General features: G+C 45.9%; 45 protein-coding genes and 6 pseudogenes. 23 read left to right on the forward strand and 28 right to left on the reverse strand.

Features of this window, described 5'->3' with window-relative positions; genetic code table 11:
- Positions 1-126 (forward strand): annotated as a pseudogene (locus tag POREN0001_RS09695) (IS30 family transposase); the annotation flags it as partial.
- Between the two features lie 183 nt (positions 127-309).
- Here POREN0001_RS09695 and POREN0001_RS09590 read toward each other — a convergent pair.
- The 5 genes from POREN0001_RS09590 to POREN0001_RS07595 all read right to left on the reverse strand — a co-directional run bounded on the left by POREN0001_RS09590 (position 310) and on the right by POREN0001_RS07595 (position 11,409).
- The gene (locus POREN0001_RS09590) at positions 310-810 is read right to left on the reverse strand and encodes a DUF262 domain-containing protein (protein WP_004334771.1); all 501 of its coding nucleotides are present in this window, start codon (positions 808-810) and stop codon (positions 310-312) included.
- A gap of 301 nt (positions 811-1,111) precedes the next feature.
- Positions 1,112-3,343 carry a hypothetical protein gene (locus tag POREN0001_RS07580; RefSeq protein ID WP_040581411.1) on the reverse strand — a complete coding sequence of 744 codons (2,232 nt, stop codon included), beginning with the start codon at positions 3,341-3,343 and terminating at the stop codon, positions 1,112-1,114.
- Between the two features lie 100 nt (positions 3,344-3,443).
- Positions 3,444-5,597 carry a hypothetical protein gene (locus tag POREN0001_RS07585; protein ID WP_004334864.1) on the reverse strand — a complete coding sequence of 718 codons (2,154 nt, stop codon included), beginning with the start codon at positions 5,595-5,597 and terminating at the stop codon, positions 3,444-3,446.
- 100 nt (positions 5,598-5,697) lie between these two features.
- Positions 5,698-8,718: a hypothetical protein gene (locus POREN0001_RS07590; protein ID WP_248616548.1), complete on the reverse strand. Its 3,021-nt coding sequence runs from the start codon at positions 8,716-8,718 to the stop codon at positions 5,698-5,700.
- 264 nt (positions 8,719-8,982) lie between these two features.
- A complete protein-coding gene (locus POREN0001_RS07595; protein ID WP_004334810.1) occupies positions 8,983-11,409 on the reverse strand; it encodes an InlB B-repeat-containing protein in 2,427 nt (808 codons plus the stop codon).
- 515 nt (positions 11,410-11,924) lie between these two features.
- On the opposite strand from POREN0001_RS07595, the gene POREN0001_RS07600 reads away from it, so the two are divergent.
- Complete coding sequence (locus POREN0001_RS07600; protein ID WP_004334890.1) at positions 11,925-12,857, forward strand: NAD(P)H-dependent flavin oxidoreductase; 933 nt, start codon at positions 11,925-11,927, stop codon at positions 12,855-12,857.
- A gap of 55 nt (positions 12,858-12,912) precedes the next feature.
- On the opposite strand, the gene POREN0001_RS07605 is transcribed toward POREN0001_RS07600, so the two are convergent.
- From POREN0001_RS07605 to POREN0001_RS07620, 4 genes are all read right to left on the reverse strand, one after another.
- Entirely contained in the window at positions 12,913-14,346 is a 1,434-nt protein-coding gene (locus POREN0001_RS07605; RefSeq protein ID WP_004334778.1) for an MATE family efflux transporter, read from the reverse strand.
- Between the two features lie 10 nt (positions 14,347-14,356).
- Positions 14,357-16,897, reverse strand: coding sequence for an endonuclease MutS2 (locus POREN0001_RS07610; protein WP_004334788.1), 2,541 nt, complete (start codon positions 16,895-16,897; stop codon positions 14,357-14,359).
- A gap of 6 nt (positions 16,898-16,903) precedes the next feature.
- Positions 16,904-18,235, reverse strand: a complete 1,332-nt coding sequence (gene rseP, locus POREN0001_RS07615; protein ID WP_004334894.1) for an RIP metalloprotease RseP — start codon at positions 18,233-18,235, stop codon at positions 16,904-16,906.
- A 209-nt stretch (positions 18,236-18,444) separates the two neighbouring features.
- Positions 18,445-19,383 (reverse strand): hypothetical protein, encoded by a 939-nt coding sequence (locus POREN0001_RS07620; RefSeq protein ID WP_040581417.1) that lies wholly within the window; start codon positions 19,381-19,383, stop codon positions 18,445-18,447.
- 351 nt (positions 19,384-19,734) lie between these two features.
- Here POREN0001_RS07620 and ileS point away from each other — a divergent pair, with 351 nt between their 5' ends.
- Genes ileS through POREN0001_RS07655 form a run of 7 tightly spaced genes read left to right on the forward strand, consistent with a single transcriptional unit; the run spans position 19,735 to position 28,572 of the window.
- Entirely contained in the window at positions 19,735-23,145 is a 3,411-nt protein-coding gene (ileS, locus tag POREN0001_RS07625) for an isoleucine--tRNA ligase (protein ID WP_004334817.1), read from the forward strand.
- Between the two features lie 28 nt (positions 23,146-23,173).
- Positions 23,174-23,881 carry a lipoprotein signal peptidase gene (locus POREN0001_RS07630; RefSeq protein ID WP_004334781.1) on the forward strand — a complete coding sequence of 236 codons (708 nt, stop codon included), beginning with the start codon at positions 23,174-23,176 and terminating at the stop codon, positions 23,879-23,881.
- Positions 23,882-23,883: 2 nt separating this feature from the next.
- Positions 23,884-24,792 (forward strand): DUF4296 domain-containing protein, encoded by a 909-nt coding sequence (locus POREN0001_RS07635; protein WP_004334896.1) that lies wholly within the window; start codon positions 23,884-23,886, stop codon positions 24,790-24,792.
- 41 nt (positions 24,793-24,833) lie between these two features.
- Positions 24,834-25,865, forward strand: a complete 1,032-nt coding sequence (locus POREN0001_RS07640) for an endonuclease/exonuclease/phosphatase family protein (protein WP_004334800.1) — start codon at positions 24,834-24,836, stop codon at positions 25,863-25,865.
- Positions 25,866-25,886: 21 nt separating this feature from the next.
- On the forward strand, positions 25,887-27,002 hold the full coding sequence (locus tag POREN0001_RS07645) for a DegT/DnrJ/EryC1/StrS family aminotransferase (RefSeq protein ID WP_004334826.1): 1,116 nt from the start codon (positions 25,887-25,889) through the stop codon (positions 27,000-27,002).
- Positions 27,003-27,022: 20 nt separating this feature from the next.
- The gene (locus tag POREN0001_RS07650) at positions 27,023-27,610 is read left to right on the forward strand and encodes an acyltransferase (protein ID WP_004334833.1); all 588 of its coding nucleotides are present in this window, start codon (positions 27,023-27,025) and stop codon (positions 27,608-27,610) included.
- The gene (locus POREN0001_RS07655; protein ID WP_004334757.1) at positions 27,607-28,572 is read left to right on the forward strand and encodes a Gfo/Idh/MocA family oxidoreductase; all 966 of its coding nucleotides are present in this window, start codon (positions 27,607-27,609) and stop codon (positions 28,570-28,572) included. Before POREN0001_RS07650 ends, POREN0001_RS07655 begins: the two co-directional genes overlap by 4 nt.
- Before the next feature lie 6 nt (positions 28,573-28,578).
- Here the strand turns inward: POREN0001_RS07655 and POREN0001_RS07660 are convergent, their stop codons facing one another.
- Both POREN0001_RS07660 and POREN0001_RS07665 read right to left on the reverse strand, forming a co-directional pair.
- Positions 28,579-29,175: a ribonuclease HII gene (locus POREN0001_RS07660; RefSeq protein ID WP_004334749.1), complete on the reverse strand. Its 597-nt coding sequence runs from the start codon at positions 29,173-29,175 to the stop codon at positions 28,579-28,581.
- A gap of 16 nt (positions 29,176-29,191) precedes the next feature.
- Entirely contained in the window at positions 29,192-30,421 is a 1,230-nt protein-coding gene (locus POREN0001_RS07665) for an aminotransferase class V-fold PLP-dependent enzyme (protein WP_040581421.1), read from the reverse strand.
- Between the two features lie 331 nt (positions 30,422-30,752).
- On the opposite strand from POREN0001_RS07665, the gene POREN0001_RS07670 reads away from it, so the two are divergent.
- From POREN0001_RS07670 to POREN0001_RS07715, 10 genes and pseudogenes are all read left to right on the forward strand, one after another.
- Complete coding sequence (locus tag POREN0001_RS07670; RefSeq protein ID WP_004334881.1) at positions 30,753-31,526, forward strand: 3'-5' exonuclease; 774 nt, start codon at positions 30,753-30,755, stop codon at positions 31,524-31,526.
- Positions 31,527-31,660: 134 nt separating this feature from the next.
- On the forward strand, positions 31,661-32,656 hold the full coding sequence (locus tag POREN0001_RS07675; protein WP_004334804.1) for a class II fructose-bisphosphate aldolase: 996 nt from the start codon (positions 31,661-31,663) through the stop codon (positions 32,654-32,656).
- Positions 32,657-33,956: 1,300 nt separating this feature from the next.
- Positions 33,957-35,025: pseudogene (locus POREN0001_RS09700) on the forward strand (UDP-N-acetylglucosamine 4,6-dehydratase family protein); the annotation flags it as partial.
- Between the two features lie 141 nt (positions 35,026-35,166).
- Positions 35,167-37,137 (forward strand): OPT family oligopeptide transporter, encoded by a 1,971-nt coding sequence (locus POREN0001_RS07685; RefSeq protein ID WP_004334763.1) that lies wholly within the window; start codon positions 35,167-35,169, stop codon positions 37,135-37,137.
- 27 nt (positions 37,138-37,164) lie between these two features.
- A complete protein-coding gene (pepT, locus tag POREN0001_RS07690) occupies positions 37,165-38,376 on the forward strand; it encodes a peptidase T (protein WP_004334867.1) in 1,212 nt (403 codons plus the stop codon).
- A 59-nt stretch (positions 38,377-38,435) separates the two neighbouring features.
- Positions 38,436-39,149: a 6-phosphogluconolactonase gene (locus POREN0001_RS07695; protein ID WP_040581424.1), complete on the forward strand. Its 714-nt coding sequence runs from the start codon at positions 38,436-38,438 to the stop codon at positions 39,147-39,149.
- Between the two features lie 257 nt (positions 39,150-39,406).
- Positions 39,407-39,910, forward strand: a complete 504-nt coding sequence (locus POREN0001_RS07700; protein WP_004334855.1) for a flavodoxin — start codon at positions 39,407-39,409, stop codon at positions 39,908-39,910.
- Between the two features lie 40 nt (positions 39,911-39,950).
- A complete protein-coding gene (locus tag POREN0001_RS07705; RefSeq protein ID WP_004334768.1) occupies positions 39,951-40,367 on the forward strand; it encodes a DUF2023 family protein in 417 nt (138 codons plus the stop codon).
- A 188-nt stretch (positions 40,368-40,555) separates the two neighbouring features.
- Positions 40,556-41,182: a DUF4294 domain-containing protein gene (locus tag POREN0001_RS07710; protein ID WP_004334829.1), complete on the forward strand. Its 627-nt coding sequence runs from the start codon at positions 40,556-40,558 to the stop codon at positions 41,180-41,182.
- A gap of 100 nt (positions 41,183-41,282) precedes the next feature.
- A complete protein-coding gene (locus tag POREN0001_RS07715; protein ID WP_004334870.1) occupies positions 41,283-41,876 on the forward strand; it encodes a type 1 glutamine amidotransferase family protein in 594 nt (197 codons plus the stop codon).
- Positions 41,877-42,329: 453 nt separating this feature from the next.
- On the opposite strand, the gene POREN0001_RS07720 is transcribed toward POREN0001_RS07715, so the two are convergent.
- From POREN0001_RS07720 to POREN0001_RS09455, 3 genes are all read right to left on the reverse strand, one after another.
- A complete protein-coding gene (locus POREN0001_RS07720; protein ID WP_004334900.1) occupies positions 42,330-42,920 on the reverse strand; it encodes a DnaB-like helicase C-terminal domain-containing protein in 591 nt (196 codons plus the stop codon).
- Positions 42,921-43,013: 93 nt separating this feature from the next.
- Positions 43,014-43,439 carry a hypothetical protein gene (locus POREN0001_RS07725; RefSeq protein WP_174900842.1) on the reverse strand — a complete coding sequence of 142 codons (426 nt, stop codon included), beginning with the start codon at positions 43,437-43,439 and terminating at the stop codon, positions 43,014-43,016.
- 95 nt (positions 43,440-43,534) lie between these two features.
- The gene (locus POREN0001_RS09455; RefSeq protein ID WP_040581427.1) at positions 43,535-43,777 is read right to left on the reverse strand and encodes a hypothetical protein; all 243 of its coding nucleotides are present in this window, start codon (positions 43,775-43,777) and stop codon (positions 43,535-43,537) included.
- Positions 43,778-43,835: 58 nt separating this feature from the next.
- Here POREN0001_RS09455 and POREN0001_RS07735 point away from each other — a divergent pair, with 58 nt between their 5' ends.
- The 4 genes and pseudogenes from POREN0001_RS07735 to POREN0001_RS09705 form a co-directional block, all read left to right on the forward strand.
- Entirely contained in the window at positions 43,836-44,255 is a 420-nt protein-coding gene (locus POREN0001_RS07735) for a VOC family protein (protein WP_004334857.1), read from the forward strand.
- A 54-nt stretch (positions 44,256-44,309) separates the two neighbouring features.
- The gene (locus tag POREN0001_RS07740; protein WP_004334807.1) at positions 44,310-44,654 is read left to right on the forward strand and encodes a DUF4180 domain-containing protein; all 345 of its coding nucleotides are present in this window, start codon (positions 44,310-44,312) and stop codon (positions 44,652-44,654) included.
- A gap of 176 nt (positions 44,655-44,830) precedes the next feature.
- Complete coding sequence (locus POREN0001_RS07745; RefSeq protein WP_040581433.1) at positions 44,831-45,403, forward strand: hypothetical protein; 573 nt, start codon at positions 44,831-44,833, stop codon at positions 45,401-45,403.
- Between the two features lie 445 nt (positions 45,404-45,848).
- Positions 45,849-45,968, forward strand: a pseudogene (locus POREN0001_RS09705) (IS30 family transposase); the annotation flags it as partial.
- 114 nt (positions 45,969-46,082) lie between these two features.
- Here the strand turns inward: POREN0001_RS09705 and POREN0001_RS09710 are convergent.
- From POREN0001_RS09710 to POREN0001_RS09495, 14 genes and pseudogenes are all read right to left on the reverse strand, one after another.
- Positions 46,083-46,324 (reverse strand): annotated as a pseudogene (locus tag POREN0001_RS09710) (RHS repeat-associated core domain-containing protein); the annotation flags it as partial.
- 94 nt (positions 46,325-46,418) lie between these two features.
- Positions 46,419-46,991, reverse strand: coding sequence for a hypothetical protein (locus POREN0001_RS07760; protein ID WP_004334822.1), 573 nt, complete (start codon positions 46,989-46,991; stop codon positions 46,419-46,421).
- Between the two features lie 12 nt (positions 46,992-47,003).
- Complete coding sequence (locus POREN0001_RS09405) at positions 47,004-47,228, reverse strand: hypothetical protein (RefSeq protein ID WP_147286659.1); 225 nt, start codon at positions 47,226-47,228, stop codon at positions 47,004-47,006.
- A gap of 59 nt (positions 47,229-47,287) precedes the next feature.
- The gene (locus tag POREN0001_RS07765) at positions 47,288-47,785 is read right to left on the reverse strand and encodes a hypothetical protein (RefSeq protein WP_052296713.1); all 498 of its coding nucleotides are present in this window, start codon (positions 47,783-47,785) and stop codon (positions 47,288-47,290) included.
- A complete protein-coding gene (locus tag POREN0001_RS09595; RefSeq protein WP_233429177.1) occupies positions 47,736-47,951 on the reverse strand; it encodes a hypothetical protein in 216 nt (71 codons plus the stop codon). Before POREN0001_RS09595 ends, POREN0001_RS07765 begins: the two co-directional genes overlap by 50 nt.
- 81 nt (positions 47,952-48,032) lie before the next feature.
- Positions 48,033-48,206 (reverse strand): annotated as a pseudogene (locus POREN0001_RS09625) (RHS repeat-associated core domain-containing protein); the annotation flags it as partial.
- 461 nt (positions 48,207-48,667) lie between these two features.
- Positions 48,668-49,096: an NTF2 fold immunity protein gene (locus POREN0001_RS07775; RefSeq protein ID WP_004334752.1), complete on the reverse strand. Its 429-nt coding sequence runs from the start codon at positions 49,094-49,096 to the stop codon at positions 48,668-48,670.
- Between the two features lie 182 nt (positions 49,097-49,278).
- Entirely contained in the window at positions 49,279-49,560 is a 282-nt protein-coding gene (locus POREN0001_RS09605) for a hypothetical protein (RefSeq protein WP_248616549.1), read from the reverse strand.
- A 3-nt stretch (positions 49,561-49,563) separates the two neighbouring features.
- Positions 49,564-49,686, reverse strand: a pseudogene (locus POREN0001_RS09630) (RHS repeat-associated core domain-containing protein); the annotation flags it as partial.
- A 20-nt stretch (positions 49,687-49,706) separates the two neighbouring features.
- The gene (locus POREN0001_RS07785; RefSeq protein ID WP_004334755.1) at positions 49,707-50,675 is read right to left on the reverse strand and encodes an RHS repeat domain-containing protein; all 969 of its coding nucleotides are present in this window, start codon (positions 50,673-50,675) and stop codon (positions 49,707-49,709) included.
- A gap of 114 nt (positions 50,676-50,789) precedes the next feature.
- Positions 50,790-51,374, reverse strand: a complete 585-nt coding sequence (locus POREN0001_RS07790) for a hypothetical protein (RefSeq protein WP_040581447.1) — start codon at positions 51,372-51,374, stop codon at positions 50,790-50,792.
- Positions 51,371-55,534 (reverse strand): DUF6531 domain-containing protein, encoded by a 4,164-nt coding sequence (locus tag POREN0001_RS07795; RefSeq protein WP_004334837.1) that lies wholly within the window; start codon positions 55,532-55,534, stop codon positions 51,371-51,373. Before POREN0001_RS07795 ends, POREN0001_RS07790 begins: the two co-directional genes overlap by 4 nt.
- A 39-nt stretch (positions 55,535-55,573) precedes the next feature.
- Positions 55,574-56,926 (reverse strand): tetratricopeptide repeat protein, encoded by a 1,353-nt coding sequence (locus tag POREN0001_RS07800; RefSeq protein WP_004334793.1) that lies wholly within the window; start codon positions 56,924-56,926, stop codon positions 55,574-55,576.
- Between the two features lie 6 nt (positions 56,927-56,932).
- On the reverse strand, positions 56,933-57,597 hold a 665-nt coding region (locus POREN0001_RS09495; protein ID WP_004334784.1), incomplete at its 5' end, for a phage baseplate assembly protein V.

Below are 57,597 nucleotides of genomic sequence, written 5' to 3' on the forward strand. Positions count from 1 at the left end.
TAAGACATCGATGACAAGCAAATACGAAATATCAGGATGCTGCTAAACAACAGATCTAGGAAAAGTTTGGACTTTAAATCTCCGAATGAAGTCTTAGCACTACTTTTGTCATACCGTTGCACTTGATACTGGAATCTGCAGAGTGTAGAGAATATAGTCAATGCCATTTCTTGATCTTCGGCCGTTATAGGTAGTATAATAGCCTGATTGAGTATAGCATAGATAAAATCGTAGATTTGCAATGGATCCGAAGAAGCTTTTTCTTTGAAAAGCTCCTGTAGCCTTAGATAGTTTATCGAATAGTTATCCTTAGAACGGGGGGGTCGCTTCTCCAGTCTCAAGTATTCCACGAAGAATCTCATTACCCTCATTATTGATGACTTTTGACATCAAAAGTATTTGCTTGAAGTCAATCTTGCCAGTTAGCTTGTTTGTCTTCCAAATGGCAGGAGCTATCATCGATATAAAATGCTTGGACTCATCTGTTTGATTATCAGAATTAAATAAATGAGTAAAGATGGCTCTTAGAAAAAGGAACAAGGTTGTTATACGTTGTTGCCCATCTATTATTTCTTGCTCACCATCTTCATTTATGAAGGATACGATTGTGCCTAAAAAATAAGATTTAGAAGCATTGCTAGAACCTCCTGTACTTATCGTAAACTCCCATAAGTCATCAAACAAGGTTTTTACTTCGTCTATGCTCCATGCGTATGGACGCTGATACTCAGGGATTATAAATGGATGTTCCACACCAGTCTTGAGCAGTTCTACTACATTTTGTCTATTTACCTGTATTGATGTTGCCATACTATTTCTTTCTGCAAGGAAGCCTCTTATTATTATCAATTCAAGTAGGAGTATTCATGTACAATACGAAGATCACATACTTGATTGTCACAAAAGTACCCATTTCGGGGCACATTAAGGCAACGCACATCGCAGAATTATTTTTCGCCATGTCAGAAATAACCCTCCCATTAGGGAGAAAATTTAGTTGCATGGGATCCTGAAAAAGATTTACAGTCTCCACAAAGAGGGAGCATAATACAAAGTGGGGGTCGGACAAGTCCGACCCCCACAAAATTGAAATTCGTACTAGGCTCTAATATTAAATAACCTTGCTGACTACATGACCGATACGTACGATGTAGGCATCCTCTACAGGTAGTGCTACTTCTATTTCACGATCACCAAGATCATTTCTGTATACGATTTGTCCCATTACGTCATAGACATAAACGGCATCCCCATTAGGATTGGAAATGGAGAGGACTCCATTAGCCAAACGAGCTGTAGGCTCCGTAAGAACAAGTGGAGTATTTGCGGTAACATTGCGTACCAATCCCATCTTTGTGAAGTCGCTCGAGATAAGATCTCTATCAGTAGCCTTGATAGCCTTAACTCTATGATAGAGAGCATCACCTTGTACCTCTTCAGGTACATTCACATCGATAGTAGTGCCATCACAGAGAGGCTCTCCAAAGTATGGTGCAAGGTAAGACTCTCCCTTCTTAAAGTTTTGTGTTACCTTGAAGTTATCCACAAAAAGATACTCGGGCCCTTTGACTGCGAAGAGAGCAATGATAGAACGCTTGCTACCATTCTTAAGTTGTACTCGATAATCTTGCCAACGATTGATAATGGGCATCTCATTCTCCTCAGCGGGATATACAAGGTCTGCCTGCTCATAACGCTCTGTCTCTTCGTTGTAGTTGAAGAGGGCAAGAGCAGCTTGTGGGAATTGGTTACTTTGCTTGGCATAGGCACTATAGAGACTCATAGAGACATTCACCACGCCACCTCCATGTGAGAGATCTAACTCAGGAGACTGCATAGAAGCACTAACTCCATGGTTGATGTACTGCCAGCCATCAAAGCCGACATAGTCCGTACAGGGAGAGTAAGAGTACATCTCCCATCCCGGCATATGGAGGTCTTTCGGGAATGCTCTACTATAGCTACCCGAGGGATGATTGTCTACTGACCATCCGGTAGAATTGCCCTCAAGATCCTTAACACCGGTGAAGTCCTCATCAATAATTGTAATCTCGGCGTCTTGGTATACTCGTCTATCATGATAAGCCATATAAGTATAGCGACCTGCGGAGGGTACCCCAGACCAAGATGCAACATAGCGTCCTGCTGTGAGTTCAGACACATCCTTGAGTTCAGGTTTAGCGATACCATTTACAGCTTGATCAACAGAGCGGTAAGACTCCTTTGTTCCCTTTGCTGCGCGTACGTTATAGTAATAAGTGTACTGAGGCTCAACACCCGTTACCTTGTAGCTAGTGCCTTTCACCTCTTGTCCTACGATCACATCCTTACGTACCATAGGTTGCTGCCCCATAGGATTGGGAGGGTACATTGGATCGGGTTGCATACAGTAGACATCAATGAAATAGCGATCAGCTCCTTCAACGGCTTCCCAATTGGCAACAAAGCTATCACCCGTGAAGCTGGTGTGAGGAGTTACCTTTGGAATAGGTAGATTGGGCTTCATTTTGAAAATCTCAACATCGTCGAAGAGGATATCAAAATGGAAATCTCCTTTCTCTGCAATTTCTCGACTCTTAGGCATCACCTGAAAGCCCATGTTGACAATGGTGCTGTGTCCGGCTCCAGCAAAAGCCATCTCATAAGTATTCCATTCTTTCGAAAGCGTAGTGATGTCCGGAGTAAGCTTACGTAGCACATCCCACGAACCCTTATAAGTTGGGAAATCACTATCGCGATACCAAGAGGTCTCAGCAGCCTCAACAAACAGACGAACAGCACAAAGTTTCGGATCAATCTCCTGTGTAACCTTAGCCTTAAAGCGTAGAACAATGATATTGTCACTATTAGGCTCCTCCTCGTGGAGAATGACATTCTTAAGATCAAGAGGTGGCGTATTAAGTTTTGCACCCTCCTTACTCCCGAGGTGGATGGTACCTCCGGCAGCGTGGGTATAACCCTTACCCTTACACTCTTCAAAGGTAAGATCCTTGAAAGATCCACCCCAGCCACGCCAATGGGTATACTTAGGGTCTATGTTTTGCCATATGCGATACTTATAAGTCCCATCGGGAGCACAGATGGTACCAATAGTGTCCGGTTTAGCCTCTGTACCGGCAGTCATCAGCGAGAAGTCCTCTCGGTGGAAGAGGGTTAACTTGCCCATAGATTCCGAGGGATGAGAGCCTTCCCGAAGAACCGATGGTTCATTTACGACTCTAATCTCCACCCCCGCATCACGAAGATTAAGATTAGCTTTTCGGCTCTGAAGTTTCTGAGCCGAGAGCGACGCTACTGTTGTCATCGATAGGACAACAGACATGAGTGTAATCGTTCTTTTCATAGATCCTTACTAACATTAAGTGAATATGAGATAGTAAGACCGACTACAAGAAGAGAAGCTTTTTCTCTAGCAGTGTAATCGGTCTTTATGAATTAGAGGTCTAATAGAGGATAACTTTGTGCCGCTCTATCTCTCCGGCAGCATCTGATACTACTAGTACGTAGACACCCGGATAACCTCTATAGACGAGCTGGTCTTGTGCTTGTACAAGCCGGATTCCCTCCAAGCTATAAAGGACTAATTGGCTATCAGGATGGGTTGCCGTGATCGTCTGATCCGCAACCGCTATATCCGTAGCGGTATTGCTAGTTACAGACTCTACAGCATTGGCTTGCCCCATCTTCATCTGTCCTATCAGGAGGTGGAATTGATCTACAGAGCGATCTCTAAATGCGAGACGCGCTTCCTTACCTACATACTTTGAGAGGTCTACCTTGTGGGCATGTAAAACACAATAAAAACGCTCCTCATCGTCAATAGTTTCCTTCATATCCAGAATCTCCTGCTCCGCCTCAACTTGGTAGATAGGCTCAGTTGCAAGGAATTTCTCAGGAGTTGTTGCCTCAGCATCTGCAACAATATAAAGAGCGTAAGAAGCAGGCATTTTGGCATCCTCTGACGCAGCAACCCAGTGGAACCAAGGAGTACCCTCCTCTACCTTAAAGGAAGGAGTAATGAGCCAGTGATCTGCAGGCTTATTGGGACGTTCATTCACATACATACCATCCTCCTTGATTTGACGACGGAAGGCCGAACTGGACATGAAGAATGTGTAATTGCCACCACCCTTAATCGGTAATACACGATCTATAAAGCCTCTGTCAATATTACATCCGAAAGACTTTGCTTGGATATTAGGCATAAGCAGACTCATGTCGTAGATCAAGAAGTCTCCCATGCGGTTGGGAGGGAAGAAAGAACCTGCACGTCGTTTGTAGACCGAAGACTTACGATCTGTACGATACTGATTAGGCTTATCAATCTCGGGATCATAGGTTTCGTTGATCCACTTGAGGATGGGCATAGTACCATTGATGTGATGTCTATCTGCCTCAAAGAGGGATACTCCTCCATCGTTAAGAGTTGTGATGAACTCAGGCGAAGTACACTCGGCATGCGTCTTAGCCTCTCCGAGAGAATACCCTAGCTGAGCATCAGCAGAACCATCAGACTTCACAATGTAGCGATCCTTGTTATAGAAGGTCTTTTCCACAGTAAGAGGAAATTTATTCCCAGTATGAAATGCGCAGATAGGGCCAAATCCCCTAGAAAAAGCAGCCATCGACTGTCCATAACTATAGGAGTTTGAAATCAACCGATGAGCAATGGGACCATTATCATCTGTCAGGTTGTAACCCACAACCCCGATCAAACCTGCAGAGTTCATTCCCATTGAGGAGACGTCTCCCGCATTCATACAACTCTTAAGTTCTGGATAATCAAAAATAAAGTTTGGAGTAGACTGAGGCATGTATCCAAGGATACCTCCAGCAAATCCATCCTTCGCCCAGATGTCTCCAAAGTTGGCACAACCTATTACGGTAGTGTTGGCTGAGGAAGCGATGATACCACCTGCAGTCTTATGTATACCCTGACCATAGACAGCGATATTGGCATAGTTAGCACACTCAATAATCTTCATATTTTCCCCCAAAGAGGATCCTGCTATACCTCCACCACTGCTCCAACAAGAGATTCGCACATCAGGACCTACCTTACAACGAGAGATGGTACACCCTTTGGAAATACGCCCTGCAATGGCACCTACGGATGCAAATCCATAGATATGTCCAGAAGCAATAACAACATTCTTAATGGTAGCTTGGGGGCCAAGTGCTCCAAAGAGTCCTACGGCCATGTGAGCCTCATCTCCCTCAACTATTAGCTGTTCGCTATCGTAAATGTTGAGATTGTAAATCTTATGCATACCACCATCATACTCTCCTTGGAAGCAACGCTTCTCATCTCGATTGAAGCCATCGGTGAGAGGTCCGCCAATAGGCAATACAGGGCCAGCCTCTGAGAAGGTAATATCTGCTGTCTGCTTGAGATATTGTCCTGCAAAGTTGTTGGAATTGTCAACCTGCTCAGCTAACATACGAAGGTCCTGCTCCGTAGCAATTTGATAGGGATTAGATTTGGAGCCATCACCCCCAGAGAAGAGCCCCTGCCCAAAGAGAGAGTACGAAGAACTCAGCAATAGTAGTGTGACAGCTGATAAATGTTTCAGCAAACGCTTTAATTGTATCTGCATTGTAGTAGAATATTATTTATTTGCAAAGATCTATAGCATGCCCTCCATCTTGAGTCATTCATAGCGAAAAGGCCCAAAGATGAAGGACATAGGAGTAAGCCTACTTGGCAATGACCTTAGTAAAGATTACAGAACCATCTGTTAGCTCAAGGCGAACCGCATAAACTCCTTCCTGTATACCAGAAGCAGAAATCATACGACCAGCCATGTCGTAGACCTGCAAATCTGTATAGGGAACATTCACTTGTATAGATCCGTCTTGTACCGTTACATGGACATTCTGATGAGCGATTTTCTCTACACCATCAAAGCTGGTGAAGGAAACTCTTCTTTGTGCAGCGTTAAGAACCTCATTACCGAGGAGTCGCTTATCATTGTTTTCTACGTTGTCATTGGTAGGAAGCTCTTGGTAGTAGTGTAGGAATGCGATTACATTGGTCTGCTTCATAGCATCCTCCAAGGTCTTATTGTCCCCCTCTAGAAGGATTGTATTTTCAGGAAGCCTACCTGTCGCAGCATTTGTTGATTGAATGGAGATCTCCTTGACAATCTTGAAGTCTCCATTCTCATCAAACTTCAATTCAGTACCCTTGAAGCCCCCATCATCCACATATCTAAGGACATTAGTGTGTACAAAGCCTGGGATGGGAGAAGAAGCATACTTCTGATCACGAGGTGCTATTTGATCCTGAGTAACCATAATAGTTAGATATACAGGGCGAGAACGATCTAGACGAGCAGAGGCACGTCCTTCTACAAGGACGTTGAGCTTCTTTTCATCTTTCTTGAACCATGGTTTAACCTCTAGGCGGACAGAAGCAGGGTTTCTCTTCGCATAATCCGCAATCTTCTCTAGCTCTGCTTGATTGTTTACGATACTATAGACAGAACCATTCTTCCCCTTAGCGTCTCCTAGAGCGGGCAGGGGCATACGGTTGAACATATTGGTCGGAGAGCTTGGTTTCACCAAAGAGATATCTCCACTCGCATTTCTCACACCATAGAAAGGAGCTAAACCCTTGCTATAGGGATGCTCCATAAAATCAGGAGCAAAGAAGGAGTGGTGAGACACGACAGCCAAATTTTTTCGAATCTTCTCATTTTCAGACTTGTTAATAAGATCTTCCATCCATTTTACACCAGAGGGGCAATACTGACAAGCCTCAGAAGTAAAGACTTCTACAAGTGTCGTACGCTCAAAAACCTCATCTCTTCTGAGAAGTTCTAGTTCAGCTGTTTGGGATGAAGGAGTTTTGAGAGCAATCCCATTTACCTCAAGGAGCTTGACAGTTAGCTTAACCTTACCTGAGATACCCTCATGATTTATCGCTTGCAGCTCCACATTTTGATTCAAGGAAGAGGGCAAGGATTTAGTTAGCTCTATGATCTGCTCCTGCTTTTTACCGCCTAGGTCTGTCTCAATCTTAACCTTAGAAATAGCTTTGATACCTGAGTTAAAGAGATCTACAGTAGGCTTAAGATCCTCATCCGTGAAGATGAACGAAGGAGCCGTGAGACCACGCAGCTCACCACGGTTTTGTATCATTGGGTCTACATTCTTCGGTTCAATAATGATCTGCATCAAAAGAGGACCATCTCCCTGACTCACACGGCTGTTAAACTCTGCCTCACTAATCTTATAAGTTCCCCAGTTTGTACCGGTCCAAGCAGAGTTGGGATCTTCTCCGGGAGACTGGTAGCTACGTACGAGGATTCCTCCCTTAGCGGCAGCATCGTAACCGTAAGCCCCGGCAAAAAACTCACTATCTTCAGTAATTAGATATGGATTCTCAAAGAAAAGGCTATTCCACCCATCCTTAAACTTACCCACAGGGGTTATTTCGATGGGCTCCCAAGGGGTAATAACCTTGGGATTATTGATATCCGTCTTGTCTAAAGTCTGTACCGTTTTAGCCAGGAAGATGCAAGGAAGTTTGACATCATAGTAGCCGGGATTGTCATTAACCTGATTCTCTTGAAAGCAAGCAGCAGAAGCCAAGCGAATACCCACGACCTTGCTACCAACATGCTCCTTAAGCAGCTCCTTAGTTAGCCTGATAGCACCACCGTGGTAACCCGCCCAAGATGGTCCTGCAGGCTCAATAGCTTCGTAATTAGGAGCCTCATAGGTACAATATCCTACATAGAGGTAATTATTGACCTCTTCAACATTGTCAAAATAGGCCGGTTCAGAGTACATTGACTTGTTTAGGCTACGTCGGCCTCCATAACTTGGCATATTGTTGGCGTATAACATACGATAGGCAATACGCTCACCTTCTGTCTGTGCGGACTGGAGGTCTAAACAACGGGGGTCAATGGGAAAGGTATTACTATCTTTCGAGAAGTCATATGAATATTTCACTCTATAACGCTCCGGACCAGAAGGGACATCTCCGGGATTCTCACAATCCGCCTTAGCATCCTGGAATGGGATGATAAGGTAGTAGGTACTGCGGAAAGACTTATCTCCCTTCTTAAGTTGTTGCTTTACGGAAAGGTCTCCAGAGAACTCTACCTCTGCGAATTCATTAATCTCAATGACGATGCGGTTGCACCAAGTACCTCCTTCAAAGTCGAAGCTAAACTTGTGTGCCTTACCATCATTGGGAAGAGAAATGTCCTTGATACCTGGTACACCACCGAGGTAGTTTAGCTCCTCTCCGTAACCAAAGATTTTCATCTTGACAGATTGACCACTAGCCTGTAGCGCCTTTGCAGTAAACTCTACGGTATACTTTCTATCCCCATTGGAGAGATCCATAATAGGAGATGTAAGACGAGCATTAGCTCCAATCATATCAATGGGCAGACCCGATCCCTCTAGATCTTTAGCATTGATAGAGAAACCATCGGGAGTCCAATAGAGCAACGCCGTACTCCAGTCTGGTTGAGAGAGTTGCCCATTAAGCGTGGTCTGCACAAAGGAAACTTGCTTCCTAGTACCTTCTGGATTGGGCTTAATGACAGCGTTAGCAATCTTATAGAGTCCATCTTCCTTAGCCTCGATCTCTCTAGTGATGATGGAGCGGAAGAAAACCTCGTTCCATGGGGTTCCATCGCTATTCTTCTGCTGAACACTGACATTACTCCAAGTAGCAGTGAAGCTATTGGATGTCACATTCGTGGGAGACTCCAGAGCAGGAGGAGCCAAAGAGATCTTCCATCCCTGCTGCTGAGCAGAGAGCGATAAGGATGAAAGGAATCCGCAATAGATAAGGAGACACAATGTGTACCATAATCTACTGGTAAATGAGTAAGTTTTTTTTCATTTTGTTCGATTCTATTTGTTACTAATCAGTTAATTCGAATAATAGCCCCCATAGCAATCCGTCTTGAAGCGTATTGCTATGGGGAATTAGGATTCTCTATCTAAGGGAGTAGACTATTTTATAACCTTGTATATGTGTCCTTCTACAAGTACATAGTAAATACCCTCTGGTAGATCGCCAATAGCGATAGGCGAGGTCTCAACCTGACGAGCGAGAATAAGTTCGCCGAGCGTATTGTATAGGAGTGCTTGAGTAGGAGCTGATAGTCCATTGATATATAGTTGTCCCTCTTGTATGAATACTAGATAGTCAGCATTGTCGGGAGTATCAACAGCATTGCCTTTCGATAGGATTGCTTCAATCTGCAGGTCCTTAGACATGGTAAGGTTGATGGAGAGCTTCTTAGCTCCTTCGGTATAGTCAGCACCATTGATCACCCACTTATCTAACTGCCATTTAGACCCATCAGGCACGGATACTTGACAAGTTATCTCAGTACCCTCGGCTACCTTAGAGCCAGAGGCGATCTCCTCTTGCGTCTTAGTATTGGTTACCATTAGCTTACCTTGGGTCTCGGGTTTAATACTATAGGATAGTGTGTACTCAACAACCTTCTTAACAAAGGTTGCTTCTACTGTCTGATCCTTATCCATCGTAAGCTCGATCGTGAGACCTTTGTCTGATAGCGTAGAGCCATTGACAACCCATTTCTCCAGTTCAAATCCATCGTTAGGCGTAGCTGTGAGTCGCACCTTAGTATCTGTATCTACATCAGATCCCGAGGCGATAGTCTCGCCATTCTCTCTATTTGCCTCTAGAGAACCATTGGCTCCTGCAGTATAGGTTAGCTTGTAAGAAGATGGAGCCGGAGCTGCACAAATCACCTTGATATTTGTCTCTCCTTCAATGAAGAGTGTAGTCTCCTTGACACCGGCAAGATCCTCTCTTAGGACGTTGTTAATGAACCACTCCTTAACTTCGTTCGTTCCTGGGTTAATCCAAACTGAAATCTCCGTTCCCTCTGGGATACGATCTCCACTCTTGGGGAAGATAAATTCAGTATCCTCTGGATTCTTTTTGTACTTAATAAACATAATACCACCCTCTATCGACCAAGTTACTGGATACTCAACGGCTGCCCCCTTCTTAAAGGTGACACGGATATTCATAATACTCTCTACCTTGGTCTCTAGTTCTGTCTTACCGGCATAGAACTGCTGGGGCTCATCATTGATATACCACTGGTCCACTTCGTAACCCTTGTCTGGCTTTGCTGTTATGATAACACTTATTCCTGCAGGTATCGTTTGCCCCGATTCAAATGAAGTGATGCCAGATGGCAAATAGACCTCAGCTTTTTCGATAGAGCCATGTTCTCCCGCAGAATAGTTCACCTTATAGCCAGACTTGCCAGGCTTGAAAGTGACAGAAATCTCTGCATTCTCCTTGACAATAAAGCGATATAGGTTAACATCCTCCTCCGTAGGTTGTACCTCTTGATTATTGTAGAGCCACTTATCAACCATATAGTCGGGGTTAGGCGTAGCACGGACAGTAAGCTCTACTCCTTCTTGGATATCTTTCTGCCAGTCAAACGAAGCATTATATCCATCTTCGGGATCTACGAAAGTACCTGTTATACTACCACCTTGTCCATGATTTAAGGTGATCTGGTGCTTGGGAGGAAGTTTCTTAAGAACAGCTTGTACAGTAATATTCTCAGAGAGAGTCTTTTGGAGTCTCTGTGGAAGATATTCATTGGGCATTTGTTCAACTCCATTGACAATCCACTTATCAACCTTATAGCCCTCGTTGGGGAAAACAAAGAAGGTCACCTCAGTTCCTTCAGGTAGCTTATCTCCCGTAGCAATCTGAGTATCCATATAGTTATTAGCATAGGTAGCTTGGATACGGCCATTCTCATCCGTTGAGAAGTTGACCTCGTAGTATTTGATCTGCTTAAAAGTAACCTCTATGTCTAGGGGAGTACTCGTAAACGTCCACAATTCTGCAGAAGAACTTTGTGGCCTACCATTAATCATCCATTGTTCTACAGCATAACCAGGGTCAGCCTCCGAAACAATATGAACACTCTTGCGTGTGGGCAGTATATCTCCACTCTCAAAAGGAAGCCAATTATAATCGGCATCCATACGTTCGGACTTTGTAATCTTACCACCGGGGCCGGCTTTGAACGTAACCTTAAAGCCCTCTGCAGGAAGCGGAGCAACCTGTGCTTGTAGATTGTTCTCCCCGCTCTGTATCGTATACTTAATTTCCTCTAGGTATGGAAACTTCTCGTCTCCGTTGACACTCCATCCTTTGATGTAGTGCGTCTCATAGTTAGTAAGATTAACCCGAAGTGAAATCTCCGTACCCACAGCTAGAACATCGCCAGACTTGACCTCTTGATAGTCAAGTGTGCTGGCAGACACAGTTCCCCCTTCTGTCGAGGAGAAGTTAATCACTGCTGTTGTTTGAGCCATGCCCGTCAGAGCTATGGAAAGCAGTGCAAGCATCATTAGTAATGTTTTTTTCATAAGCAAAGAACACCTAGTTACAGTATATAATCCTTTGTATCAAAAAGTTAGCGGAACCTACAACGATGAATCCGTCTGCGCTTCCCAACTACTCTCTTGAATTTGGGGCTAAAGTTATGAAATAATCTGAGAAAGGCAAAATCCAATCACTCTTTTTCTTGTATAAACATTTTCCTTACAAATAGAAATATATCTAAGCAATCTTCTTACAACTTGAAAACACACAGATAACATGGGGATTTCTAAGCATCTTCTTCCCCCTCTACGAAGTTACCTACTTCTTCAACAGTAGCAAATACTCTGAATCTATTGTATAACAGCCCATATTTAACTTGCCCGTCTGCGTCCTTTTGCTTTTTTTTGCTAGTCAACAGGAAAAATTCCACTTTGGGATACAAATTTGACAGACCCTCCCAGTAGCAAAGAATCTTCCACGAGATTAGCTGTAATCAATGAGAAAGACGTAAGTTTGCAACCACGATTGATGCAATTAAATCCTACAATAATATAGTATAATGACAAAGACAAATAGACTCACCTCGCTCCTCGGGATAGAGAAACCTATCATATCGGGAGGAATGGTTTGGTGCAGCGGTTGGCGTTTAGCAGCTGCGGTAAGTAATGCCGGAGGGCTTGGACTCATCGGAGCCGGCTCCATGCACCCCGAGACTCTCCTTGAACATATCCAAAAGTGTAAGCAAGCTACAACGCGTCCTTTTGGCGTAAACGTGCCTCTCCTCTACCCAGAAATGGATAAGATGATGCAGATAATTATGGACGAAAAGGTACCCATTGTAGTAACTTCTGCCGGAAATCCTAAAACTTGGACAGGCAAATTGCACGAGGCGGGATGCAAAGTACTGCACGTTGTTAGTAGCGCCAAATTCGCTCAAAAGGCAGAAGCCGCAGGAGTAGACGCCATCGTAGCAGAAGGTTTCGAGGCCGGCGGTCACAATGGTAGAGAGGAAACAACCACGATGTGCCTTATCCCTTCCGTTGTAGACGCTGTAAAGATTCCGGTTATTGCCGCAGGCGGTATTGCCTCAGGCCGTGCCATTGCAGCAGCTCAGTGCCTAGGGGCGGAAGGAGTACAGATCGGTACCCTTTTTGCTCTAAGCGAGGAGAGTTCGGCACACCCCGACTTCAAGCAGGCTTGCTGCGCTGCAGGAGAAGGCGATACAGCCCTTGTACTCAAAAAACTTGCTCCAACACGATTACTGAAAAAGGGCTTTTGGGAGCAGGTAGTAGCCGCAGAAGATCGTGGAGCCAGCGCCGAAGAAATGCAGGCTCTACTAGGCAAAGGCCGTGCTAAAAAAGGGATTTTCGAGGGAGATCTAGCTGAGGGAGAACCGGAAATCGGACAGGTAGCCGCTCAGATTTCGTCCATCCAATCGGTTGCTGAGATCATGCAATCTCTGAACGAAGAATATGAAAAGGTGATGGGCTGAGGCCGTTATCCCCCCAAAATATTCTCTCCCGAAGAGAGAGAGTACATATAAGGTGCTATTGAGGAGACTCTCCCTTTAGCACCTTTTCTTTTGCCCCGTCCGGCTCGTGGGCATACCGTCTCAGCAAGCGGGGAATTTGGTATAGCACCATCAGAATACTCGTAATGCCGGCCAAGGTATCTGCTATAGGCATGGAGACCCAAATTCCTTTGATCCCCATAAAAGTGGGAAAGATAAGAAGACAAGGGATAAGGTAAACGACCTGACGGGTAAGGCTCAAAAACATCGATTTACCGCTCTTGCCTAAACTCTGGAAAAACTGCACACTCGTGATTTGTACGCCAATAATCGGGAATGTCATCATGGCAATCCCCAAAGCCTGCGTTGTAAAGGTAACAAGGGCACCATCCCCTTCTCTGGAAAAGGCTTGCACAATCAAACTAGGAGTAAATAATGCCATGGCAAAACCGATAGCTGCAACAGAGACATTCAGCAAGGCGGCTAACTTATAGGTATCTATGGAGCGGCGGATCTTACCTGCCCCCAGATTGAAGCCGACAATCGGCTGCATCCCCATAGAGACCCCCACCATAAATTGGATGAACAACTGAGCAATACTAAGAATGATACCATAGGCAGCTATGGAGATATTGGCTTCTGAAGTTGAGGTGGCATAGTACACAAAACTCCGATTCATAATGATGTTGATAAGGCTATTGACAATCATCATGACGAAAGGAGCAATGCCGATAGAAACAATCGCCAACATCATCTTAAAGTCCGGACGATAGTCGCTCCAAGAACGAGAGAAGTGGAGCGTATGACGCTGATTGAAGAAGTGACTCATGACAAACACAGCAGCCACAATCTCCGAAATGACGGTTGCCCAAGCCGCCCCCTTTATGCCCCAACCAAAACCAAAAATGAAGATAGGGTCTAGAATACAATTGAGCACAGCCCCAAGGAGCATCGAGATCATCGCCTTATGGGGATAGCCGGATGCTCGCATAATGGCGTTGTAGCTAAAACAGAGATCTGATATAATATTCGCAGGGACTACAATGTAGAGATACTCCTTGGCGTAGGGAATAATTATGTCGTTAGCTCCAAAGAGATGTAGCAGAGGATCCATAAAAAGCAGAACCATGGAGCAGATAGTCACGTTGAAGAGGAGCGTGAGCATAATAGCATTGCTCAAGAGTCGCTCTGCCGTTTTTTGGTCGTTCCGCCCCAAATAGATAGAGACACGTACAGCTGCCCCACTCCCTACCAACATACCAAAAGCCACCAAGAAGAGAAGAATGGGCAACGTTATTGCCATACCGGCTAGGGCATCATCTCCGGCACCCTGCCCTATGAAGATGCGGTCTACTATGTTGTAGAGAGCATTGACTACCGCTCCTATCACCGAGGGAAGAGCGTAAGTGAATAGGAGGCGCGGTATGGGAGCGTTTTCGAGTTTGTGGAGTCTCTCTTCTTCTCTACTCATCTGTTTTGCGTTATAATTCCACTATTGTTATACCGGTTCCCCCGAAGCGTACATCTTCGTCGTAGAATCGGAGGACATAGGGACGCGTAGGAAGCATCTGTCGAATACTCTGGCGTAGAGCTCCGGTACCCGTTCCGTGCAGAATACGTACCCGATGACACCCTACTTGTATTGCCTCATCGAGGTAGTACTCCACCGCTTGTAGGGCGTCTAATGCACGCATCCCCCGCACATCAAGTTCTTCTCGGAAGTTTGTTTTCTTCTCGTGGATGTGCTCGGTTATGTTACTGGAGATGCGCTCGGTGAGAGCTGAAGTTTTTGGGGTATTCCCCGCCACTCGCTCCAACTTACTTACATCGATCATTGTTTGCATAGTTCCCCCGAGAGCGACGAGAGCCTGACGCCCACGAAGTTCTAATAGAGTGCCCTCTATACCATTTTGTGATACGATCCGCACCTTACATCCCTCTTCTAAGGGTAGAGGCTTGGGTGGTTGGGGAGGGGTTTGGACGGCTTCGTCGGAGGCTTTGCGGCGCTTCTCTTCTTTTCGTTTGCGCCTATTCTCTATACGTTGCCACTCTCTATCAATGGCCTGACTAGCCTCCGATTGAGACTTTTCGCTGGGAGCGAGGGAAGTCTCTTGGGCGAATTGCTGCAATTCTTGCCGTGCTAGAAGAGTCTTCTCTCGCTCAGCATTACTCTCTTTAATTTCTCGAATGGTGCGCTCAATACGGGCGTTGCTCTCCTTAAGAAGGCGTTGCGCTTCGTCTTGGGCTTGGGCTAGCACCTCTTTGCGAGAGGAGTGCAACTTGGCAAGAGCGGAGCTATACTTTTCTATCTCCTCCTCAAGTTGCCTCTCTTGGCGGCGTATATTGTCGCGCTTCTTCTCCCAATAGCGTTTATCTCGAGCAATCTCTTGTACGTACTTATCCGTATCAAGCATTTCTTTCCCTACCAAGCTCTCCGCCATCTCCAACACCCCTTTGGGTAAGCCCGATTTCTTAGCAATCTCAATGGCAAAGGAGCTACCCGGCTGACCAATGGATAGGCGAAAAAGAGGACGCATAGCCCCTCGGTCGTACAGCATAGCTCCATTGATAATGCCTTGGTGACAAGAGGCGTATTGTTTGAGGTTGCGGTAGTGTGTAGTAATAAGAGCAAACGACTTGTGTGCATTAAACTCCGCCAAAAGAGCTTCGGCAATAGCTCCACCCAACTCAGGTTCTGTACCGGCTCCGAACTCGTCTATGAGCAAAAGGGAGCGGGGGGAGGCTATCCTGCAAAAGTGACGCATGCTCACAAGATGCGAACTATACGTACTAAGGTCGTCTTCGATGCTCTGATCGTCGCCAATATTGATGGCAAGAGAAGAAAAAAGACCGGCTGTAGAGTCAGGATGTACCGGGATAGGCATCCCTATTTGCAGCATGTATTGTAGTAAAGCACAGGTCTTGAGGCATACCGATTTTCCCCCAGCGTTGGGTCCCGAAATGAGCAAAATACGCGCATTCGGAGCCTTGAGTGCCAAGTCAATAGGCACCAACTCTCGTTGCTCGGCTTGTAGGGTTCGGCGGAGAAGAGGATGCCGCGCCTCTTTCCAATCCAGGTAGGGGCGTGGTTCTATAACGGGAACAATGGCTCGCTCCTCTTGAGAGAAACGCGCGATAGCAAAGAGAGCATCGAATACCCCCACCAACTGATACATAGCAAACAGTGAGGGGATATGGGGGCGAACATCATCGGCAAGAAGTATCAGAATACGAATAATCTCCCTGCGCTCGGCGGCATCTAGCTCTCGCATTCGATTGTTCGACTCGACAATCTCAATAGGCTCTATAAAGACCGTCTTCCCACTACTCGACTCGTCATGTACAATCCCGGGGATATTACGCTTATAGCTTGGATTCACCGGTATTACGGGGTGCCCATCTCTCAGAGAAGGGCGAGCCTCTTCGTCTGCCCAGCCCTCACGTATTGCCTGTGCCAATAGAGAGCGAATCTGTCGCGCCATGCTACGCTCTACCGACGAACGCTCCGTACGGATGGCTCGCAGCTCGGGAGAGGCTGAGTCTTGTATTCGACCAAAGCGATCAAGCAGGCTATCAATCCGCTGAGCGATATGAGGGAGCAAAAGCCCCTCGGGGAGCAGTTGCAAAAGAGCAGGATAGCGAGGCAGTTCTTGGCTATCAGGGTTTGTCGCTTGTTGATAGCCCAAAAAACGATAGAGATGCTCCATCGTGCGAATGGCTTGCAAGAGATGTGGCAAACGATCCTCACTCAGATAGGTACCCTCGGGGCGTATCCCATCAAGCGAACGACGAAGGTCTTCGAGCGAAAGAGAGGGAAAGTCTCGCCCCTCTTGTAATATAAGAAGCAACTCCTTTACGCGCTCCAAGCGCTGCATTATCTGCGTTGAATCATCTTCTGCACGGAGGGCATCAATCTCATCCTTCCCCATCGAGCTACATGTTTTTTTCTTTAGTAGCTCGCGCACTTGGTCGAACCCGACCTTTTCTTCAAAGGCTTGAGGATAGGTTTTTAGTAGTGCCATAAAGGATTAGAAATGAAAGAGAGTGCGGAAGAAGTCGTTGCCATTAGCATAAAGCAAAAGGGCAAGAAGCAGAACAAAACCTATCTTATTGGCTTTGAGTATCGTCTTACCGCTCACCCTTCTGCGAGTAATAATCTCCCAGAGAGTAAAGAGGATATACCCACCATCCAGCATCGGGATCGGGAGGAAGTTCATAAAGGCAAGAATCACCGAAAGAAGGGCTGTAATGCTCCAAAAGCGATAGGGATCGAAGAAGTTATCAAATAGCTTCCCTATGGATATAAAGCCTCCCATCTGCTGAGCCCCTTCCTTGGTAAACACATATTTCATGTCGCCTACATACCCTTTGAGCGTGTTGACAGCTCGAGAGCAACCCGCCGGTACACTCTGCAACAAGGAGTATTGTATCTCCTCGGTAGGATATATCCTGTTTATATCGGCAAGAAGTTGCACACCAATGCGCCCTGCGGTATCGGGTTGGAGCGTAGCCGTAAGAGTATCTCCGGCTCGGAGCAATTGCAACGAATGTACTCGATTGCGTTGCTCTCTAAAGATAAGTTGGGCGTCCGTTGCATCCACAATGGGGAGGCTATCTACCTGTAAAAGGATGTCCCCCGACTGCATACCCACTCTCGCTGCAGCAGTATTGGGGAGCACACTGTCTACAATAAAAGGAATCTGCATACCCATAAAGCCGACGCCCTCAGCCATCACCTGCTGCATCATATCGCTAGGCATCACAATGGTTTTCTCTACCCCATCCCGACGTACTACCACCTTTTGGGCTGTAATCACATCTCGAATAAAGTTATTAGAAAGGGCGTCAAGAGGCTTTCCATCAGCCGAAAGGATTATGTCATTATCTTGGAATCCTGCCTTATGAGCCGCAGGTGAGAAACTCATCCCGGCTGTAATATTGGCACTCGATAAGGAGGAATCTCCCCAGTGGAGTGCAATACCACTATAGATAACAACGGCAAGAATCAGGTTAAAAAGGATACCTGCAATCATGATAATGAGCCGTTGCCAAGCCGGTTTCGCTCTAAATTCGTAGGGTTGAGGCATAGATTTCTCATCTAACTCTAAGAAACGCTCGTCCACCATACCGGCCATAGAACAATAGCCCCCAAAGGGGAGCCAGCCTATGCCATAGACGGTGCCACTACGCTTCGATCGGTACTTAAAAAGAGCCCTTCCCCAGTCGAAAAAGAGGAAGAATCGCTCTACTCGTACCCCAAAGAGACGTGCCGCTAAGAAGTGACCAAGCTCGTGAAATACGACCAAAATGCTCAGCGAGAGCATCAATTGCAACGTTTTAATTAGAAAGGTAACTAGCATGAAATTTGGGGGATTATAGGTGAAGAAACCCTCGGAGAGAGGGTCTTGTGGTAAGAAGAATAGATACACTCATTCATGCTTCAAAGGTACAAAAAAAGAGATGGTAGGCCTATTTCAAAAAAGTTTCTAGGCAATATAGGAGTCCATTTCCACCCCAAAACGATAGAATTTTAGAGTAGAAATGGAGTGTACTTTAGGGCAGAAAGTTTTTATAAATCACCTGTAGTTTCTAGTTCCGAATGGTCCAAGATGCGATAGGCAATAGACCCCATACTATCCGTTTGGAAGACTCCTCCCTTAACAGAAACCTTGGCTGTACCCCTATCAATACCAAACCAAGCTCCCACCATATTTACACGAAACGTGGCCTCACATATCATCCCGACAGGAGAGGAAACCCACGTGGGAGTGGTCTTTGAGATAAGCTCTATGCTCTTCACCTTGTAGTGTTTATGATTATAGGTAGTGCGCACAGAAGCCTCATGCTCCAAAGCCGGCATAATCGAATCTATTGCACGCTCTATCTCCATATTGATCAGCCTCTTACGTTTAGCGTCGGTATGCTTTTCCCACAGCGTGGGTATGCTACTGAATCGCGACTGCTCAAAGTGAGACTGCCGAGCTTCTACCTCTTCGTTAAACTCTTTGAGGGAAGAATAGCTACCTGTTGCCATGGCATCAATGGCTTGTATCTCGTCTCGAAACTCCAAGAGATCCGGCTCATACTCCTTAGCATTGGGGTACTTATTGAGCAGATATTGTACTTCCGAACTCCTTAGTAGCAGCAATAGTTGCTGAGTATTTTCGAGGATCTCCCGAAGGGGATGCCCAATATCGGAAGTGATTAGTTCGTATTGATTACGAATATGAAAGAGCCTGCATCTATCGCGCTGATCCGCCAAAGCGCTACGTTTTTGGCGCAACTCCTCCACATGAGCATTCTTAGGATGCTCCGTAATAAATAGGTCAAGACGGCCTATAACAGAGGCAAGAGATTCTTCACTAGCCAGGTTCCCTTCCGCTTGCAATTGCGCAGTCTCTTGCAACAACTCTTGGTAGAGTTTTTCTTTGCTTTTGCGCCCACACCCTACGAATAGGAGGGAGGAGGTCAGCAAAATGAAGCAGAAAAAAGTTCGTGTGATACGCATATTATGTTTCCGGTTGGCTGCTAATCTGTTTTCTAGTTTCACTCTATATAGCGGAGAAAGATTCACCATAGAAAGAACAAACCAAGAGGGGAAAAAGATTGCAATCGCCCCTCTTTCGCATCAGCAAATATACATCTTTCTTACTACTAGCTGTGCTACTCTCTCTTTTTCTTTCCTAGCGAGGGAGGTATTGTCTTCCACACCGATAGATTCCCGCTTTTACCCTACCTCTCCGAGAAAGGTAACAGAATACGACATTTAGCAGCAACTTATCCCTACTTGATACATACATTAGTCACTATAATATTATTACCTTTGTTCTACAGCTGTAAATAGCAAGAAGAGAAGACAATGAAAAAGAAGTTCAGAGAATATACACAGCCCGACTTCTCGGGTATCAACAAAGAGATCCTAGCTAAGTGGGAAGAGGAAAATCTCTTTGCCGAGAGCCTTCGTCAACGCACTGATGCTCCTTCGTTTATTTTTTACGAAGGACCTCCATCTGCCAACGGTATGCCCGGTATTCACCACGTAATAGCTCGTTCTCTAAAGGATATTTTCTGTCGCTATAAAACCATGAAAGGGTATCGTGTAGACCGCCGTGCCGGATGGGATACACATGGTCTACCCGTAGAGCTCGGCGTGGAGAAGCTCCTAGGTATTACCAAAGACAGTATCGGCAAAACCATTAGTGTGGCCGAATACAACGCAACCTGTCGTCGCGAGGTAATGAAGTATACCGCAGAGTGGGAGCAACTTACCAAAAAGATGGGCTACTGGGTAGATATGGATCACCCCTATATTACCTACAAGAATAAGTATATTGAGACGCTTTGGTGGCTTCTTGCAGACCTTCATAAGAAGGGTTTTCTCTACAAGGGATACACCATCCAACCCTACTCCCCGGCTGCCGGTACAGGGCTTAGTACGCACGAGTTGAACCAACCCGGCTGCTATCGCGATGTAAAAGACACAGTCTGCACAGCTCAGTTCAAAGTCTTAAATCCTAAGAAAGAATGGAGCAATTGGGGCGATGCTTACTTCTTGGCATGGACTACCACTCCCTGGACTCTTCCCTCCAACACCGCCCTCTGTGTGGGCCCCAACATCGAGTACGTAGCCATTGAGACCTTTAACCCCTACACTTCTCTCAAGCAAACCATCATCATGGGTGCCCCCCGTGTAGAGGCCTATTTCGATCCCAAAAATCAAGTCGAAGAGCTACCCGAAGTAGCTCCGAAAGAGGTAAAGAAACTCCCTTGGCGCGTAGTCGGTCGCTACAAAGGAGGCGAGCTTGCCGAGCTACAATACGAGCAACTCATCCCCTGGGTTAAACCCGACGAAGGAGCCTTCCGCGTAATTACGGGAGACTTTGTAACTACAGAAGATGGTACCGGCATCGTTCATATTGCCCCTACATTTGGTGCAGACGACCGCCGAGTAGCCCAACAAAATAACATCCCATCATTGGTACTTATCGACCGCGATGGACAAGAGCGTCCCATGGTAGACCTCAAGGGAAGATTCTATAAGATAGAGCACCTCTCTAAGGAGTTTGTTGCCTCTAAAGTAGACTTTCCCCTCTACGATGTATATGCCGGGCGATATGTAAAGAACGCCTACTCTCCCGAGCCTATTGACGACAAAGAGAGCCTCGACATAGACATCTGTGTGATGCTCAAGATGGAGAATAAAGCATTCCGCATCGAGAAGCATACCCATAACTACCCCCACTGCTGGCGTACCGATAAGCCTATTCTCTACTATCCTCTTGATAGTTGGTTCATCCGCACTACGGCATGCCGCGAGCAGATGATTGCCCTCAACAATACCATCAATTGGAAGCCTGAGAGCACTGGTTCGGGTCGCTTTGGCAAGTGGCTTGAGAACCTACAAGATTGGAACCTCTCACGTAGCCGATTCTGGGGTACGCCTCTCAACATTTGGAGAAGTGAAGATGGCACCGAAGAGCGTTGTATCGCATCTGTAGAAGAGCTCTACCAAGCCATAGAAGAGTCTATTGCTGCGGGTGTGATGAAAAGCAATCCTTTCAAAGGCTTTACTCCGGGCGATTATAGCGACGAAAACTACGAAAAAATCGACCTTCACCGCCCCGTGGTAGACGAGATCAAGCTCGTCTCGCCCTCCGGCAAGGTGATGAGGCGCGAACAGGATCTCATCGACGTTTGGTTTGACTCGGGGGCTATGCCCTATGCTCAGGTACACTATCCCTTTGAGCATAAAGAGGAGATAGAAAGTGGCGAACTATTCCCTGCCGACTTCATTGCCGAAGGGATTGACCAAACTCGAGGTTGGTTCTTCACACTCCATGCGATCTCCACTATGGTGCGTGGTAGCGTTGCCTTCAAAAACGTATTGGCAAATGGATTGGTTCTCGATAAGAACGGCAACAAGATGAGCAAACGTCTAGGCAATGCTGTGGACCCCTTTGCCACCATTGAGCAATATGGATCAGACCCCCTCCGCTGGTATATGATTACCAATGCTTCCCCGTGGGATAACATCAAGTTCGACCCCGAGGGAATCAAGGAGGTTAGCCGCAAGTTCTTTGGCACCCTATACAATACGTACCAATTCTTCGCCCTCTATGCTAATCTTGATGGCTTTATAGCAAGTGAACAACCCCTGTCAGACAGCGAGAGACCCGAGATAGATCGTTGGATCCGCTCGCTGTTACACAGCCTCATTGCCGAGGTTGACCAGCATCTTGCTAACTATGAACCCACCAAAGCGGGCAGAGCTATTGACGATTTTGTCTCCATAAACCTAAGTAACTGGTACGTGCGTCTATCACGCAAACGCTTCTGGGCTGGTGAGATGTCTCAAGACAAACTCAGTGCTTACCAGACGCTGTATGAATGCCTTACCACCATTGCAAGGCTCATCGCTCCCATCGCTCCGTTCTATGCGGATCACCTCTATCGCGATCTTGTGGGAGACGGGCGTTCTGTACACCTTGCAGACTTCCCCGAAAGCCGTCCTGAGCTTATCGATCAGCAATTGGAAGAAAGGATGCAAATAGCTCAAGAGCTATCGTCTATGGTGCTCGCACTCCGCCGAAAGGTTAATATAAAGGTGCGCCAACCTCTCAGTTTGATCATGCTCCCCATCTCCAATGAGGAAGAAAAGGCTCAGATAGAGGCCATTCGCTCCCTTCTCCTTTCTGAAGTCAATGTAAAGGATATAAGCTATGTAGATGCCTCCGAGAGCATATGGAGCAGACGTATCAAGCCCGACTTCAAAAAGCTCGGTCCCCGCTACGGCAAGATTATGAAGCCTTTGGCTCAAGCCATTGCCGACCTACAAGCCCCAGAAATAGCAGCTTTAGACTGCGACGGATTCTTAGAACTGACTGTTGCAGATACGGCTGTACGACTTGAGCGTGACGACGTAGACATCATTGTAGAAGACATACCGGGCTGGCTCGTTGCAACCGAAGGCACGCGTACCGTTGCCCTAGATGTTACGCTCACGGAGCAACTCATCGAAGAAGGATTGGCGCGTGAGTTTGTCAATCGTATACAAAATGTGCGCAAGCAGGCAGGCTTTGAAGTGAATGATCACATCGATATCATTGTGCTCGCAGGGAGCAAAATGGATCCAGTGCTTCAGCATCATCACGACTACATCGCCCGCCAGGTGCAAGCGGAAAGCATCCTTCTTAGCGATACGGTAAGCGATGCTGTAGAGCTCGAATTCGACGACTTCTGCCTATCGGTAAGCGTAACTAAAAATATCTGATTGAGGTAAACTCCTCTTCCTAAATGCAATGAGTTTAACTTCTCAAGACTTGCTTTCCCCCGAAGAATTACGCCGCAAGAGACTCACCCAGTCTCTTGTGGTATGGGGGACTATCGCACTTTTACTTATCATCGATCAGGCTATCAAAATATGGGTAAAGACCCATATGAAGCTTGGAGACGACATCCAGATATTCGATGGGTTTCATCTACTTTTTGTTGAGAATGAGGGGATGGCGTATGGGATTACTCTAGGTAGTAAACTCTTCTTGACCCTCTTTCGCATCATAGCCATGGGGCTACTCACTTGGGGGGTAGCTCGGCTGATACGTAGTGGCAAGTACTCTACATGGTTTTTAGTTGTACTCGCCCTCATCACGGCAGGAGGGGTCGGGAACATTATAGACTCCCTCTTTTATGGGTTGATGTTCTCCTCCAGTCAGGGCGCCATTGCCGAGATTTTCCCCAAAGACGGCGGCTATGCTCCTCTGTTTTATGGGCACGTTGTAGACATGTTTTCTTGTCCACTTATTGATTGCACCCTACCCTCGTGGATTCCCTTTTGGGGAGGAGAACGCTTTAAATTCTTCGAACCCATCTTCAATTTTGCAGATGCGTGCATCAGTGTTGGCGTTGTGGCTCTTATCCTATTTTTCCGTACACCGCTATCTCTTGCCCTCGAGATGCTTTCACCCAAACGCCGTCGCCACACTTCTCGAGCCGACAAAGAAGAGTAACTATGCAGCGCTACGCTCGTTATCTGCTGGGATCTCTTGCCCTTCTCATCACCCTAGCCGGTCTATCAAGCTGCGGTGACAAGTGGCAACGCAAGCTGAGTGATAAGAAACTCAGACAACTCATTGGTGAGCTGTACAAGGCCGATTGCCTCATGGACAATCTTGGGAACAGCATCAATGATACAATGCGACTTGCCCTAGAGGATCAGATTTTTGAGAAGTACGGGATTACACGATCCGACTTCGATAGCATCGTATATCATTACAACATTGATAAGCCCCTCTACTTTGCCGACATAGTACGACGCGCCTCTCAAGACATTGACGAAGAGTTAGAATCTATCCAAAAGGGCAACCCTTTCTCTCTAGAAGATTTTGATTTGCAACCCTTCTTCGGCGACTTAAACAGCCACAATATCCATCAAATTATCCCAGAATCGTACTACCCTCGCTATGTTAGTTTCTTGAGCAAAGCCTCCTGGCTAACACATAGTGCCGTAATAAATGATACAATACCGGCGGGTAGTTCGATAGAAGTCACGATTGATGTACAAGGGCTTCCCGAGAAAGTGATAGAAAAGCAATTGGCACCCATTCTTGAGATAAGCTATTATACTGATGATTCTCATCAAGTTGCCATTCAAAATCCACTCAAGAGTGCCAACGGACAGACCTATTGTACCCTCGATTTCAAAGAAGATTTTCCGGCAGGACGCCTAACCATCTCTCTATTCGAGCTTGGAGAGAAGGAATTCCCTGCCTATACGCTTTACATTCGTAGCCTACGAGTTTCCTTTACCTCGGGGAAAGGTCCGATCCATACTTCCTCAGGCGTAGAAGACGAACTCCTTTTTGAGCGACTTCCCATCACACAAGAGACCTTCAATCCACAACTTAATCAAGAACCCTAGTTCCCCTTTATTTTTATACAGCCCCCTCCGTTTATAACCCTATGAACCGATCTATCTATTTCTTCATCCTCCTCATCTTCTCGGTATGTACTCTGAGTGCTCAAAAAGTAGCACACCGCATTCCCATTGCATTTTACAACGTAGAAAACCTCTTCGATTGCAATGACGATGCTAATGACGATGCCGAATTTCTTCCAGACGGCAAACGGGAATGGACAGAAGAGCGCTACCAACAGAAGTTGAATAATCTAGCTCATGTATTGGGTGATATAGCAGACAAGGGAGGTGCCGTTGTGGGGCTCGCCGAAGTCGAAAATCGCCATGTGCTAGAAAATTTGGTACGAAACCCCAGCATTCGAAAGCGTAATTACAGCATCATCCATTACGATTCTCCCGATCCTCGTGGGATAGATTGTGCCCTCCTCTACGATGCTAAGATCTTTCACCTCAAGAGCAGTGGTGTGCGCTTTATAGCACTACCCGAAGAGTCTAAAATACCCACCCGAGACATCCTCTTTGCCACAGGTACCATAGACAATGAGTTATTTCACTTCATCGTAGGGCACTGGCCCTCTCGCTATGGTGGTGACCCCGCCTCAGCAGGGCGACGTATGGTGGCTGCCCAAACCATGCGCCAAGTGGCAGACTCTCTCCTCAGAGAGTACCCCGGGAGTAAGGCAATACTGATGGGAGACTTCAATGACGATCCTTTCGATGCTTCCGTAGTAGAGGGGCTCAATCTCTGCCAAACTATCGATGAGACTCATGCGACAGATCTTTTCTCGCCCATGCTCTCTATGTATCGCCAAGGCGCCGGCACTCTCGCCTACAAAGGGAAATGGAACCTTTTTGACATCATGGTGGTCAGCGGCAATCTCCTGAAGAAAAACACACAGGGGCTCCATTTGTATCAGGATCCTGAGAGTCATCAACTCGCCTATATATTCCGTCGCGACTATCTTCTCCGGCAAACTCCCAAGCACCGAGGGGAGCCTTTGCGTACCTTTTCCGGCAATAATTATTTAGGAGGGTACTCCGATCATCTCCCCGTCTACCTCTACCTCACCAAGTAACTACACCTATCCGCCCTTGATATGAAGATGCTCGACCTCCATGCTCAATACCTATCTCTCAAAGAGGAGATAGACCAAGCGATAAAAAAGGTGCTAGAGAAAACCGATTTTATCCAGGGGGAGGAGGTAGGTTTATTCGCCCAAGAATTAGCAGACCACGTAGGCTGCCGCTATGTTATCCCCTGCGCCAATGGCACCGATGCCCTACAGATAGCCTTAATGGCGTTGGAGCTAAAACCAGGTGACGAGGTGCTTGTTCCGGCCTTTACCTACGCGGCAAGTGCAGAGGTGGTAGCCCTACTCGGCTTGGTACCGGTACTTGTGGATGTGGACAAAGAAACCTTCTGTCTCAATCCCAAGCAACTAGAAAAAGCACTAACCCTACGTACTCGCGCCCTTATTCCCGTACACTTATTCGGGTCTATCTGCCCCATGGAGCCAATACTTCGCTTCGCACAAGAGCACAACCTCTACGTAATAGAGGATAACGCTCAAGCCTTAGGGGCTGTTTACACCTTCTCCGACGGGAGAAGGGCGACGGCAGGCACTTTGGGGCATATTGGCTGTACCTCTTTCTTCCCTTCCAAGAATTTGGGATGCTACGGCGATGGGGGAGCCATCTTTACAGACGATGCTCTCCTTGCCGAGAGACTCAAGATGATAGCCAACCACGGTCAGCGCACAAAATATAGACATGAAGCCATTGGCTGCAACTCACGGCTAGACACACTACAGGCGGCGATCCTAAGATGCAAACTCCCCCATCTTGCAGAATATGGAGAGAGGCGATGCGAATTAGCTCATCGCTACACAAAGGCTCTACAAGGGGTAGAAAACATTATTCCTCCCCAAGAGATGCCCTACACAACGCACGTATATCACCAATATACCTTACGGATACTCAAGGGGAAACGAGACCAACTACGCCAGTATCTCTCGGAGCAAGGTATTCCCTCCATGGTCTACTATCCTCAACCTCTGCACCACCAGCCTGCATTTGCTCATCTAGCACATTGTACACAACCCCTTACCACGGCAGAGCAACTCTCCCTTGAGGTGCTCTCTCTACCCATCTATCCCGAGTTCCCCCTAGAGGAGCAAGATCGGGTAATTGCAGCCATCCGGCAATTTGCATAAAAGCTAATACTCTCAGCCTTATGAACCTACCCACAGCACACTATCAAGCTCACCCCACAGCCATTATAGACGAAGGATGCTCCATTGGTAGCGGCACCATCATTTGGCATTTCTCCCACGTTATGCAAGGAGCTGCCCTTGGCAAGAATTGTTCTCTGGGGCAAAATGTAGTTGTTTCTCCCGGTGTCGTACTTGGGGATGGCTGCAGAGTACAAAACAATGTATCTATCTATACCGGAGTGCAGTGTGCAGAAAACGTCTTTTTAGGTCCCTCTTGTGTTTTCACCAACATCCTCAATCCAAGAGCTTTTACAAGCAGAAAAGGGGAGTTCCTCCCTACTCGAATAGGATGCGGAGCCTCTATCGGAGCGAATGCAACCATCCTATGTGGCATTTCCATCGGAGCTTATGCCCTAGTAGGTGCAGGTACTGTGGTACTCAGCGATGTCCCTGACTTTGCCCTTGTGGTAGGGAATCCTGCTCGACAAATTGGGTGGGTAAGCCGCCATGGCGAACGTCTCAATTTTGACGAAAAAGGCAGAGCCCAATGTCCCACCACCCAAGAAATTTACCAACTCTCTAACTCTAAAGTATCTCTAGTCGAATGAAAAATTTCGCCATCATAGGGGTCGCAGGTTACATTGCCCCTCGTCATCTCCGTGCCATACAAGCCACCGGTAATCAACTCATATCTACCTACGATCCTCACGACAGCGTCGGCATCATCGATAGTTACTTTCCAGAAGCCTCTTTCTTTACCGAACAAGAGCTATTCGACCGCCACAATAGCAAGTTGCGAGGTACCCCGAAGCAACTTGATTATATCTCTGTCTGCTCTCCCAATTACCTCCACGATGCTCATTGTCGCTACGCTATGCGCCTTGGGGCAGAAGTAATTTGCGAGAAACCTCTCGTGCTAAATCCGTGGAATATAGATGCACTACAACAAATTGAGAGAGAGACTGGGCACCACGTTTATAACATACTACAACTGCGTCTGCACCCCTCTATCATCGCCCTACACGAGAAGGTACAAAATGGGAATCCTGACAAGATATACGACGTAGACCTCACCTACATTACCTCACGTGGTATGTGGTATTACACTTCGTGGAAAGGGGATGATCGGAAAAGTGGAGGTATTGCAACGAACATCGGGGTACACTTCTATGATATGCTTACTTGGATCTTTGGCTCTGTACAACGCAACATCGTGCACATAATGAGCCATGATCGCTGTGCAGGATACCTCGAGCTAAAGAGAGCCCGAGTGCGTTACTTCCTCTCTATTAATGCCCAACTACTTCCACCCAATGCCGTAGAGGGCGAGAAGCGAACCTATCGAACCATCAATATAGACGGAGAAGAGTTTGAGTTCAGTGTTGGCTTTACCGAACTGCACAACGAGAGCTACCAACATATATTGAAAGGAGAAGGATTTGGATTGGAAGAGGTACGCCCCTGTATCGAAATTGTGCACGACATACGCCACAGCACCCCCATTGGTCTCAAGGGCGATTACCACCCCCTAGCGAGCCAACCGCTCACTCCACACCCTTTTTACCACTAACCCACTCTAGTCTTTTCTAGAGGGTTTCGTCTCCATAAAGGTGAAACGCTGGAGTGGAGAGTGCCCCATTTTCTCTATCGCCTGTCTATGGGCAGGGGTGGGATATCCTTTATTGCGATCCCAACCATAGACGGGGAATCGCTTGTGAGCAGCCAACATATAATCGTCTCGATAGGTTTTGGCAAGGATAGAAGCTGCGGCAATAGAAGCTAGGCGACTATCCCCTTTTACGATGCACTCGTGGGGGATATCAAGGTAAGGGTCGAAGTGATTGCCATCAATAAGCAAACGTTGGGGCGTAATGCCCAAGGCGGCTATGGCTCGGTGCATAGCCAAAAATGAAGCGTGGAGTATGTTGTACGTATCAATCTCTTCTGCCGAAGCTCGCCCTACAGCCCAAGCCACTGCTTGCTCTTCTATTTGGGGACGAAGACGATAACGAGTGCGCTCAGTTAGTTTTTTCGAGTCGTTAAGCTCCGGCAAACAGAAGTCCTCCGGCAAGATTACGGCAGCTGCAAAGACGTCTCCCACTAGAGAGCCTCGTCCAGCTTCGTCGCACCCACACTCTATACAGCCATCTGCCAAAAAATGCAAGTCTAACATCCCCAACTACTTCTTCTCAAAAGAAACTAAGAGCACGACGTAAAGCCGCAACAAAGGCATGTACATCAGCCTCAGTATTGTAGAGTGCAAAAGAAGCTCTGAGGGTAGAAGTTACCCCAAAACGATCTAAAAGAGGCTCTGCGCAATGGTGACCGGAGCGCAACGCAATCCCTTGTTGATCCATCAAAAGCACCAAATCATAGGGGTGTACTCCATCTACTACGAAGGTAAGTACGGCCTCTTTGTTGGGAGCAGTGCCAATCAGGCGTACGCCCTTGAGAGGGGCCACCTCGTCTACAGCCATCCTGAGCAAGTGCTTTTCGTGTGCGCCAATAGCCTCTAGACCAATACCTTGTACATACTCAATCGCTTTTGCTAGAGCTACCGATCCCACAAAATTGGGAGTGCCGGCTTCAAACTTATAGGGTATGGTATTGAAGGTGGTTTGCTCAAAAGTAACTTTCTCAATCATCTCTCCCCCAAATTGGTAAGGGGGCATTTTCTCTAGGAGTTCGGCCTTGCCATAGAGCACTCCTATGCCGGTAGGAGCATAGAGTTTATGACCGGAAAATGCATAAAAGTCACAATCCAACTCTTTTACATCCACGACCTCATGTGCAGCTCCCTGCGCCCCATCAATTACCACTACAGCCCCAACGGCGTGTGCCTCGGCAATCATTTCCCGAATGGGATTGATCGTACCTAAAACATTACTTACGTGTGCAATGGAGACAAGGCGCGTACGCTCCGTAAGTAGGGAGCGATAGGCCTCTTGATCTAGAGAGCCATCATCGTGGATAGGGATAACGCGCAAGGTACAACCACGACGGAGAGCCACTTGCTGCCAGGGCACTATATTGGAGTGGTGCTCCATCGTACTAACGATAATCTCATCCCTCGGCTGGAGGAACTCCATTCCATAGGTAGACGCGACCAAGTTAAGGCTTTCTGTAGTACCTCTCGTGAAAAGGATTTCCCGGCTATCGGCTCCTATAAACTTGGCTACAGTGGCTCGTGCAGCCTCATGTCGCTCCGTGGCCTCTCTACTCAGACGGTAGACTCCTCGATGTACATTGGCGTTACACGTTGTATATGCCTCTACGATACTGTCGATTACCACTTGAGGCTTTTGTGTGGTAGCGGCATTATCCAGATAAACCAAAGGCTTACCATTCATCTCGGTATGCAGGAGAGGAAAATCTTTGCGATAGCTCTCCACATCATACCTACTCTTTATTTGCTCCATTGCTTTGCATCTAAAATCCACAACAAAGGTAGCTCTATTCAATCGTATCAAGAGTACTTTCGGAGAAATTCTAGGTTAAAAAGCAAAAATTTCTTGCCCTATGTATTAGTCACTTTCTGACTGAAAAACAAGAATTTTTAGGCCTAAAAAGAAAAAGATTTCAGCCTGCAAAACACCTCCTTTTCAGATGAAAAAGGAAACCTCCGACACTTCCTCCATTTACACAGGTAAAAAGAAAATCTATACCAGCCCCAACCCACGACAAGGAGAGTGAAGCGAATCGGTTACTTTTGTAGACAAGAATCTCGATAAAGATATACCGCACTCTAGTATGGTCATTGCACTACTCTCTCTACTCGTAGCATTGGGATTGGCAGCCCTCTTTACCTACAAAAGGGTTTCGCGTCACCCCCATACAACGTCCTGTAGTAGAGAGATTAGAATCAAAGAGAAAACCATTTCGAAGCGTCCTCACTCTATCGTCCTATTCGACACCGACACTACAGGACTTCCGAACGCCCCTATCCAGCGAGAAGAGGATAGCCCGGAACTCATCCAGCTTGCCTGGTGCGTACTCGATAGCCACTTACGTGAAGTTAAGCGTTGCAACAGATTCATATCGGGGATTAATGTCCCCTCAGAGGCTACTGCCATACACGGCATTACAACCGAAGAGCTGAAGCAAAGAGGAGAGGCAGCTAGGGATGTCCTATTAGAATTCCTCAGCGATTGGGACGGTGACACCCTACTGGTAGCGCATAATCTGGCTTTCGATCTTCATATACTAGGGAAAGCTCTTGAGAGAGCCGGTTGCACACAAGGGCAAATACGCAAGGTCTCTTGCCATGCAGCTCAATACAGCTATTGCACCATGCTAGAAACATGTAATTTGTGCAAGCTACCACACCTAGAGCACACCAACGCTAGAGCCATTCCCCACCAAGAGCCATACAAATATCCACGATTGGGAGAGCTGCATTCTTTCCTTTTTGGCAATGATCCCACAGGCGAAACGCACGATGCCGTACAAGACCTCGACACTTGCGTACGCTGTTTTTATCAACTAATCAAAAGTGGACACATTTGCATCAAAAGGGAGAAGTAAAACCCTCCCTCTTTGAAGATTCTCCGGCATCTGGAGTACCCAATCCATGCGATTTAACGCAAAAAATTTGGCTAGACTATATTAAATAACTATGTTTGCAGTCGTAAAGAACAAGTCGTTTAATCTAAAAATTTATGGTAAGCTACAAAGAACTCGGATTGGTAAACACCCGTGAGATGTTTGCTAAAGCCATGAAAGGCGGTTACGCCATCCCTGCCTACAACTTCAACAACATGGAGCAGCTACAAGCTATCATCCAAGCTGTTGTAGAGACCAATTCTCCCGTTATCTTACAGGTATCAAGTGGAGCTCGTAAGTATGCTAATCAGACCCTTTTGCGCTATATGGCACAAGGAGCTGTAGAGTATGCTAAAGAGTTGGGACAGCCCAATCCCCAAATCTGTCTCCACCTCGACCATGGTGATACTTTTGAGCTTTGTAAGAGCTGTATCGAACTCGGATTTTCTTCCGTAATGATTGATGGGAGCGCCCTTCCCTATGATGAAAACGTAGCCCTTACACGCAAGGTTGTAGACTATGCTCATCAGTTTGATGTAACAGTGGAGGGTGAGCTAGGGGTACTCGCAGGTATCGAAGACGACGTACAAGCCGAAACTCATACTTATACAGATCCTGCTCAAGTAGAGGACTTCGTGAAGAAAACAGGAGTAGACTCCCTTGCTATCTCCATAGGCACATCACACGGAGCTTACAAGTTTACCCCTGCACAATGCACCCGCAACGAAGAGGGCGTACTCGTTCCTCCTCCACTTCGCTTCGACATCCTTGAGGAAGTACAGCGTCGTATCCCAGGGTTCCCCATTGTTCTTCACGGCTCTAGCTCTGTACCTCAAGATAAGGTAAAGATTATCAATGCCAATGGTGGTGCCCTCAAAGACTCCATCGGGATCCCCGAAGAGCAACTCCGCAAGGCTTCTAAAACAAACGTCTGCAAGGTTAATATTGACTCCGATGGCCGTCTTGCTATGACCGCAGCCATCCGTGAAGTATTCGTTAATAAACCTGCAGAATTTGACCCCCGTAAGTACCTAGGTCCGGCTCGCGATAGCCTCAAAGAGCTCTACAAGCACAAGATCTGCGACGTACTCGGGTCCAACGACAAGCTTTAATACAAAAACAACACTCCCTTTGGGAGTGTATTATCCTCAAATCCCGCCTTTTATCATTCGATAAAGGCGGGATTTGAGCATTCCCATTTTGCGCACTAAAGGAGAAGTCCTTATCTTTGCGGTGAGAAACGTAGAATATAAAAAAGAGAAAGAGAGATATTTATTTAAGTAGAGAGAATGGCATAGAAATAAAGAGAGAGGGTAATCCATTGGGGTACTAAAATTTTCGTGTTCCCCCTTTTTATACAGAAGTAGTTATACTCTCTCGTTTCTCTTGTCAGTCATTCTCGACACGGTACCATTAACCACCTATTATCAGTAAAGGCGGATAATAAGCGCAACTAGAAAGAAGGAGATGAATTACGAGAAACAAAACAGAAAAAATAAGCTTAAGATTGAGGCTCAAAAGTTACTACAAAAGCGACTTTTCCAAAACTTCATAGATCGTCGCTACATCCTTTTATTCGACACTCTACTAGGTACCCTCAGTGCACTACTAGTTGGATTGTGTGTTGGTTGGGTAGCCCCGGCTTCTTTTATAGATAAAAGTTATTTCACGATTACCATAGGAGTGGCATTCATCTCCACATTGCTCACAAGCTACCTCTTCCGTACCTACAAACAAGCATTCCGATTTTCTTCCTTAGATATTAGCACACGCACCTTTTGGTACACCGTCTGCAATACCCTATCTGTGGGAATTCTCTCTACAACCATCCTACTATTAGTTAATGCAGAAGTCAATCTCAAGGTTCTGCTTTTACACTCTCTGCTATTCTTTTTACTATTCTTCATTGTATTCTTTTTCATGACAGTGCTATCCCGTGCCTGCTTTATCATATTGGCACGCTGGGGTACTGCGGGAGATCCTACCACAACCAAGGTTACCACCTTCGTCGTCATCTATGGTACAAATGAAGAGTCTGTAGCTCTTGCCAACCTACTTGAGCGCAATCGCAACTACAACGTAGTAGGTTTTTGTAGCCAGAGAAGGCACGAAAGCACTTTCACTATAGCTGGTAAACCCATCCTGTATGTCTCCTCGCAGAAAGATGTTGCTATTTTGATAAAACGGTATGGGGTGCGTGCCATTATTTTTTCCAACAAAGACGATCTATTCGCCGAACGTAATGGATTGGTGGAAGTTTGTCTTGCCCTTGGGGTATCTGCCATGCTAGCCCCTGAGATAGAAAAGACCACCCCTACTTTACTAGCCGAGCAAGGGGTGCGCCATATCAACATAGAAGATCTTCTTCTACGAGACGAAATCAAACTTGATATGACCCCCGTAAAGCAATTATATACAGGGAAGACAATCCTCGTAACAGGAGCTGCCGGAAGCATCGGGAGCGAAATTGCCCGTCAGGTAGCAGGGCTAGACATAAAACACCTCGTTCTTTTCGATAATGCAGAAACGCCCCTCCACAATATTCGCTTAGAGCTACAGAAGAAGTTCCCTAATCTTCAGTTCTCTCCTATCATTGGAGATGTTCGTAGTAAGGAACGCGTAGATATGGTATTCCGGCGTTTCCATCCCCACATCGTACTCCACGCCGCCGCCTATAAGCATGTGCCTTTGATGGAAGAAAATCCCTGCGAAGCCATCTTGGTTAACTGTATGGGAACCCAAAATATCGCCGACCATTGCCTCAAGTACGGAGTAGAAAAGATGGTAATGATCTCTACCGATAAAGCTGTGAACCCCACCAACGTAATGGGAGCCACCAAGCGAAGTGCAGAGATGTACGTACAAGCCTTAGGGCATGCCATAGAAGAGGGGAAGATAGAGGGGAAGACCATCTTCTTAACCACCCGGTTTGGCAACGTACTGGGTTCCCAAGGTTCAGTATTTCATCTATTCCGAGAGCAGATAGCCAATGGAGGGCCCATCACGGTCACACACCCCGATATAACACGATACTTCATGAGCATACGTGAAGCGTGTCGCTTGGTACTACAAGCCAGTGCACTGGGAGATACAACCAGGATATTTGTTTTTGAGATGGGTGAGCCCCACAAGATTGTAGACCTAGCTCGCAACATGATACGCCTAGCTAGGCTTATCCCCGATGAGCAAATAAAAATCGAATACACAGGACTGCGTCCCGGGGAAAAAAATCTACGAAGAAGTACTCGATAGTCACGAGCACACCATCCCCACCAAGCTGCCCAAGATCAGAATGGCAATGGTACGCCCCAACGACTTTGAACCCATTGCTGCACAATTTGAAGAATTGAAAAAGAGGTCTTACAATGTGGATATAATTGGCTCTGTCGCCGCTATAAAAGCCCTCGTTCCTGAGTATCGTAGCAACAATAGCGAATTTGAGAAACTCGATAAGCCACGCCCCGACAAAGAGACTAAATAAGATATACAGAGTATGAAAAGGATCCCTCTCGGTAGATACACCGCCCTCTCCTATCCTCTAAGAGAAGTGCAATATCTACAGGGAGGGTGTTTTTCGTCTTTACTCTAGAGGAGATTAAACTGCACTCAAAAAGGAATAGATATGGAAGAAAACAAATCCTCAAGATTACCCGACAACGCCTATCGGCCTCTCCACGAAGGAGAGAAATACACCCCACTCCTCCCAGCTCGAGAGAACCCACGAGAAGTCACCCTCTATTCGGTGCTTATGGGTATTATTATGGCTATCCTGTTCTCCGCAGCCACAGCCTATCTCGGTCTTAAAGTGGGACAAGTATTTGAGGCGGCTATCCCTATTGCTATTTTGGCTGTAGGCATCGGCTCGCTCTCGGGCAAGAAGAATATGCTCGGGCAAAACGTAATTATTCAATCCATTGGAGCCTCCTCAGGGGTTATTGTAGCAGGTGCCATTTTCACTCTTCCCGCCCTCTACATTTTGCAATTAGAGGCAGGATTTTGGCAAATCTTCCTCTCTTCTTTTGTAGGAGGATGCCTAGGGATACTCCTTCTCATTCCCTTCCGTCGCTACTTTGTACAGGAGATGCATGGTAAGTATCCATTCCCGGAAGCAACAGCTACAACAGAGGTACTTGTAACGGGCGAGAGTGCCGGTAAACAAACCAAACTACTTGCACTGAGTGGACTTATTGGCGGTCTATACGACTTCATCATCAGCACTTTTGGTTGGTGGACCGATGAGATTTCCACTCGTATGATGGCATGGGGAGAAACTCTTGCCGATAAGTACAAGATGGTCTTCAAACTAAACACCGGAGCTGCAGTGCTCGGGCTCGGCTACATCATTGGGCTACCCTATGTAGCGATTATTTGTGGGGGCTCCTTCCTTGTCTGGTTCGTAATTGTTCCCCTCATTGGCTACTTTGCCCCCGGCATGACACTCCCCGTAGGAGATGGTATCGACCTAACGGTAGGAGCCATGAGTGCCGAACAAATCTTTGCCAACTACGCACGTCCCTTAGGGATTGGAGGTATTGCCATGGCAGGGATTATCGGCATTCTCAAGTCTTCGGGCATAATAGGACGCGCTGTAAAACTGGCTGCTAACGAATTGGGTAATAAGCGAGATTTGAATGGTCCTACCCTTCGTACGGAACAAGATCTATCCATGAAGTTTGTGCTCGTAGGCATCATTGCGGCTCTTATTACCACTTTTGTTTTCTTTCAATTTGGCGTTATTCATAACATATCACAGACGCTCATTGCCCTTCTGATTGTATTCGTCATCGCCTTCCTTTTCACCACCGTTGCTGCTAATGCTATCGCAATAGTGGGGAGCAACCCCGTCTCCGGCATGACCCTTATGACCCTTATTCTCACCTCTGTAATACTCGTAAGCGTGGGTATCCAAGGAGAGCGTGGGATGATGGCTGCCATGATTATCGGCGGTGTTGTATGTACAGCTCTCTCTATGGCAGGCGGCTTCATCACGGATCTCAAGATTGGTTATTGGCTCGGTACGACTCCTCAGAAACAAGAGAAACGGAAGTTCCTCGGCACTTTTGTTTCGGCTCTAACTGTAGCAGGAGTAATGATTATCCTCAGCAAAACCTACGGATTCGAAGGCGAAGGAGCCCTAGTAGCCCCTCAAGCAAATGCTATGGCAGCTGTGATTAAGCCCTTGATGGAAGGAGGTGAAACTCCGTGGATTCTCTATGCAGTAGGAGCTATCCTCGCTCTTATCCTCAACTTTATAAAGGTGCCGGCTCTACCTTTCGCCCTGGGTATGTTTATCCCATTACAACTCAATGTCCCCCTCTTGGTTGGAGGTCTAATTAGTCATTTTGTAGGTTCTCGCAGCAAAGACGCCTCTATCAACAAGGCTCGCAGAGACAAGGGTACGCTCATTGCATCAGGATTTATCGCAGGCGGAGCTCTCATGGGGGTTGTAAGTGCCATTCTCAAATTCAACAATGTAGATCTCTTCGCCTCCAAGTGGTATGCCACCCCCTCGGCGCATTGGCTCTCACTGGCTATGTATCTGCTTATCATTGCCTACTTCGCATGGGACGCAATCCGTGGTCAGAAAAAATAATCTTTAAACTCTCTAGCATCTATCAATATGGATCTCAAAGAACGATTCCTGCACTATGTGAGCTTCGATACCCAAAGCAACGAAGCTTCTGATACTTTCCCCTCTACCGATAAGCAATTAGTACTCCTCCGTGCGCTGCATGACGAGATGATTGCGCTCGGGCTTACCGAGGTCTCCATGGATAAATATGGCTATGTGATGGGGAGCATTCCGGCAACAAAGGGAATGGAAGATCGCCCCGTCGTTGGGTTTATCTCGCACGTAGATACAGCCCCCGACATGAGTGGAGCCAACGTAAAGCCTCAGATTATTGAGAACTACGATGGCAAAGACATCCGCCTCAACGAGAGTTTGATGATGACCGTGGCAGACTTCCCCGAGCTTTCCTTCTACAAGGGTCATACCCTCATTACTACCGATGGTACTACCCTACTCGGGGCTGACGACAAAGCCGGGGTTGCCGAGATCATGACCATGGCAGAGTACTTTATGACCAACCCTCAGATAGCTCATGGAAAAATCCGCATCGGCTTCACTCCCGACGAGGAGATAGGACGTGGCGTAGACCACTTTGATGTAAAGCAATTCGGTGCCCAATTTGCCTATACCGTGGATGGAGGGTTCGAGGGTGAACTCGAATACGAAAACTTCAATGCAGCTTCCGCCAAACTTTCCATTCAGGGGCGTAATATCCACCCCGGCTCTGCCAAAGGTAAGATGCTGAATGCCTTGCAAATTGCTTGCGACCTCCACGAGATGCTTCCCGTAGGGATGTGCCCCGAGCTGACCGAGGAGTACGAAGGGTTCTTCCACCTTATCCACCTCTCCGGTAGCGTAGAATCGGCCGAGATGGCATACATCATTCGCGATCACTCTAGGGAGCTGTTCGAGGAGAAAAAACGGATTATTTCGGCAGCTGTTAGCTACCTTAATACCAAGATTGGCGAAGAGGTTATCTCCCTAACCCTCAAAGACCAATACTACAACATGAAGGAACAAATAGCCCCTTATCCCGAGCTTATCGAGCGTGCCAAGCAGGCGATGAAGATGGCAGGGGTTACCCCTCTTGTCAAGCCAATTCGTGGAGGGACGGACGGAGCCAGACTATCCTACATGGGTCTCCCCTGCCCCAATCTATTCACGGGAGGCATGAACTTCCACGGCAAGTACGAGTATTGCTCCCTTACTACGATGTACAAGGCTATGAAGACGATTATCCACCTTGCGAGCCTATTCTAGCGAACTAATTGTACTACTTCGTTTGTTACCTCTACAGGTACAAAACAAAGATTATAACAATGAATACAATAAGTTATCCCAGTGCAGAAGCCACTGCCAAGAAACTCGCGGAGCGTATACAACAAGAGGTAGAGAAAAGCGAAGTTTACTACCTCGCACTTACGGGGGGATTCCCTGCAATTCCTCTATACCAAGCTCTTGCCAATACTCCTATAGAGTGGTCTAAAGTGCAGATCTATTATGCTTCGGAAGTGATGAGTGGGCAACAAAAAGGACTCCATCACCTCGTGGCTAAAGCTCATCTCTTTGATAAAATAGAAATTCCCTCCCCCAATATCCATCCCATCAATACGGATAATGCCCCCGAAACTGAGGCTGAGCGCTATGCTCAAGAGATCCTAAAAACCCTACCCAAGGTAGGTGGAGCTCCTCGCTTCGATATGGTACTCATGGATATGACTAAGGACGGACATGTTGCCGGCATCTTCGCTGGTCAGCATGACATCTTCCTCGAAGAACCAATCGCTTTTGCCAACGCACACCCCTCCCATGGCGATCAGCATGTAACCCTATCCATTCCCACGATTGAAGGGGCTAAGGGGCTTGCGCTCTACGCCTTTGGGGGAGAAGCCCGATTTGCTATTGGCGATATCATCAACCTTCTTCCCGAAGCAAAAGAGTATCCTGCCAACTTCATTGCCTCTCGCTGCCCATGGATCTACCTCTATGCCGATGCAGAGTCCATGCGTGAGAAAAGCTACTCCATCTATTAATCCCTAAGGGAGAGGGGGCATCCCCAATACTCCTGATATACCTAGGGAGGCGAGACTACTCCCCCTATACAAAGAGGCGGCTACATTGCGTAGTCGCCTCTAATCTTATCCCCCTAAGCCCTCTTTCAGGTCAATATCACTACTATTTGCGATAAAAAAGTCCTCTCAGCACCTATAAATAGTGATTGTACGGCTATTCCGGAGTCTCTAACTTTGCACCGTAAACTAGTAATGTTAGAAATTAATAGACACAAACGATGAAAAAGATTGGTATTTACTTTGGATCCTCAAGTGGTACGACTGCCGATGTAACAAAGACCATAGCTAAGCGTCTCGGTGTGGATGCAGCAGACATTCACGACGTAGCTTCCGCAGACGCTACTTCTATGGCAAATTATGATGTTCTACTCCTCGGTAGTTCCACTTGGGGTATGGGCGACCTCCAAGACGATTGGGAAAGCTTCCTCCCCAAAGCTAAGGGACAAAACCTCGCCGGCAAGTGCGTGGGTCTCTTCGGTTGCGGTGATTCTTCCTCATATAGCGATACATTCTGCGACGCCCTTGCTACCATCAAAGAAGAGATGGAAGGGACTAGCTGCACCTTCATTGGCGAAGTAGCTGCTGAAGATTACGGCTACGACGAAACTCGCTGCGAGCAGGGTGGTAAGCTCATCGGTCTCCTCCTTGACGAGATTAACGAGTCGGACAAGACGGGCGACCGCATCGACAACTGGGTAGCTGCTCTCCAACCCAACCTTTAATATCCGCTCTACACTCTTTTGCACCCAAAGGTTGTCTGATATGGAAGAGATCATCGCAACTCAGGCTCTTGATGCCGACATGAAGGTGTTTTCGCACCTCGTGTATGAGTACGAAAAAGGAGTACGTAACCTCGTGCTTTATACTATTAGTGAAGAGTATACTCCCCTTGCCCTAGGCAAGCTCAGCCATAGAGAGATTGAGTACTTCGTGCAACCTGTGCCCAATAAAAGCTGTGTAAATATCTTTTTCGGGCGCAGCGAATGCCTCAAAACCCTCAAGAAGTTCCTACGCGAACGCCCCCTCAATAGTCTCTCCCCGGAGGAAGATTTTATCTTGGGGGCTCTACTGGGATACGATCTTTGCCGCCAATGCGAGCGGTATTGCAAGAGAGTGGAACACGCCGAGAGCGTGCGAAAAGCGAGCGAACAACCTATGCTCATATACACAAACATTTGAGCGCAGAGATTGTTGAGGACTCCACACGAGAGACTTCTCGTTAGATTGGAATGTTTTTAGCAAGAGAGTGTTACCCCCTCTTCATCTTCTTGATGGAGAAGGGGTAACTTCCTTTTTTAAGAGAAAGGACTAAACTGCTAGTCGCAAAAAATGTGGTAAGTTTGCTCCACGATATAAAGCACACAACGATGAAACAGTATAGATACCTCCTCTACTCCCTTTTACTACTCACCCTCTCGTGGCAAGTCCACGCTCAAAACGTCTTTGACGCAAAGGCGGCCGATACCGTTACACTACATCCCAGGGTGTCGAACAACGATACCACGTACTACGCAGCCCTCCCACAGATAACCGTTCAGCACCACTATCGCCTACGCTTTGCCCCCCTTACAAGGGAAGAGCAAAGTGCCAATTGGCGGCAAATACGCGATGTGAAGAAGGTGCTCCCCTATGCCAAAAAGCTCACGGCTATCATGATGGAGACCTACGAATACCTAGAGACACTACCCAACGATCGTGCTAGGAATCGCCATCTCGACCGAATAGAGAGCGATTTGGTAGAGGAATACAAGCCGATCATGAAGAAATTCACACTCCGGCAGGGACTTCTGCTTATTAAGTTGATGGATAGGCAATCGTGTAGCACCGGCTACGATCTCATCAAGGCCTTCTACGGAGGGTTCAAAGCCTCAATGTACAATATCTTTGCCGGCTTCTATGGGGGAGACCTCAAGAGTAAGTATGATCCTCGCTTCAATCGAGAAGATGCTCTTACCGAGCGCATCATTTACCTCGTGGAGCACAACCAACTGTAAGAACGGACCTCTCATTCATAAGAATGGTATTTGTCTAATCCACAAGTATTGTTCACGTACAAACTGACAATCAACTTTCCGAACTAAAAAATATACATCAATGAAACAGAAAGTTTTATTCATCCTATTAAATGAATACACAGATTGGGAGGGAGCTTTTCTCTCCACGGCTCTTCACGTAGGAGTGACACCGGGTAGTGAAATAAAATACGAAGTACATACAGTTGCACCAACGTTGGACGCAGTCCGTTCCATCGGTGGGTTCAAAACATTGCCCGATTATTCTTTCGAGAATATGCCGAAAGATTACGCAGCCTTGATACTTATCGGAGGTAACCGTTGGGATGCATTAGAAGCAGAACTTGTTACACCATTGGTACAGGAGGCTTTGGACAAAAACAAAATCATAGGGGCAATATGCAATGGTGCTTCGTTCTTATGTTCGCACGGATTTCTCAACAATGTAAAACATACAGGCAATGGCCTTGACCAACTCAAACTCTGGGGTGGTGAAAAATACACAAATGAAGAAGGATATGTAGAAGCACAAGCCGTCAGTGATGGAAACATCGTTACGGCAAATGGGCTAGGACACTTAGAATTCACTCGTGAGATGCTTCTGTTACTAAAAGCGAATGGTCCGGAAAAGATTGCCATGTGGTATGATTTCTACAAGAATGGATTTGTGAGATAATAGTATATAGGAAAGGGCTTGTTCCATTCCGGGAATAAGCTCTTTTCTATAACAAATCTATACCTTGACTTCATCCGTCCTTTTTCTTCTCTCTTGCAATCTTTTGATCTATGATTTGAGCCTAGTTTTACGTTCTGGCAATGAATGAATGCCCTATTATGTTAGCATTTCTCTCCATCCAAATACCGACCTCTAAAGCCAGCCTTAGAAACAAAAGCCTCCCGACAAGAAAGAATCCACCGAGCAGTTGAAAATGTGCAGGATCTTCTCCTAGAACTTCATAATATAGTCTCAAGAGATTCCTAATGAGCTTTCGAGAGATTACATTTCATTGGGGACAATACTACAAAAAAGAAAAGCCCACGCTGCAATGTTTGCAACGTGGGCTTTGTCTCCTAAATTCCCCTCTGATTTTGAGTACATCTCCTTTGCATACCCTCCTTTTTTATCGGACTAAGAAGAAAAAGGCGATGCAACGGAGGTGTATTTCCCGTCCCTATCTATCAAGCCGACGTTGATTCCAGGTATATCTACAGCAGAGTCATCGTCACTATCCGAGTTATTGAGGTCGTTGTAGGATTCTCCCATACCAAAACATTTGGGTAGCTGAAACAATCCGATAATAGCGACATGGCACTCTTCTGCCATTAGCTTCAAGTCTTGCAAAATGGATATGAGCTCCTCCTTTCGAGACGTCGCAAGAGAGGATGGACTCAATAGCTGGATATAGTCCACAAGCACGTAGTCAACAGATGTTCTTTCGAGTTTGCTACGGATTTGATCTAAGCTAATTTGTGGCGTATCATCAATGACGATTCTACTCTTTAGATCCTGCAACTCATCCTCTTCTATCTGAAGTTTCATTCTCTCAACAAACCGCGATTGACTCATCTCAAGCGAGAAATAGAGTACCCTTCGATTGCTCTGAGCTAAACGTAAAGCCACAGAAATAGCAAACGCTGTTTTGCCAACAGCCGGAGCACCTTTTACTATCGTCAGGGTACCTGCCGGAAAATGGTTTAGAATAAAATCGCTAGATATCATATTAAAAGTTCTATGGAGAAATAGACCTCCTCTTCGCAATAGGGTAACTGACAAACTGACAAAATCAGATTGTAGAGAAGTAAAAGGACGCCTTCATTTGAGCGTTTTGGAATAAGACATCGCAGTCTCGTATCTGTCCGCAATCATATCTTCTTTCGCTCCCCAAATAAATAGCTTATCTCCAACGATCTTGTAGAAACGCTCATAAGTCCAATTAGATAGCTTTAATCCGGATCCATATACGAAGATGAATAAGCGGCTATTATCCTCTGTGTAGAAGAGCCTTTTTCCCCCCGGGTAGTGAAAGCCGATGCATGATCCATCAGGATGGAATGTTATTGTCTTTTCCTTTGGGTGCACTTCTGTATCGTTGGGCTCTAGAATAGTCCACGTGCCCAAAAGGCGCACATCCATCTCTTTTTTCGTCATATCTGGAGCACGCTCTTCGCAAGAGCATAATCCCCATCCTATAACTAGGGACAACATAATTAATCCCAATAGGTGCAGTAACTTTTTCATAACACAATCTTTTTCACATAAGTTTCATTGTCGGTAAACAACCCTCTTTGGGCTACTAGTGGTCAATACGAACTAGATACACTGATACTATACGCTTACTCTAGTCCATAAATCTCACTCCTCATAACAAAGATACCATAAGCTCCCAAAACAACATCATTTCCCATAAAACACGACATGCTGTGTTTAGGGCGGTTAATCTGAAGTTTGACCGCTAACAAATATCTCCCGACAAGAAAGAATCCACCGTGCAGTTGAAAATATGCAGGGTCTTCTCCTAGAACTTCATAATATAGTCTCAGGAGATTCCTAATGAGCTTTTCGAGATTAACTTTCATCTTCTCTTTCTATCTATATGAAAATAGTAACTTTGTTGGGAATCAGAAAGTATAGCTTATGAGACAGAAATTCACTTTAATCACATTAGGAGTAAAAGACTTTCAAAAGGCATCGACTTTCTATGAGGGGTTGGGCTGGAAAAGATCGGAGCAGAGTCAGGAATCCTATGCCTTATTCCCTTTGGGTGGGATTGTTTTGGGATTATACCCACTGCAAGAATTAGAAAAAGATACCACATTAAGCTATCAACAGACAACCTTTTCAGGCGTGACCATTAGTTACAACGCCACATCAGAGGAAGAAGTCGATGCCGTGATGCAAGAAGCTGAACGGCTCGGAGCTACCATTGTAAAACCTGCACAAAAGGTATTTTGGGGAGGATACAGTGGCTATTTTAAGGACTTAGATGGCTATGTGTTCGAGGTTGCCTACAATCCATTTTGGCAGATTGACAGAGAAGGAAATCTTGTCTTATAGTTCATCAACAACGGACAAAGAGCAGGCAATTAAGGGACTAACAATGAATAGTACATGGAAATTAAAACCCACAATATAGACAATACAAAGGTGGCTGAAATTATAACTGACAAAGTCATCTTGAGGTCCACTGAAGACGGATTAGAATTGTTGGGCAACTTGTATTATCAGGGCTTTGACAAAATCATTATTCACGAGAAGAATATTACACCTGAATTCTTTGACTTAAGAACTAAAATAGCAGGAGAGATCCTTCAAAAATTCGCACAATACCAGATGCCGCTCATAATTGTTGGCGACTTTTCTAAGTATAAGAGTAAGAGCCTGAATGACTTTATTTTTGAGAGCAATAAGAGCCAACAAATCAACTTTATTAAAGACTTAAGCAACATATTATAGTCATGTTCGATATTCTCCTGATAAGATTTGTAGGCGTTAGTTGATCTTCTTATCTGTTGTTTTCCCACACTTCTCTCTTCTAATCGTGTGGAGAGGGGCTTTTCCTAGAGAGGTTATACTACATTCTCCCCGTCCATAGTAATACCATTGAGTCGCTTATTCTTATTGATATAGCAATGATACAAGCAATCATACCCATACTATTCGCCATGATGTGCAACTCTACACAGTATGAACCCATAGAATACCCTACGCCACTGTTTGAGCAAACGGAGCTGAACGTGTGTCTGGAGAACGATCAGGACCACAAGACCTACTTGAAACACGTAGCCCTTTACGCACCCGTAAACTGCCCCTACTTTTTGTACGGGTCGGAAATGGAAGAAGAGAAGTTCAGGAAACTCAATCCCGAGTTCACCCTCTATTGGAAAGAAAGGACGGAGAGAAGCTGGGGTGGAAACGAATGCAGCGCCGTAGCCCACTTCGTCAAGGATGCGGAGACGGGGCACTACAACATCTACGAAGCATCGTACCTCGACGCTTGCTGGAAAATGACAGAGGTACCCCGTATCAACAAAAACAGTCCCTTGATCCGCATACCCAAACCGATAAGTTTCGAACCCAAAAGAGGCAAGTTCCGATATGCAGGACGATCGGACAACGAGCAGCTGATAGCCGTGAAAGTGTGGAAGCATGTGCAAAAGGAAGAGGGTAGGAAGGCGAAAGCGAGGAGGAAAATAAAAAGATAATATAAAGAATATGGACAGACTTTTTCATATTGGCATGATTGCACTATTAGGCATTGGATTTATCTTTTGTATCCGCTTTCTGTACAAGGGTCGTAATATTTGTAAAACGCCCGATGCAATAGGCATATCCATTCCGAATCATATTCCGTCGAATGCTATATCCCTCTCGCCCTAGATTAGCATGATTTTCAGCCTAAAAGGGTTCGAATTGCAGCCCTAGATTTTTTTTGCTTCCGCCCGAGAAACTTTTTCTTTCTGCCCTATACTCCGCAAAGTATTGGGCTATTTTTTCTTTCATTCCACCGGACAGATCAAATGAAGTTTTCCCACTCTATTTCGGGAAGTTGTATTTTCCAGTTGTAAGTGCAACGCTTAGATAAACAAAAACCACCCTGGGGCTAGCCCCAGGGTGGTTGAACTCAAAAAGTTTATATTTGCGTTGAATATGAAAAAATACAACCATTTGAGCCGAGAGCAAAGATACACAATTGATCGACTTCTGAAGCAAGGTAAGTCCTATTCTTTCATCTGCAGATTCCATATTGTCCAAACTACGTGCATAAGCTCTTGAACTTTGATTAGTTGTCATACCCTTGCCTAAATTCGTTCTATTTACAGTTGCTATTGCTTCAAGAATCTCATTATTATTTCCGATTGTTACTGTAGGAATAATCCCTTTTAACCCGAAAATATCAATCCAACTATTCAGGTCATGAACATAACTGTATAAAAAGCCATTCCACCTACCAACCCTATGGGATCTTGGCTTATATACGTTCCAGTGTCGGGAGAGTAGTATCTGAAATGGTTATAGCAGAGGTCAGTCTCTTCATCGAAGTATTGACCTTGGAACAAGAAAGGCACAAGGGTACTATTTCCTGTTCTTATTTTGCCGTAAATGTCAAGATTTCTTTCCTCAACTACTATTGCTGTCAAAGAGACGAATTGTCGTCCCCAAGCAATCGAGAAAATGCTACAACTCTCTCCGCTTGTAGTTTGATGTAGGGTATCCTTGTCAACCGAAGAAAAAAGCGATAAAATCCTCTCTTTGTTTATCATTCAAATTCAGAGATAAAACATCCCTGACATCATCAATAAAAACAGATAAAGTCTCCTCATCCTCATCAGTCGTATTAAACCTATATTTTTCTTCCTCCATTTTCATACATTCCGATAGAATGTCAAGAAAATCAGAAAGAGACGAGCTTAAACAAAAAAAGCTCCTTTTATCAATAGAGGCATATATACCATCATCTTTTCTATCATAATAGATAGCATCATCATTTCTATTCGCAAAAACAACCCAATCTTTATTCCATTTTAAGTCGTCGTTTACGACTTTTCCCTCTTTATCAAGAATAATATACCAACCCTTTTGCGCATCTTTCAACCTCTTTTCCGGCTGTATATTAAGAAAAAACTCACCTCCAATGGTTAATACACGTTCGAACGAAGTTAATTGGTAAAATGCTTCGAGAAGACTTTCTGTCACGAGTTCTTCTTTATCAACAATTTCAAAAGCTCCTGTATCCACGCCATTACGACCAAATGCTCCATGCAACTTTTTTATAGCACTCTTCAATTCCATATAGTCCTTGTTTTAATGACTACGTTTTCTATCAATTAATCTTCCTCTTGTTTCATTGTCGTAATTTCCTCGGTGTCCTTGTTTAGAATACAAATGCTCATTCACTCCTGAAGGATGATTAGCATTCTGCAAGAACATAATATTTCTCGGATCTCCTTGTAACTCTGGAAATTCAGAAACATTATTTATATGGTAACCAATATATCCCATTTGAGACATTGTACTGGTCAACTCCATTCCGTTTCTTCCAGCTAATATTGCATCACTCTCAAGCATCCGAAATAGAAGGAAATAATTTACCTATCCCAATCCAAACCCCAATCAATCTCATCAATAAACCATCCTTTCTTTTGACCAAGTTCTGTAACATAATTCAAAAGAAGCTCTCTGTCAAGGTCAGGATTATTCTTTATGAATGCTTTATTTTGCAATCCGGTCTTCAACCACTCCAAGAAAATCTTTCCCAACTCATACCTCTGTTCTATCTTATATTTTCTGAGGGATTCTTCAAAGTTCATATGATATCTTATCATCAGGAAATTATCAGACTTCGTATAACGAATATATGATTGACTACCATTTTGCGGGGTACTTTCAATGATAATACCAATACTAGCATCATTTTGTCGGAATTTATCGTTAATTCTATCTTCTATGATACCTCTAAGTTCCGAAACTAATTCTCCAACTTTTGTTCCTGCAGTAACTGAACCAATTAAAAAATTCATATCAGTGTATTTGTACTTAATGATGACATTTATTTCCAGGAGGTAAAAAGCCTTTCCACGCTTCATATCCTTTTATTTTCATTCTCTCGAGAAGCAAGGTTGCCTTTCTGCTAATATCAGTATGTAAGATTTTCATTTCTACGCCAACACCTTCTAAATACTTTTGGGTATAACGTTTTAATGCATCTTTAGATGTCCCTATTTTCCATAAGTCCCCCTCCTTTAGGAACATTTCCCCAATAGGGTTCTTCTTTCCATATTCGAAAACAGGATACCAGCCATCTTTACGAGCAACGAGAGCATACAAATCATCTAACCCTAGGGGATCAATTCTGTTATTTACATCTCGAACATAGGCATACAAGGTTGGGTTGTTGCCAGCCAGTCCTATGGGGTCCCAGGAGATGTATAGGCCAGTGTCGGGCGAGTAGTATCTAAACCTATTGTAGCAGAGGTCAGTCTCTTCGTCGAAGTGTTGCCCTTGGAATCAGACTATTCAACTATATTGCACCGGTAATGGTAGTATATCCTGATTTTCAGAAATCTTCTTCCCTACAGCAGTTTCCTTGCATGCTTTATAAAATCTAAACCCAAGAGATAAAAGCACTTCCAAAGCTTCCATTGGCTCTTCTGAAAGATAATTAAATACTCCAAAGCTAAATTCCCTTATCCAACACACATAAACGAATTTGCCATTTGGTAATAGTATCTCATAGACATTGCCGTATTTTTTATTATCTCCCTAAGCCATACTAACATGTTTTTAATGATGTCCTTTCGTTAAATTATTGTCAAGTATCCCTGTTTTGTTGTTTTCAGAATTAACAAAAGCTGCTTCGTATCCATAAAGAAAACTCGATAGCAAAGCAAGATGAGACTAAATGCCCTCCCATAGCGTCCGTTATTGTATCGTCTCGGTCTCCACAACTAAATTAGATGCTTTCTTAGCTATAGAGATACTGATTTCCAAGCATCTTTACTCTCGTCGTAAATCTTTTTTGCATCAATTAGCCATTTTCCATTACTCTCTATTAAGACATAGTGAAATTTTTCATCTAAAGGATCTTCACGATACGTAATCACGTAATATTTTGTATTCGACTTTTCATCCATTATAGCATCTGTAATCACCTCTTTGGATGGGTCATATTCGTATGATCCATTTGATCCATAAGAAATGGTATTGGGTTTACCGTTTTTACGTTCTTTTTTTGTGCAGAGAAAATCAAAAATCTCTAGTAAATTCCCCTTCTGTAAACTAAACTGCTCTTGAAATGTTAAAGAATTATCCAGTGCAATTGTATTACATTCTATTTCCCATTGGTGCATTTTTTCAATAAACAATTTCACAACATCACAGACATCTTTTTCTTTCATACGGTGTATTTACTAATGGTGATTATTAAATGATTTATTTTCTGTCCATTTGGTGCTGTCGCCTCATAATGAACTCTAGTTGGTCTAAGCCCTCCATTTCCATATTCAAATGTCACTTTTATGTCAGCACTTCCGTGCTTACTTAGAAACTTTGTCTTCAAATTGGGCAAACTCCCCTCTATTCACATGAAAATCCTGGGGGAAAACATTCTTTTTCCTCCACTGCCTCCCAAGTTTCTCCCTATAATATGTCCGGCATCATCATCCATATTACCCAAACTACGTGCATAAGCTCTTGAACTTTGATTAGTTGCCGTGCCTTTGCCTAAATTCGTTCTATTTACAGTTGCTATTGCTTCAAGAATCTCATTATTATTTCCAATTGTTACTGTAGGAATAATCCCTTTTAACCCGAAAATATCAATCCAACTATTCAGGTCATGAACATAACTGTATAAAGCCATTCCACCTGCCAGTTCTATGGGGTCCTGAGAGATGTATAGGCCAGTGTCGGGCGAGTAGTACCTAAACCTATTGTAACAGAGGACAGTCTCTTCATCGAAGTATTGACCTTGGAACAAGAAAGGCACGAGGGTACTATTTCCTGTTCTTATTTTGCCGTAAATATCAAGATTTCTTTCCCAAACTTTTGCGCCATGACTATCAAAAGCATGAGTAGGAGTGCCGAATAGTCCGTTATGATGCTGTACGACTTATCGCCTACAATCTTTGCCGTAGGTATGAACGTGCCCTCCTCAAACAGCCATGTGGTTACATCGGATTCCTCCGTCCACTCATGCAACGGTACGTTGCCATCCCAAACCCAATGAGTGGTCTTGCCCTTGTAGGTCTTGGAGATTCGACGACCAAGTGGGTCGTACTCGAACTCTGCAGTCTCGCCATTGGGTCGCTTGACGCGTCGGAGCATACCATTGCCCTGCCATTCATAGGACCAATCGCCCTCCTGCCAAAGCGGAGCTAACGTCTCGTCGGGGCGCAATCGTTGTTTCAGAACAAGGTTACCTTCGCCGTTGTAATGATAGGAGAACTTCTTGTCCTGCAGCAATCGTCCACTCTTGCCGTACTTGCAATCTTTCCTATCAGGCGTATGGAATAGATTGCCGATGGCATCAGACGCCTTATAGATTGCCTCTACCTGAGAGCCTTCCCGGTAGTCCGCCTTGAAAAGGTTGTCCCAAGGGTCGTAGTCGAAAAGAACGGTTTCGCCCGTGAGTTCGTTCACCTTACGATGCAGGTGGTTGCCCATGCCCCAATAATAACGCATGCGGCTCTGCTTGAAACCTCCCGAGAGAATATCCCGGCGAACCTCACGACCGAGCATATCACGGTCCGTCGTGACGCTCACTCCTCCGCTCAGCTCTCGCTGGATCCCCAACCCGCTCTTGTCACGACCAATCGCCACACTCCAATCGGAGGCCTGCATCCCTGAGAGTTGACCCTCCGAAGAGAAGCCACCCGATAGATATAGCAATAAGCTGACAATAAATCGAATAAACATACTCTGCATAGTCAAAGAAATAGCCTCTGTGAAGGGTACATTTTTGTATAGAAAAGTCATTTTTCTGTGGCAAAGCTACAAAAACACCCCCGCCGATGTTCCGCCAAAGGCAGAGAAAAGAAAGCAGAAAAACGCCCCGATTTAAGCTGGGCTTGAACCTTTCTTAAATATGCATTAAACATTGCGAACTTCTATCAAATCTTTTTTTGTTATTAATTTGTACTCGATTAGCTTGTCTGTTATTTCTTGGGAAGCAAACAAACTATATCCCTGTTCAAAATCATGTCCAAACTCTAAGTCACTTCTATAAAAAGTATTCGATTTCAGCTTTTGTATCACATCTACATCAATGTATGGAGGAACATTACCGTAAACACCCATATACAAACCACACTCGTTACATTTATTTTCAAATTCAATGGGACGTTTTGTCCTGTTAATCACAACTTGCTGGAAACATTCTATCAAATAAAAGCCCTTGCTTTTAGGTGTGGAATAGAATACAAGTCCTTGCCAATCTGAATTTTCGTACAAATTCTTAAATTCTTGCGACACCACAATAAAACCATCATAACTACTGGATAAATGATATTTCCTTCTTTTTATCTTATATGTAGACAAATGTTTTTCTATAAGACTTCTCTTGTTTAAAATCAGCTTACAAGTAGGGCAAGTAACGTACTTGCACCTATCGCCCTTGCTGACTTCCAACAGATAACTGTCATTGTCATAAAATTGTAATTCAAAGTATTTCATCATTTACAACCTGTCTTTTGTAATTGAGGGTGTTGAGCAAAGAAATCAGCTGAAGCCTGCGGATATTTCTTTTTGTTCTTCGTGTAAAACTCAGCCAAAGCGTCTAAGCGTTCTTGTCGCGTAAAATTCTGCCTTATAATCCTTCCCGAATTGCCCCGCTTGGGTCTCATAGAAACAGATTCTCCATTAACAACCTTTGTTTTTGTTTCCAAATAGGTGTTCATATCTCGATGTAAATCAATATGGTCTTCCGTTTTTATGTTTGTTAAAGATTGTTTCGGATCGCCCCCCATAAATTTGGGATCTGAATGGTGTCCGTGTGTACCACTTAATCCAAACGGATCTATCCAACTGTTAGAATCGTGAACATAAGCATATACATTTAGCCTGCCTGCAATAGAAATCGGATCTTGACTTATGTATGTGCCAGTACTTGGGTCGTAGTATCGAAAGCGATTGTAACAGAGGTCAATCTCTTCGTCGAAGTATTGACCTTGGAACAAGAAAGGCACGAGGGTACTATCTCCTGTTCTTATTTTGCCGTAAATATCAAGATTTCTTTCCCAAACTTTTGCGCCATGACTATCAAAAGCGTGAGTAGGAGTGCCGAGATAGTCCGTTATGATGCTGTACGACTTATCGCCCACAATCTTTGCCGTAGGTACGAATGTGCCCTCCTCAAACAGCCACGTAGTTACATCGGATTCCTCCGTCCATTCGTGCAACGGCACATTGCCATCCCAAACCCAACGGATGGTCTTGCCCTTGTAGGTCTTGGAGATTCGACGACCAAGTGGGTCGTACTCGAACTCTACGGTCTCGCCATCGGGACGCTTGACGCGTCGGAGCATACCGTTGCCCTGCCATTCATAGGCCCAATCGCCCTCCTGCCAAAGCGGAGCTAACGTCTCGTCGGGGCGCAATCGTTGTTTCAGAACAAGGTTACCCTCGCCGTCGTAATGATAGGAGAACTTCTTGTCCTCCAGCAATCGTCCACCCTTGCCGTACTTGCGATCTTTCCTATCAGGCGTATGGAATAGGTTTCCGATGGCATCGGGCGCCTTATAGATTGTCTCTACCTGAGAGCCTTCCCGGTAGTCCGCTTTGAAAAGGTTGTCCCATGGGTCGTAGTCGAAAAGGATGGTTTCGCCCGTGAGTTCGTTCACCTTACGATGCAGGTGGTTGCCCATGCCCCAATAGTAACGCATGCGGCTCTGCTCGAGACCTCCCGAGAGAATATCCCGGCGAACCTCACGACCGAGCATATCACGGTCCGTCGTGACGCTCACTCCTCCGCTCAGCTCTCGCTGCATCTCCAACCCGCTCTTGTCACGACCGATCGCCACACTCCAATCGGAGGCCTGCATCCCTGAGAGTTGACCCTCCTTGTCGTATTGTAAAGCAACATCGGCACCCAGGTCGCTACAGAGACGGATACGGTTGCCATAGGCATCATAATGACTTTCTACGGTACGCTCTCCCTGAGTTTCTTGTAACACTCGTCCGTCCCGGCCTCGCACCAAGGCAATTCTCGTCGCATCGTTAAAGGCGGCTACAAGCAAACCGTCTTTATTGTACTTGTATGCCGATGCGCTGCCGTCGCTGTGCTGTTCACTGACGATATGCCCCACGCCGTCGTACTCGTAAGTGCTCCACCGTTCATCCGGACGCAGCACTTTGGAGACACGTCCGGCACCGTCGCGCTCGTAATGGCGGTGAAGACCGTCGAATCCCCATTCGTCCACCACATCGCCGCAGCCGTTCAGAGCGAAGCGGTAGAGCTCTCCGCCTTCATTTGCAATACCTGTGAGTTGCAACTCTGTGTCGTATTCGAAGCGCACCGTACGCCCGTTCTGTGTTCGGCTCAGCAATGTACCGAGACTACCATAACGCCAACGTACCTCACGCAATCTGTCCTTCGCATGAACGAGGTTCCCCGAAGTGTCATAGGTGAAGCGATGCTCGTTGCCATCCGCTTCTCTCATCCAAAGGAGATTCCCCACCTCGTCCGAGCGATAGAGGGTGCGGTTGCCTCGAGGGTCTCGCTCTTCGCTCAAGTGCCCGAAGGCATCGTACAACCACCCGCGGTATGTGCCGTTCGGGTAGGTGAGTTGTATGGGGCGGCGCTTGCTGTCGTAGTCGAAAAGAAAGACATTGCCCCGCTCGTCGGTAATTTTACTCAGGTCTTGCCCTTGGTACTCGTAGGACCGTGTGTTGCCGTTAGGATAGCTCCGCTTAATCACGCGATCCTGCTCGTCATACTCCCAGACATGGGTTGCCCCTTGCGGGGTAGTGACATTTAACAGGTTCCCTTGCTCATCATATTCGTATCGGGTACTCTCTCCGTTCTCGTTCTCAATACAGGTTACATCGCCCAAGTCGTTGTAGGTGTATTTCCGACTACCGCCCTCGGGGTTGACCGTCACAATCAGTTCCTCATATTCATTGTACTCCTGTAGCGTAACGCCCCCTGCCTCGTCGATGATTTTATAAATCAGATTGCGTTCGTCATAGAAATATTGGGAGGTAAAACCAAGACTGTTTCGTGTCAGCGTATGCCCCGGGAGGTACTCGGTATGATGTTCCAGCACTCCGCCATCACCCCACGTATGCACGCATCGGGCATCATCTCCTTTGCCCTCATACTCCCAGTAAAAGTTTTGCCCCGTCTGATTGGTCAGTTGTACCAAAAGATGCCCATCGTAGCGGAAATGCTTCTCAGCCCCCTGCATATCGCGGGTCTCCACCATATTGCCCGCATCGTCATAAGTGTAGCGGATGAGACTTTTCTCTTTCCCGTCAAAGATTGTACGCAGTTCCAAAACACGTCCCTTACTGTCGGTATCCACTTTGATTTCCCGACCAATGCTGTCCGTGATAGTGCGCAATGCGCCACCGATAGAATAGCTCAGGCGAATGGAAAAGCCATCGGAAGTTTCTATCGTAGAGAGCATCTTATATCCCTCCCTATTTCGTAGAGCATCGAACCGATAGCGGCGTTTCTCCTTGCTTATAAGCAGAAAGCCCTTATCGTCCCGAGTGAAGAGCAGGCCTTCCTTGCGACTGACGAAACGCTCTCCCTCGGCAACCAGGGGTACAATCGTTTCCCGCCCATCCCACAGACGCACGGAGGCGAAGCCATCCCCCATATCGCACAGCCCCATGTTATAGTTATGGTGCCAGTTGTATCCTAGAGGTCCATCTACCTCGGCATCACTGTAATAGGTTCTTTCCCAAACGAAAGGAAGGGGCCCCGGGAGTTCGACATCTCGGTTCGTGGAATAGACACGTCCTGTAACAGCATCAACGGGTTCGCCAAAAAGGCGGCACTTGACAGGCTGGAGTATCTTTCCCAACTTGGGGTGCTTGGTCTTAATACCGTCGATCAAATCCTGAAACTTGTCCCCGAGCTTGCCCCAGAGCTTACCCATACCTTTCAACCCCAATTTCATGGTCAGTTGGAAAAGGTCAATAGTGGGGGGACCGCCCACAAGCACGGGCTTCCCTACGGAAGTGATAACCAGCAACACAGAAGTAGGAGCCATGAGAGACACCTTTTTGGCGGCCTTGTTCACTCTGAAAGGAGCAGGGACTCCGACCAAATTACAAGACAATGCAGGATGGAACAGCGTGCTGCAAGGACCTCCATCCATCAATACAGTGCTGCTTCCCATAAACATCTCCGAGCTCGCCATCGGCTTAACGATGGGAAAAGGTACATGCGCAATAATTCCCGGAAGATGTTGGATACCCGTACCGGCATTGGCAATCCACCTACCATGAACCTGTACAGAGGGCTTCATGCCATTAACAATCGCCGTGCAGATTGACGCGAGACTCGTTGGTGGTGTTTCGCCCAAAGGAACGGGGGGAGGTGGTGGAAGAACCGTAGAGATGGCACTCATGATAGCCCCCATAATATCGAAAACCATACCGACATGAGGCACCGGCAGAAGAGGGGAGGGGGGAAAGATTGTTTCATGAAAATCCACTCCTATTGCCAAATCGAAATACTTGGCAACGGGCATGCCCGGCATAGACGGCAGCACGCGTGCAAGATCCCGCTGGAGATGATCTAGTTTATCCTTGGCCTCTCCAAACAACTCTCCGAATCCTTTGCGGAACACAGGAGCCGTCAAAATCTTATCCAATACCTCTACCATAATATGCTCTTTGTCTGAGATGATTCGTCCATCTTAAGACTAAAATCCTGCACGTGAAGTTGGAACTGACTTGTCATTCTTTTTCGTAGCATCTTTCAGCACTTTCTCCCAGTCATCGCCCAGCCATTCCTCCAATTGTCCTTGCAAAATTTTCATATCAGAGGAAGGACGAACAGAGGCACACAAGAGTAATGCCATATGTGCAGCGTGCAAAAAGGTAGATTGTCGCCGCACCTCTAGATCCAAATAAGCTCCCGACGCCAACGCTAGGAGCATATGCTCGAAAGCAGTCTGCTTCTCCCCTTTTTCGTAGTAAAGATGTCCCAATAAACGCCTCGCCTCCATCAGATAATAGGCATCACCCTGCTTGGAAGCCTTATCTGCTAAAGCCTCGTATACAAGAAGAGCTTGAGAGTATTCTCTTTCACCGTATAATATGGCTCCTTTTAGCAACATACAAGATTTCCATACAGGATAGCCTGTTGGGTCATTGTTATCCATCGCTTTGGAGGCTTTATCCAAAGCTTCATCTGTATAGGCAGCACTCTTGCGAGTATTCCGAATAGCAAAATAGGCTTGTGCAGCAATCAACAATCCGGAAATCAAGGATGACGCAGTACCGATCTCTTCCGTAATTGATAGTAGTTTCTTTACTTCACGGGGAGTTTGGTTGTTCAGCTTTTGGGTAGTAGAGTCCATCACTGCAATAATTTGCCTTCTAAAACGAGCATCGACATCAATGGTATCATTATCGCTTCCCCCCTTTTTCATTTCATTGCTGATAGCTTCTGCCATATTGAGCTTGGGATGAAGATATACACATACATCCGACTCTCTAACACGAATTTTCCTATCTGCAGCTAAATCCAATGTCACTAGACGCAAGCCATTGGGGATATCGTCAATGACCTTTTCAAACCATTCTGAAATGTTGTCTTTGCTATACGCTGAAATGGGGAAATAAAGACAAAAATGCGTCTTGGACGTGATCCTATTGATACTTTGCCTGAATCGAAGCAATTCACTCCACAGAGTTTCTGCTGTATGGGGCAAATCAACCCTCGGAACAAAGAGGTCTGTTAGAAAATGATTCTCATACAAAGCCTGATGGATATCCATTTTAGGATTAGGAGAAGGGGTAAACCAAGATAGGAACTCTGTCCACAATTCTTCCTCAAAGATGGCAGAATCTCCGTTATAAGAGCTATCGAATCGAAAAAAGAGATCATCAAACTTTCCGATGGGCGATTGCTCAATGTCCATAAACTTGGTGATAATATCGACATCAGGATAATCCGCTACCCAAACAGCCAATTTCCACGAAGGGAGGGCATCTATTTTCCTCCATTCTTCATGTAACTTATTATACTCTTGGGCAATTGAAGCCTCCATAGTTCCTTATGAATTGATTTTTACAAGACCTCCTGTAATGGTTGCATCCATATCACCATTGATAGATACATTGCTCCCACTTACAGAAGTTTTTCGGCCTTGGATTTGGACCTCACTACTTCCTGAAGTTATGACTTTTGTTCCGCTAACAGCTGCAATACCCTCTTCTTTCGCCAATTGGAATCCGGCTGAGCCACTACCTGCCGAGATAAATTCAGAACCGGAGATTGCGATCTTTGCTGCATCTATTGCGATTTTATCTTCTTCCAAAACGAGAGAGGATTTTCCATTTGAAATAGCGATTGTCTTTGATGAAACTATCGTTATCATATCCTTGCCATCCACAACAATGAGATTCTCTCCTGTTTTGTCTTTTATCGTAATCCCCCCTCCATCATTTAATTCAATGGTGTGACCACTCTTGCTACTGAGACTTTTGACATTATTGCCCGTTCCCCCTCCAGTTCCTGCCTTCCCATGGAAAAGACTTCCCATCACGAAGGGGCGGTGTGGATCACCGTGCTCGAAGCCGACCATCACCTGGTCGCCGACTTCGGGTATTGTCACCAAGCCCCGATTACTGGAGACCTGGTCACTGCTCCCGGCATCCGGTGTCTGCACCCTTAACCAATTGGTCGTAAGGCTGAGAGGCTTCTGCCAGTAGAACTGCA

This window comes from Porphyromonas endodontalis ATCC 35406 (assembly GCF_000174815.1).
Classification (GTDB): domain Bacteria; phylum Bacteroidota; class Bacteroidia; order Bacteroidales; family Porphyromonadaceae; genus Porphyromonas; species Porphyromonas endodontalis.

Excerpts from the sequence above, each read along its gene's own strand:
- POREN0001_RS09590 (WP_004334771.1), bottom strand. The coding sequence starts at position 810 with ATGGCAACATCAATACAGGTAAATAGACAAAATGTAGTAGAACTGCTC.
- POREN0001_RS07580 (WP_040581411.1), bottom strand. The coding sequence starts at position 3,343 with ATGAAAAGAACGATTACACTCATGTCTGTTGTCCTATCGATGACAACA.
- POREN0001_RS07585 (WP_004334864.1), bottom strand. The coding sequence starts at position 5,597 with ATGCAGATACAATTAAAGCGTTTGCTGAAACATTTATCAGCTGTCACA.
- POREN0001_RS07595 (WP_004334810.1), bottom strand. The coding sequence starts at position 11,409 with ATGAAAAAAACATTACTAATGATGCTTGCACTGCTTTCCATAGCTCTG.
- POREN0001_RS07600 (WP_004334890.1), top strand. The coding sequence starts at position 11,925 with ATGACAAAGACAAATAGACTCACCTCGCTCCTCGGGATAGAGAAACCT.
- POREN0001_RS07605 (WP_004334778.1), bottom strand. The coding sequence starts at position 14,346 with ATGAGTAGAGAAGAAGAGAGACTCCACAAACTCGAAAACGCTCCCATA.
- POREN0001_RS07610 (WP_004334788.1), bottom strand. The coding sequence starts at position 16,897 with ATGGCACTACTAAAAACCTATCCTCAAGCCTTTGAAGAAAAGGTCGGG.
- rseP (WP_004334894.1), bottom strand. The coding sequence starts at position 18,235 with ATGCTAGTTACCTTTCTAATTAAAACGTTGCAATTGATGCTCTCGCTG.
- POREN0001_RS07620 (WP_040581417.1), bottom strand. The coding sequence starts at position 19,383 with ATGCGTATCACACGAACTTTTTTCTGCTTCATTTTGCTGACCTCCTCC.
- ileS (WP_004334817.1), top strand. The coding sequence starts at position 19,735 with ATGAAAAAGAAGTTCAGAGAATATACACAGCCCGACTTCTCGGGTATC.
- POREN0001_RS07630 (WP_004334781.1), top strand. The coding sequence starts at position 23,174 with ATGAGTTTAACTTCTCAAGACTTGCTTTCCCCCGAAGAATTACGCCGC.
- POREN0001_RS07635 (WP_004334896.1), top strand. The coding sequence starts at position 23,884 with ATGCAGCGCTACGCTCGTTATCTGCTGGGATCTCTTGCCCTTCTCATC.
- POREN0001_RS07640 (WP_004334800.1), top strand. The coding sequence starts at position 24,834 with ATGAACCGATCTATCTATTTCTTCATCCTCCTCATCTTCTCGGTATGT.
- POREN0001_RS07645 (WP_004334826.1), top strand. The coding sequence starts at position 25,887 with ATGAAGATGCTCGACCTCCATGCTCAATACCTATCTCTCAAAGAGGAG.
- POREN0001_RS07650 (WP_004334833.1), top strand. The coding sequence starts at position 27,023 with ATGAACCTACCCACAGCACACTATCAAGCTCACCCCACAGCCATTATA.
- POREN0001_RS07655 (WP_004334757.1), top strand. The coding sequence starts at position 27,607 with ATGAAAAATTTCGCCATCATAGGGGTCGCAGGTTACATTGCCCCTCGT.
- POREN0001_RS07660 (WP_004334749.1), bottom strand. The coding sequence starts at position 29,175 with ATGTTAGACTTGCATTTTTTGGCAGATGGCTGTATAGAGTGTGGGTGC.
- POREN0001_RS07665 (WP_040581421.1), bottom strand. The coding sequence starts at position 30,421 with ATGGAGCAAATAAAGAGTAGGTATGATGTGGAGAGCTATCGCAAAGAT.
- POREN0001_RS07670 (WP_004334881.1), top strand. The coding sequence starts at position 30,753 with ATGGTCATTGCACTACTCTCTCTACTCGTAGCATTGGGATTGGCAGCC.
- POREN0001_RS07675 (WP_004334804.1), top strand. The coding sequence starts at position 31,661 with ATGGTAAGCTACAAAGAACTCGGATTGGTAAACACCCGTGAGATGTTT.
- POREN0001_RS07685 (WP_004334763.1), top strand. The coding sequence starts at position 35,167 with ATGGAAGAAAACAAATCCTCAAGATTACCCGACAACGCCTATCGGCCT.
- pepT (WP_004334867.1), top strand. The coding sequence starts at position 37,165 with ATGGATCTCAAAGAACGATTCCTGCACTATGTGAGCTTCGATACCCAA.
- POREN0001_RS07695 (WP_040581424.1), top strand. The coding sequence starts at position 38,436 with ATGAATACAATAAGTTATCCCAGTGCAGAAGCCACTGCCAAGAAACTC.
- POREN0001_RS07700 (WP_004334855.1), top strand. The coding sequence starts at position 39,407 with ATGAAAAAGATTGGTATTTACTTTGGATCCTCAAGTGGTACGACTGCC.
- POREN0001_RS07705 (WP_004334768.1), top strand. The coding sequence starts at position 39,951 with ATGGAAGAGATCATCGCAACTCAGGCTCTTGATGCCGACATGAAGGTG.
- POREN0001_RS07710 (WP_004334829.1), top strand. The coding sequence starts at position 40,556 with ATGAAACAGTATAGATACCTCCTCTACTCCCTTTTACTACTCACCCTC.
- POREN0001_RS07715 (WP_004334870.1), top strand. The coding sequence starts at position 41,283 with ATGAAACAGAAAGTTTTATTCATCCTATTAAATGAATACACAGATTGG.
- POREN0001_RS07720 (WP_004334900.1), bottom strand. The coding sequence starts at position 42,920 with ATGATATCTAGCGATTTTATTCTAAACCATTTTCCGGCAGGTACCCTG.
- POREN0001_RS07725 (WP_174900842.1), bottom strand. The coding sequence starts at position 43,439 with ATGAAAAAGTTACTGCACCTATTGGGATTAATTATGTTGTCCCTAGTT.
- POREN0001_RS09455 (WP_040581427.1), bottom strand. The coding sequence starts at position 43,777 with ATGAAAGTTAATCTCGAAAAGCTCATTAGGAATCTCCTGAGACTATAT.
- POREN0001_RS07735 (WP_004334857.1), top strand. The coding sequence starts at position 43,836 with ATGAGACAGAAATTCACTTTAATCACATTAGGAGTAAAAGACTTTCAA.
- POREN0001_RS07740 (WP_004334807.1), top strand. The coding sequence starts at position 44,310 with ATGGAAATTAAAACCCACAATATAGACAATACAAAGGTGGCTGAAATT.
- POREN0001_RS07745 (WP_040581433.1), top strand. The coding sequence starts at position 44,831 with ATGATACAAGCAATCATACCCATACTATTCGCCATGATGTGCAACTCT.
- POREN0001_RS07760 (WP_004334822.1), bottom strand. The coding sequence starts at position 46,991 with ATGGAATTGAAGAGTGCTATAAAAAAGTTGCATGGAGCATTTGGTCGT.
- POREN0001_RS09405 (WP_147286659.1), bottom strand. The coding sequence starts at position 47,228 with ATGGAGTTGACCAGTACAATGTCTCAAATGGGATATATTGGTTACCAT.
- POREN0001_RS07765 (WP_052296713.1), bottom strand. The coding sequence starts at position 47,785 with ATGAAGCGTGGAAAGGCTTTTTACCTCCTGGAAATAAATGTCATCATT.
- POREN0001_RS09595 (WP_233429177.1), bottom strand. The coding sequence starts at position 47,951 with ATGTTCCTAAAGGAGGGGGACTTATGGAAAATAGGGACATCTAAAGAT.
- POREN0001_RS07775 (WP_004334752.1), bottom strand. The coding sequence starts at position 49,096 with ATGAAAGAAAAAGATGTCTGTGATGTTGTGAAATTGTTTATTGAAAAA.
- POREN0001_RS09605 (WP_248616549.1), bottom strand. The coding sequence starts at position 49,560 with ATGGCTTTATACAGTTATGTTCATGACCTGAATAGTTGGATTGATATT.
- POREN0001_RS07785 (WP_004334755.1), bottom strand. The coding sequence starts at position 50,675 with ATGACTTTTCTATACAAAAATGTACCCTTCACAGAGGCTATTTCTTTG.
- POREN0001_RS07790 (WP_040581447.1), bottom strand. The coding sequence starts at position 51,374 with ATGATGAAATACTTTGAATTACAATTTTATGACAATGACAGTTATCTG.
- POREN0001_RS07795 (WP_004334837.1), bottom strand. The coding sequence starts at position 55,534 with ATGGTAGAGGTATTGGATAAGATTTTGACGGCTCCTGTGTTCCGCAAA.
- POREN0001_RS07800 (WP_004334793.1), bottom strand. The coding sequence starts at position 56,926 with ATGGAGGCTTCAATTGCCCAAGAGTATAATAAGTTACATGAAGAATGG.